At 60.5% G+C, this 57,671-nt stretch carries 36 protein-coding genes and 21 pseudogenes (2 of these 57 running past the window's edge); 29 read left to right on the plus strand and 28 right to left on the minus strand.

The features are described from left to right. Positions 1 to 1,897, plus strand: the 3' portion of a protein-coding gene (locus tag AC56QX_RS35585) for a cellulose synthase (RefSeq protein ID WP_497118171.1). It extends 236 nt beyond the left edge of the window; 1,897 of the gene's 2,133 nt are visible here — the last part of the coding sequence; its start codon lies beyond the left edge, outside the window; the stop codon is at positions 1,895 to 1,897. 408 nt (positions 1,898 to 2,305) lie between these two features. Here the strand turns inward: AC56QX_RS35585 and AC56QX_RS35590 are convergent. Further along, positions 2,306 to 2,485, minus strand: a pseudogene (locus AC56QX_RS35590) (hypothetical protein); the annotation flags it as partial. Between AC56QX_RS35590 and AC56QX_RS35595 the strand changes: the two are divergent. The 4 genes and pseudogenes from AC56QX_RS35595 to AC56QX_RS35610 all read left to right on the plus strand — a co-directional run. Further along, positions 2,451 to 2,774, plus strand: a complete 324-nt coding sequence (locus AC56QX_RS35595; protein ID WP_497118446.1) for a hypothetical protein — start codon at positions 2,451 to 2,453, stop codon at positions 2,772 to 2,774. The pseudogene AC56QX_RS35590 and the gene AC56QX_RS35595 overlap by 35 nt on opposite strands. Continuing rightward, positions 2,771 to 2,896 (plus strand): hypothetical protein, encoded by a 126-nt coding sequence (locus AC56QX_RS35600; protein ID WP_497118172.1) that lies wholly within the window; start codon positions 2,771 to 2,773, stop codon positions 2,894 to 2,896. The genes AC56QX_RS35595 and AC56QX_RS35600 overlap by 4 nt, the downstream gene beginning before the upstream one ends. 241 nt (positions 2,897 to 3,137) lie before the next feature. Then, positions 3,138 to 4,121, plus strand: coding sequence for an IS5 family transposase (locus tag AC56QX_RS35605; protein WP_497118426.1), 984 nt, complete (start codon positions 3,138 to 3,140; stop codon positions 4,119 to 4,121). Positions 4,122 to 4,134: 13 nt separating this feature from the next. Beyond that, positions 4,135 to 4,776: pseudogene (locus AC56QX_RS35610) on the plus strand (IS110 family RNA-guided transposase); the annotation flags it as partial. A 247-nt stretch (positions 4,777 to 5,023) separates the two neighbouring features. Here AC56QX_RS35610 and AC56QX_RS35615 read toward each other — a convergent pair. Both AC56QX_RS35615 and AC56QX_RS35620 read right to left on the minus strand, forming a co-directional pair. Then, positions 5,024 to 5,975 (minus strand): annotated as a pseudogene (locus AC56QX_RS35615) (IS110 family RNA-guided transposase). A gap of 284 nt (positions 5,976 to 6,259) precedes the next feature. Then, the gene (locus AC56QX_RS35620; RefSeq protein WP_497112851.1) at positions 6,260 to 7,600 is read right to left on the minus strand and encodes an IS1380 family transposase; all 1,341 of its coding nucleotides are present in this window, start codon (positions 7,598 to 7,600) and stop codon (positions 6,260 to 6,262) included. A gap of 196 nt (positions 7,601 to 7,796) precedes the next feature. Between AC56QX_RS35620 and AC56QX_RS35625 the strand changes: the two are divergent. From AC56QX_RS35625 to AC56QX_RS35635, 3 genes and pseudogenes are all read left to right on the plus strand, one after another. After that, positions 7,797 to 7,967, plus strand: a pseudogene (locus AC56QX_RS35625) (helix-turn-helix domain-containing protein); the annotation flags it as partial. Between the two features lie 116 nt (positions 7,968 to 8,083). Continuing rightward, positions 8,084 to 9,601, plus strand: a complete 1,518-nt coding sequence (locus tag AC56QX_RS35630; RefSeq protein WP_497118174.1) for a transposase — start codon at positions 8,084 to 8,086, stop codon at positions 9,599 to 9,601. Between the two features lie 107 nt (positions 9,602 to 9,708). After that, a pseudogene (locus AC56QX_RS35635) lies at positions 9,709 to 10,312 on the plus strand (IS630 family transposase); the annotation flags it as partial. 268 nt (positions 10,313 to 10,580) lie between these two features. On the opposite strand, the pseudogene AC56QX_RS35640 reads toward AC56QX_RS35635, so the two are convergent. Together AC56QX_RS35640 and AC56QX_RS35645 are read right to left on the minus strand one after the other, a co-directional pair. Continuing rightward, positions 10,581 to 11,617: pseudogene (locus tag AC56QX_RS35640) on the minus strand (IS110 family RNA-guided transposase). Between the two features lie 391 nt (positions 11,618 to 12,008). Beyond that, positions 12,009 to 13,019, minus strand: coding sequence for an IS110 family RNA-guided transposase (locus tag AC56QX_RS35645; RefSeq protein ID WP_258600216.1), 1,011 nt, complete (start codon positions 13,017 to 13,019; stop codon positions 12,009 to 12,011). 66 nt (positions 13,020 to 13,085) lie between these two features. Here AC56QX_RS35645 and AC56QX_RS35650 point away from each other — a divergent pair. Then, a pseudogene (locus AC56QX_RS35650) lies at positions 13,086 to 13,256 on the plus strand (IS630 family transposase); the annotation flags it as partial. 131 nt (positions 13,257 to 13,387) lie between these two features. On the opposite strand, the pseudogene AC56QX_RS35655 reads toward AC56QX_RS35650, so the two are convergent. The 8 genes and pseudogenes from AC56QX_RS35655 to AC56QX_RS35690 form a co-directional block, all read right to left on the minus strand. Beyond that, positions 13,388 to 13,810: pseudogene (locus AC56QX_RS35655) on the minus strand (IS6 family transposase); the annotation flags it as partial. Between the two features lie 291 nt (positions 13,811 to 14,101). Then, a pseudogene (gene nifA, locus AC56QX_RS35660) lies at positions 14,102 to 15,277 on the minus strand (nif-specific transcriptional activator NifA); the annotation flags it as partial. Positions 15,278 to 15,753: 476 nt separating this feature from the next. Then, positions 15,754 to 16,167, minus strand: a pseudogene (locus AC56QX_RS35665) (cytochrome P450 family protein); the annotation flags it as partial. Positions 16,168 to 16,190: 23 nt separating this feature from the next. After that, positions 16,191 to 17,585 carry a M16 family metallopeptidase gene (locus tag AC56QX_RS35670; RefSeq protein WP_497118428.1) on the minus strand — a complete coding sequence of 465 codons (1,395 nt, stop codon included), beginning with the start codon at positions 17,583 to 17,585 and terminating at the stop codon, positions 16,191 to 16,193. A gap of 7 nt (positions 17,586 to 17,592) precedes the next feature. Beyond that, positions 17,593 to 18,903 carry a M16 family metallopeptidase gene (locus AC56QX_RS35675; protein ID WP_497118176.1) on the minus strand — a complete coding sequence of 437 codons (1,311 nt, stop codon included), beginning with the start codon at positions 18,901 to 18,903 and terminating at the stop codon, positions 17,593 to 17,595. An 893-nt stretch (positions 18,904 to 19,796) separates the two neighbouring features. Beyond that, positions 19,797 to 19,946: a hypothetical protein gene (locus AC56QX_RS35680; protein WP_497118178.1), complete on the minus strand. Its 150-nt coding sequence runs from the start codon at positions 19,944 to 19,946 to the stop codon at positions 19,797 to 19,799. Positions 19,947 to 19,957: 11 nt separating this feature from the next. Next, positions 19,958 to 21,094, minus strand: a complete 1,137-nt coding sequence (locus tag AC56QX_RS35685) for a sensor histidine kinase (RefSeq protein WP_497118180.1) — start codon at positions 21,092 to 21,094, stop codon at positions 19,958 to 19,960. A gap of 14 nt (positions 21,095 to 21,108) precedes the next feature. Next, positions 21,109 to 21,771, minus strand: coding sequence for a response regulator transcription factor (locus tag AC56QX_RS35690; protein WP_497118430.1), 663 nt, complete (start codon positions 21,769 to 21,771; stop codon positions 21,109 to 21,111). A 170-nt stretch (positions 21,772 to 21,941) separates the two neighbouring features. Here AC56QX_RS35690 and AC56QX_RS35695 point away from each other — a divergent pair, with 170 nt between their 5' ends. Next, the gene (locus AC56QX_RS35695; protein WP_497118182.1) at positions 21,942 to 22,301 is read left to right on the plus strand and encodes a hypothetical protein; all 360 of its coding nucleotides are present in this window, start codon (positions 21,942 to 21,944) and stop codon (positions 22,299 to 22,301) included. Positions 22,302 to 22,429: 128 nt separating this feature from the next. Here AC56QX_RS35695 and AC56QX_RS35700 read toward each other — a convergent pair whose 3' ends face one another. Then, positions 22,430 to 24,061, minus strand: coding sequence for an IS66 family transposase (locus tag AC56QX_RS35700; protein ID WP_497118183.1), 1,632 nt, complete (start codon positions 24,059 to 24,061; stop codon positions 22,430 to 22,432). A gap of 84 nt (positions 24,062 to 24,145) precedes the next feature. Here AC56QX_RS35700 and AC56QX_RS35705 point away from each other — a divergent pair. From AC56QX_RS35705 to AC56QX_RS35735, 7 genes and pseudogenes are all read left to right on the plus strand, one after another. Then, positions 24,146 to 25,244 (plus strand): annotated as a pseudogene (locus tag AC56QX_RS35705) (IS1595 family transposase). A gap of 93 nt (positions 25,245 to 25,337) precedes the next feature. Continuing rightward, a pseudogene (locus AC56QX_RS35710) lies at positions 25,338 to 25,727 on the plus strand (IS6 family transposase); the annotation flags it as partial. 300 nt (positions 25,728 to 26,027) lie between these two features. Beyond that, positions 26,028 to 26,730: pseudogene (locus tag AC56QX_RS35715) on the plus strand (IS6 family transposase). 1,405 nt (positions 26,731 to 28,135) lie between these two features. Further along, on the plus strand, positions 28,136 to 29,506 hold the full coding sequence (repC, locus tag AC56QX_RS35720) for a plasmid replication protein RepC (RefSeq protein ID WP_497118185.1): 1,371 nt from the start codon (positions 28,136 to 28,138) through the stop codon (positions 29,504 to 29,506). A gap of 721 nt (positions 29,507 to 30,227) precedes the next feature. Beyond that, positions 30,228 to 30,832: pseudogene (locus tag AC56QX_RS35725) on the plus strand (reverse transcriptase domain-containing protein); the annotation flags it as partial. A 123-nt stretch (positions 30,833 to 30,955) separates the two neighbouring features. Beyond that, positions 30,956 to 31,267: a group II intron maturase-specific domain-containing protein gene (locus AC56QX_RS35730; protein WP_497118431.1), complete on the plus strand. Its 312-nt coding sequence runs from the start codon at positions 30,956 to 30,958 to the stop codon at positions 31,265 to 31,267. A gap of 207 nt (positions 31,268 to 31,474) precedes the next feature. Next, a pseudogene (locus tag AC56QX_RS35735) lies at positions 31,475 to 32,329 on the plus strand (IS1380 family transposase); the annotation flags it as partial. Positions 32,330 to 32,358: 29 nt separating this feature from the next. On the opposite strand, the gene AC56QX_RS35740 reads toward AC56QX_RS35735, so the two are convergent. The 6 genes and pseudogenes from AC56QX_RS35740 to AC56QX_RS35765 form a co-directional block, all read right to left on the minus strand. After that, positions 32,359 to 33,057 carry a recombinase family protein gene (locus AC56QX_RS35740; RefSeq protein ID WP_497118187.1) on the minus strand — a complete coding sequence of 233 codons (699 nt, stop codon included), beginning with the start codon at positions 33,055 to 33,057 and terminating at the stop codon, positions 32,359 to 32,361. A 119-nt stretch (positions 33,058 to 33,176) separates the two neighbouring features. After that, on the minus strand, positions 33,177 to 34,160 hold the full coding sequence (locus tag AC56QX_RS35745; RefSeq protein WP_497118432.1) for an IS5 family transposase: 984 nt from the start codon (positions 34,158 to 34,160) through the stop codon (positions 33,177 to 33,179). Between the two features lie 518 nt (positions 34,161 to 34,678). Beyond that, on the minus strand, positions 34,679 to 35,344 hold the full coding sequence (locus AC56QX_RS35750; protein WP_497118434.1) for an IS6 family transposase: 666 nt from the start codon (positions 35,342 to 35,344) through the stop codon (positions 34,679 to 34,681). 497 nt (positions 35,345 to 35,841) lie between these two features. After that, on the minus strand, positions 35,842 to 36,198 hold the full coding sequence (locus AC56QX_RS35755; RefSeq protein ID WP_497118189.1) for a hypothetical protein: 357 nt from the start codon (positions 36,196 to 36,198) through the stop codon (positions 35,842 to 35,844). 111 nt (positions 36,199 to 36,309) lie between these two features. After that, positions 36,310 to 36,423, minus strand: a pseudogene (locus tag AC56QX_RS35760) (IS5/IS1182 family transposase); the annotation flags it as partial. Between the two features lie 4 nt (positions 36,424 to 36,427). Next, positions 36,428 to 36,869: pseudogene (locus AC56QX_RS35765) on the minus strand (IS6 family transposase); the annotation flags it as partial. A 210-nt stretch (positions 36,870 to 37,079) separates the two neighbouring features. Here AC56QX_RS35765 and AC56QX_RS35770 point away from each other — a divergent pair. The 8 genes and pseudogenes from AC56QX_RS35770 to AC56QX_RS35805 form a co-directional block, all read left to right on the plus strand. Then, positions 37,080 to 39,446 carry a PEP-utilizing enzyme gene (locus AC56QX_RS35770; protein WP_497118191.1) on the plus strand — a complete coding sequence of 789 codons (2,367 nt, stop codon included), beginning with the start codon at positions 37,080 to 37,082 and terminating at the stop codon, positions 39,444 to 39,446. Further along, positions 39,446 to 40,057, plus strand: a complete 612-nt coding sequence (locus AC56QX_RS35775; protein ID WP_497118192.1) for a gamma-glutamyl-gamma-aminobutyrate hydrolase family protein — start codon at positions 39,446 to 39,448, stop codon at positions 40,055 to 40,057. The genes AC56QX_RS35770 and AC56QX_RS35775 overlap by 1 nt, the downstream gene beginning before the upstream one ends. Next, positions 40,036 to 40,782, plus strand: a complete 747-nt coding sequence (locus tag AC56QX_RS35780) for a phosphocholine cytidylyltransferase family protein (protein WP_497118193.1) — start codon at positions 40,036 to 40,038, stop codon at positions 40,780 to 40,782. Before AC56QX_RS35775 ends, AC56QX_RS35780 begins: the two co-directional genes overlap by 22 nt. A gap of 26 nt (positions 40,783 to 40,808) precedes the next feature. Next, on the plus strand, positions 40,809 to 42,284 hold the full coding sequence (locus AC56QX_RS35785) for an alpha-amylase family glycosyl hydrolase (RefSeq protein ID WP_497118194.1): 1,476 nt from the start codon (positions 40,809 to 40,811) through the stop codon (positions 42,282 to 42,284). Beyond that, complete coding sequence (locus AC56QX_RS35790) at positions 42,274 to 43,509, plus strand: MFS transporter (RefSeq protein ID WP_497118195.1); 1,236 nt, start codon at positions 42,274 to 42,276, stop codon at positions 43,507 to 43,509. Before AC56QX_RS35785 ends, AC56QX_RS35790 begins: the two co-directional genes overlap by 11 nt. Positions 43,510 to 43,572: 63 nt before the next feature. Continuing rightward, the gene (locus AC56QX_RS35795; protein ID WP_497118197.1) at positions 43,573 to 44,193 is read left to right on the plus strand and encodes a CDP-alcohol phosphatidyltransferase family protein; all 621 of its coding nucleotides are present in this window, start codon (positions 43,573 to 43,575) and stop codon (positions 44,191 to 44,193) included. Positions 44,194 to 44,221: 28 nt separating this feature from the next. Beyond that, positions 44,222 to 44,803, plus strand: coding sequence for a histidine phosphatase family protein (locus AC56QX_RS35800; RefSeq protein WP_497118199.1), 582 nt, complete (start codon positions 44,222 to 44,224; stop codon positions 44,801 to 44,803). 62 nt (positions 44,804 to 44,865) lie between these two features. Next, positions 44,866 to 45,012, plus strand: a pseudogene (locus tag AC56QX_RS35805) (aquaporin family protein); the annotation flags it as partial. A 14-nt stretch (positions 45,013 to 45,026) separates the two neighbouring features. On the opposite strand, the gene tnpC reads toward AC56QX_RS35805, so the two are convergent. The 3 genes from tnpC to tnpA form a co-directional block, all read right to left on the minus strand. Further along, entirely contained in the window at positions 45,027 to 46,505 is a 1,479-nt protein-coding gene (gene tnpC / locus AC56QX_RS35810; RefSeq protein WP_095205361.1) for an IS66 family transposase, read from the minus strand. Positions 46,506 to 46,614: 109 nt separating this feature from the next. Continuing rightward, positions 46,615 to 46,941, minus strand: a complete 327-nt coding sequence (gene tnpB, locus AC56QX_RS35815; protein WP_224690299.1) for an IS66 family insertion sequence element accessory protein TnpB — start codon at positions 46,939 to 46,941, stop codon at positions 46,615 to 46,617. 26 nt (positions 46,942 to 46,967) lie between these two features. Beyond that, a complete protein-coding gene (gene tnpA / locus AC56QX_RS35820; protein WP_095205360.1) occupies positions 46,968 to 47,414 on the minus strand; it encodes an IS66-like element accessory protein TnpA in 447 nt (148 codons plus the stop codon). Between tnpA and AC56QX_RS35825 the strand changes: the two are divergent. Continuing rightward, a pseudogene (locus AC56QX_RS35825) lies at positions 47,402 to 47,785 on the plus strand (aquaporin); the annotation flags it as partial. The gene tnpA and the pseudogene AC56QX_RS35825 overlap by 13 nt on opposite strands. A gap of 117 nt (positions 47,786 to 47,902) precedes the next feature. After that, positions 47,903 to 48,055: pseudogene (locus AC56QX_RS35830) on the plus strand (IS21 family transposase); the annotation flags it as partial. 13 nt (positions 48,056 to 48,068) lie between these two features. On the opposite strand, the gene AC56QX_RS35835 reads toward AC56QX_RS35830, so the two are convergent. The 5 genes and pseudogenes from AC56QX_RS35835 to AC56QX_RS35855 all read right to left on the minus strand — a co-directional run. Next, positions 48,069 to 48,884 carry a UPF0149 family protein gene (locus AC56QX_RS35835; RefSeq protein WP_497118200.1) on the minus strand — a complete coding sequence of 272 codons (816 nt, stop codon included), beginning with the start codon at positions 48,882 to 48,884 and terminating at the stop codon, positions 48,069 to 48,071. A 153-nt stretch (positions 48,885 to 49,037) separates the two neighbouring features. Further along, positions 49,038 to 49,814 carry an IS21-like element helper ATPase IstB gene (gene istB, locus AC56QX_RS35840; RefSeq protein WP_497118202.1) on the minus strand — a complete coding sequence of 259 codons (777 nt, stop codon included), beginning with the start codon at positions 49,812 to 49,814 and terminating at the stop codon, positions 49,038 to 49,040. Between the two features lie 17 nt (positions 49,815 to 49,831). After that, complete coding sequence (gene istA / locus AC56QX_RS35845) at positions 49,832 to 51,385, minus strand: IS21 family transposase (RefSeq protein ID WP_497118203.1); 1,554 nt, start codon at positions 51,383 to 51,385, stop codon at positions 49,832 to 49,834. Positions 51,386 to 51,980: 595 nt separating this feature from the next. Continuing rightward, positions 51,981 to 53,144, minus strand: coding sequence for an IS110 family RNA-guided transposase (locus AC56QX_RS35850; RefSeq protein WP_497118205.1), 1,164 nt, complete (start codon positions 53,142 to 53,144; stop codon positions 51,981 to 51,983). A 438-nt stretch (positions 53,145 to 53,582) separates the two neighbouring features. Further along, positions 53,583 to 53,825: pseudogene (locus AC56QX_RS35855) on the minus strand (IS6 family transposase); the annotation flags it as partial. Positions 53,826 to 54,239: 414 nt separating this feature from the next. On the opposite strand from AC56QX_RS35855, the gene AC56QX_RS35860 reads away from it, so the two are divergent. Together AC56QX_RS35860 and AC56QX_RS35865 are read left to right on the plus strand one after the other, a co-directional pair. Continuing rightward, the gene (locus AC56QX_RS35860; protein WP_497118206.1) at positions 54,240 to 55,493 is read left to right on the plus strand and encodes an efflux RND transporter periplasmic adaptor subunit; all 1,254 of its coding nucleotides are present in this window, start codon (positions 54,240 to 54,242) and stop codon (positions 55,491 to 55,493) included. Continuing rightward, positions 55,490 to 57,671 carry the 5' portion of an efflux RND transporter permease subunit gene (locus AC56QX_RS35865; protein WP_497118208.1) on the plus strand. The gene runs 983 nt beyond the window's last position, so only the first 2,182 of its 3,165 coding nucleotides appear in the window; it begins with the start codon at positions 55,490 to 55,492; its stop codon lies beyond the right edge, outside the window. Before AC56QX_RS35860 ends, AC56QX_RS35865 begins: the two co-directional genes overlap by 4 nt.

Below are 57,671 nucleotides of genomic sequence, written 5' to 3' on the forward strand. Positions count from 1 at the left end.
TGACGAGACAGCGCTCCGCTATTTTGCCGCCAAAGGCGACACCAGACGGCTGGAGGCGGAGATTGCGAGGCTGAAGGCACTCTATCCGGAATGGAGTCCGCCGGAAAATCCACTGGCTCTGCGCCAAGAGGGCGACCCGCAGCTCGACCGGATGTGGAAGCTCTATTCCGAAGGCAAGCTCGCCGAGGTTCGCAAGGCCATTGCCGACAGGCAGAGCGCGCAGGCCGGCTGGCAGCCTCCTGCGGACCTGCTCGACAGGCTGGCCGTGGCGGAGGCCAGGGAGCAGCTCGTCAATGCTTCCGATCTCAAACAATATGATGCCGTGATCCGCATAGGCTCCACCAATGCAAGCTTGCGGACCTGCGGCGATGTCGATGTCTTGTGGCGGGTGGCGGAAGCCTTCGCGCACACCAGCCGAGAGGATCGGGCTCGCGATGCCTATCTCTTCGTCCTCAACAATTGCAAGAAGCCCGAGGAACGCGTCGCCACGATCCAGAAGGCACTGCCACTTCTGTCGCGTCCGAATCTCGATCAGCTTCTAGCGACGGAACAGAAGGCAGCCGATGGCAAGGGCGAGTTTGCAACCGTTCGGAGCGACATCGCCAGGCAAAGCCTGGCCAATGTCGATGCCGACCCAAAACTTGTCGTTGCGCCGGCCGACATTGCGACGGTCGAAACGCTTGCCAGGGACGGAGGGCTGGTTTCCGACGATTTGCTGCTGGGATGGTACCATGTGCGCCGCAACAATCCCCAGGATGCGGAGACCTGGTTTCGCAAGGCCCATGATAAGGAAAACACCGCCGGCGCTTCGCAGGGACTGGCATTGGCCCTGATCAAGCTGAAACGCCCCGCGGATGCCGAGGACGTGCTCTATCAATGGCGCAATACAAACGATGACGTGAGGCGCGTTTATCTGGCGGCGGTCGCAAACCTGCTGGCCGTCACGCCGCCGGCTCCGCTGAGCGCTGAGGTGCTGCAGCGGATGGTGCAAGAAGTCTACGCAACCAAGGATGCTGCGTCCGCGCAGCAGCTTGGCTGGTATGCTGATGGATTGAATCAGTCGCAGACAGCGGCGCAGTGGTTCAAGCTTGCGTTGGACTGGAAGCCCGATGACGAGCCGTCCGCATACGGCCTGACACTGACACGCTGGAAGATCGGAGACAAGGCTGGTGCGCGGGAGGTACAGGCCGCCTGGGTGGGGAGATCCGAGCGCATACCGACGGTCGGCGAGCGTAGCATCGAGACCGCTGCCGTCGGCAAGGGCGCGGGCAGGGGTGCTCGGGCACGCCCGCGGACAACACAAGGTGAGGCTGATGCGCAGGCAAACAGCAACCAGGACAATGTACCGGAGAGGTCGGTCGCAAGGGCTAGACAGCAGGCGCGCGGTTGCTCGAGTACCATCGACCCGGCCACACTTTCACCGGACCAGGCGCTGACGCGCGGCTGGTGCCTAATGGGCGCGAATCGGCCGATGGAGGCGGTTGCCGCCTTTGAAGTGGCCCTGCACGGTACCAGCAAGACCCGCACCGACGCTGCCTACGGACAGAGCTTGGCCTATCTACGCGCCGGGTTGTCGGACATGGCCGCGGTTGCGGCGGCCAAGGCCCCGCAGGATGCCGACCGCAGCGTGCAACTGAGAACCGCGCTCTTGGAAAACCAGGCCAGCAGCGCCTTCGATCAGGGCCGCTATGTCGAGACGATCATGGCACTGGACGAGCGGTCGCGAATTGCGCCCGAGCGAACCGGTCTCATGGTGCTGCGTGGCTATGCCTATCTGAGACTGCGCCACTTCGCCGACGCCGAGCAGGTTTTCCGCGCCGCCGCTGGGACGGGAAGCCATGACGCCTTGAGGGGCCTAAACGATGTCGAGACTGCGAGAGAGGCAAAAATCCAGTAACCGCTGCCGGACTGAGGACACCTCTTCCATTGTCTGCCTAATTCCGGGGCGTTGGTGCACGGATCTTTTATTGGTGTGGGTTTAGGCAAGCGGTCACCGCAATAGCCTTTGTAGCGTAGCCCGAAGAATCGCATGAAAGGCCATAGGTCACAAGGATATTGCTGTCTTTGGTTGATAAAGGCCGCGTCACGCAAAGGGTGAATCACGAACGCACGCGCCTGCAAACCCCCACCGCCCGGTAATCTGCCCCGGTTACATTCTTGACGCCCTAACCCTTTGATTTCTTTTGCCCGAAACTTTTGCGCTTGACGAGTAGATAGTAGTATTTCTCGTTAATGTGACATCCCCGCTGAGGGATATGCCCGCAGTTAACCGATCGTTAATCATGCGGGGCGTAGCCAAGAAGCGTCACTGCACCTTCCCAATCGAATGTGACCCTAAAGACCCGGCACCCAATCCCTCCAGATTGGGCCGGGCCTTTTTGTTAGCAAGAGCAAGGGCTGAGAGATAGTTCTGATGGCGATCGTATCGTGTTGCGATGCGACGCCAATTCTTGAACTTGCAGAACATGCACTCGATCACGTTCCGGGCTGGAGATGCGTACTACTCTGGCCTGAACCTGACCACAGATGCACGGTCATTTACCGCTTCCATCCGGAAGGAGCTGGAGCAAGAACTGTTTCTCCTCGATGCCAATATTCCGCAGAATGACAAGGTTCGTTTTCTGTGGCGGCGATATCCGGATAGCTTCCAAGGCACCGAGCAACGCGGGGACGGCGTCCCCAATCGCGCGGCGGACATCGGCGTGAGGGATGACAGTAATTTTGTCGGTTTGGGACCGAGGTCGTGTGAAAACGCGATTGCAGATCGCGTATGACGGCCGCTGTTTTTGAGTGTGGCAGCGATGAGGCTGCTGGCAGGCGGGGCGTGGATCAGGCGGCGATTGCCGTCATCAGCGGCTTGACGCCGAAGGTGCTGATCATGCGCTTCATGTTGTAGGCGAGACCTGCAAGCCCATCTCGGTTTTGACGTTTTCGAGGGTTTTGGTGAGGAAATGGGTACTGCTATGGCGCGACAATTTGGATGGGAAGCGCGACGATCAGGATGAAGAGTTTGGTGGCCGCGATTTGGTGAAGATGGGCTGTGAATCGATGAGTTGCAAGGAGCGTTGGTGCATGGATCCTTTGTCAACGGTTTGGCGATAGGCAGGCAGGATCGAAATCAGCTTGATGCGAGTGCCATGCCGTACAAACACAACGGAGATCGTCGTCATCACGTCGGAAAGATGAAATTCAGGGTGACGAATTGGCGTGACTACGAAGCAGGTCTGCGCCGGCGTGGTAGCCTGACCTTATGGGTAACGCCGGAGGCACTGGCGGGATGGCGCGCTCCGCGACGCAAGACCCGCGGCGGCCAAGCCCGGTATTCCGATCTCGCCATTGAGACAGCGCTGACGCTGGGTTGCGTCTTGGCAATGCGGCTGCGCCAGACCGAGGGATTGCTCCATTCGCTGCTGGATCTCATGGGGCTGAAAGTCCCAGTTCCAGATCATACGACGCTGAGCCGTCGGGCACAGAAGTGGGAGCCATCAGCCCGACGAAACCCGCCGCTGCCGGACGGCCCGCTGCATGTGCTTGTCGATAGCACGGGATTGAAAGTCTACGGCGCCGGGCAATGGCTGGAGCAGAAACATGGCGCCAGATCACGTCGCAACTGGCGCAAGCTGCATCTGGCAGTGGATGCCAAAAGTGGCGCGATCATTGCCCAAAGGCTGACAGATCAGGACACGGATGATCCTTCCCAGGTGGCACCGCTGCTCGATCAGATCGACGGCGAGATCGACCAGTTCACAGCCGACGGAGCCTATGACGGCAAGCCAACCTATCGGTCTATCCTGCAGCACAGCGCAACCGCGAACATCGTCATTCCACCGCGTTCCACGGCGGTGGAAAGCGGTGATACCGGACCGCCGGGTCAAAGGGACAAGCACATTGCCGCAATCGCAAGCGACGGTCGGCTGAAATGGCAGGCAGCCACCGGCTACGGCAAGCGGGCGCTGAGCGAAACAGCCATCGGACGATACAAGGGGCTGATCGGACGGCGCCTGCGAGCACGCTCTCTTCCGGCTCAACAGACCGAGGTTGCCATCGGTTGCATCGTTCTCAACAGCATGCTGGCATGGGCACGCCCGGAGTCTATCCGGCGTCAAGTCACGCAGGCATAACCAACTACATTAAAGATCGAAATGCGTTCGATTTCATATCCGCGCACCAACGCCTTGCCGGGGGCTCATGAAGACATTCGGGTTGCTCGTTCCTGCAGGTAAGGGAACCACATTCGAGAAGAACGTTCGGGGCCTTCTTATCGATCACAAGGAACTTGCTCTTATCGTGCTGCCGATGTTGGAAGCCTGGCGCGGCATTCGCATTCGTGCCGCCGAGCTTGGGCGCCAGCTCGTCGCAGATGCACGTCAGAGCCAGGCATGCCGCATACTCATGTCGATCCCTGGCATCGGCGCCATCACCGCAACCTCCTTCGCCACTGCCATTGAAGATCCGGGCAACTTCAAGAAGTCCCGATCTGTTGGCGCCTGGATCGGCCTGACGACGCGCCGCTACCAATCCGGAGAAGTCGATTATGACGGCCATATATCCCGACGCGGTGACCGCCATTTGCGAGGGCTTCTCTACGAAGCAGCGTCGGTTATTCTGACGCGTAGCACGACCGAGAGCACCCTGCGGACATGGGGCCTCAAGCTCCGCGAGAGGATCGGCTTCAAACGCGCGGCCGTTGCCGTAGCGCGCAAACTGGCGGTCACGATGCATGCGATGCTCAAGACTGGCGAGCTCTTTGATCGGAACGCAGGAGCAACAACATGAAATTTGCGGATAGCGTTCAGGATCGGAGCGCCTGAGACGTCCCTGCCGGGACGTGGGGCCGAGCCATTCCGCTGATGGGGTTGCACCGCTGACTCAGCAAAGTGCGTCGTCCACATTGAAGGCTCCTCCCGCGAAGCTCCATCATGCGGCGACCGATGTCGACCGCGAAGACAACCGTGTACCCGGCAAACGCATCTCCAAGAACGAAGATACTTGACGTCCCCACGGCGATTAGTTTCCGTTGTGATCAAGCACGTTTTTCGACCCAGATGCGATCGGCTTTGACGAGCGCATTGGCGGTCACGAGAAGCTTGCGCATAACCGCGACTATAGCGATTTTGGCTGGTTTGCCTGATGCAATGAGGTGCTGGTACTTCTCCCTGAGATCAGGGTTAAAGCGGGCAGCGACGAGAGCGGGCATGTAGAGTGCGCGTCTAACGTTGGCCCTTCCACCCTGGATGAAGCTTCTGCCTTTCCATTGCCCTGATTGGCGGGCGACGGGAGCGAGTCCTGCCAGGGATGCGGCCTGTTTGTTATCAAGTGATCCAAGCTCTGGCATTATGGCGACCAACTGATTGGCAGTGCGTGGGCCGAGGCCAGCTATGCTGGAGATAATTTCATGCCGGCGGGCCAGTAGCGGATCGGCCGCAATGCTTGCTGCGAGCTCGGCATCGAGAGCGATTATATGCTGATCGATCTGATTGAGGCGTTGCTTGTGCTGACGCTTTAGAAGCGGAATCGTCAGGTTTTTCTCCTGGTTTTTAAGCGCGGTTCTGTCGCGCATCAGACCATCGCGGGCGCTGATCAGTTCGGCCAACCTTGCCTGTTCGGGGTTCATAGCCGGGCGCACGGGTGGCTGCATTGTGCTAGCTGTCACTAGCCATGCGGGCCAGCATCACTGCATCGATCCGGTCGGTCTTGGCCAGGGTTCCAGCTGCTTGGGCAAAGCGCCGCGCACGAGCGGGATTGAGCTTGACGCAAGGCAGATCAGCCAGAGCTTGCTCGAGTTCCCGGTGGTAAGCACCAGTCGCCTCATATGCCACGCGTTCGACTGACCATTGTCCCAGCCATGCAATTAAGGCTTTATGGCCGCTGGCAGTATTGGCAAACTGCTGGTTGCTGCCTGCAGGATAGGCATGAGCATCGAGTGTTGCTTTTGAGATATCGATGCCGATGGTTTGTGGTAGGGCGTCGCTCATCTTTTCCGCTGTCCTATTCTTGTCATCCGGGCCCAAACGCCCCGGTTTCCGTTCAGGCCTGATGGAAAAGAAAGGGGGTGATCACACTAATCGACGGTCCTCAATGACCTAGCCGCCTTGATGCACAGCGATGAGTTTTCGGCGGCCTGAAGCGACGATTTGGTCGCGATGTGGGTGCATTTTGACAAGCCTGGGCGGGCGGCGGCGGTGATCCGTCGTGATGGCAGGCGGGGTTTGCAGGTTGCGGTCGGCGGGTTCGTTTCGGGGCGTCTGCGCCCCTGCGGTTATGTCGCGAGCCGCGGGATGCGGTCGAGGACGATGCGCAGAATACGCTGGTCGGGGCAGGATGTCGGCAGGTGCAGGCGGATTTGCGTTTTGATCTCGACCACCCGCGCGGCGATTTTGATGAGGCGCAATCGCAGCGTGTCGAATTGGGCGACGGCAAAGCTCGAGCGTTTCGGCATCGCAGCGCGCAGGCCCCACATTAGCCAGTAGGCGCCGGCATGCAGGAAGAGCCGGAACTGGTTGGCCGTCGCTCTTGTGCAGGATGTGCGGTCGGCGGCAAGATGCGTCTTCCAGGACTTGATGTGGTTCTCGGCTGCGCCGCGCCGGCAGTAGAGGTCCTCGTAGAGCGCCTTGGCCTTGCCACTGGTCAGATTGGTGACGATGAAGCGGGTGTCGGCTCCTTTGGCGCCGACCTCGACGCGGGCGATGATGCGCTCGACGCGGCTCCAACTGGCGGCGCCGTCAAAGAACTCCTTGAAGCGGCGGACCTTGTTCGATTTCGCCGACGCTTCAAAGCGCGCCGTCGTGCGGGCTTCCAGGTCCGCGACATGCTCGCGCAGCGTCGTGGTCGGCGCTACGCCGAGGATGAAGTCTACACCGTTGGCGCGGCACCAGTCGATGACCTGCGGACCGCAGTAGTGGCTGTCGGCCCGGATCAGGATCCGTGTGTTCGGCCAATTGCTCCGGATCGCCCGCACGAGGCGGCGCAGGTGGGGGCAGATCTCAGCCCCGCGCGGCCGCCTGGCCGGTCGCAGGATCGCGCTGACGAACCGGCCCGCACCGTCGAACACTACGATCGGCTGGAAGCCGTATTCGTCGTAATGCGCGTTGAACAGGCGCAATTGCTGGCCGCCATGTACGGCGTCAAACGTGTCGTCGATGTCGAGCACAATCCGCTTCGGCACCTGCCGGAAGGAAGCGCAATAGAGGTCGACCATCGCCCGCCCCATGGCGACCAGCTCCCGCACGCCGGGCAGGTTCTCCAGCCGGCACAGCGTCGATTGCGAGGCCAGATCCCGACCCGACGGCAGCGCATCCTGGGCCATCTTGAAGACCGGATCGGAGCGCAGCCGGTTGGCGTCGTTGCCATCCTCATAGCCGGCGGCGATCATCTTCATGCGAAAGCCGATCATGTCCGCCAGGCTGTGGACCACCTGGTCCGGGCAGCGCGGATCATCGATGCAACGCGCCAGACGGTCGGCCACCCGCAGTCGTTTTTCCACCTCGGCCAGCACCAGAACGCCACAGTTGGAGGACAACATGCCGCCGTCGAAACGGGCGACGACGGACTTGCCGCCCACTGATGACAAACCGCTCAGCGGCAGGGTAAGATCATTCATGGCGGGTGTGGTCTCCGGGAAATGATTCGGATCGGCCTTAGCAACCAAATCCTACGTCATTTCAACGGCTTGCGCCACATCCGCCAACCCGCCGTGAATTTTTCGGGCTAGAGCACGTCCTGTGATCGATGAATCTATTGTGATGTGACGGCTGCGTTTTGTGCTGATTCAATATCCACCTCGATGGAGGTGGACGATGGGAAGAGCATTGAGCGGGGATCTTCGGTCGCGGGTCTTGAAGGCTTCGGACGAGGGCATGTCGGCGCGGCAAGCGGCGGCGCGGTTCGGCGTGGGAGTGTCCAGCGCGATCCGCTGGATTGCGCGGGCGAAGATCGGCGAACTGGCGCCACGCCCGCAGGGCCGCCGCCTGCGGCGCGACAATGAAGCTGCGAGCGCGCATTGCATCGCCTGAACTGCTCCCGGATGTTGGGCCGTTGCGTCATCTGATTTGCTCCCCGCAGTTTTGGGGCGGGAGCAAATCAGATGAGGCGGATAAGCATGGCGACGCGGGATGAGCTGGTGAAGGTGGTAGCGGAGCGCTACGCCCGAGGCGATCGGGCAGAGAAGTCGCGCATTCTCGATGAATTCGCGGCGGTAAGCGGCGTTCACCGCAAGCATGCCATGCGGTTGCTGCGGAATGGACCACAGGCGCAGCGTTCGGGCCCGCGACCGGAGCGCCGGCTTTATGACGACGCCGTGCGCGAAGCGCTGATCGTGCTCTGGGAAGCTTCGGATCGCATCTGCGGCAAGCGTCTGAAGATGCTGATTCCAATTCTGGTGGAGGCGATGGAGCGTCACGGGCATCTGCACCTAACCGCCGAGATCCGCACACGGCTATTGGCGATGAGCGCGGCCACGATCGACCGCGCCCTTCGCGAGGTTCGAGACATCGCTGGTGGGCCGAGACGCCGTCGCAGTACAGCGTCCACCGCGCTGCGGCGCAGCATTCCGATCCGGACCTTCTCCGATTGGCAGGATCCTCCGCCTGGATTCGTCGAGGCCGACCTGGTGGCGCACAGTGGACCGACGACGCGGGGAAGCTTCATACAAACGCTTTGTCTTACCGACATCGCGAGCGGGTGGACGGAATGCGCGCCCTTGCTGGTGCGTGAACAGAAGCTGTTGAGCGAGGTGCTGACGGTATTACGGCGGCTCCTGCCATTTCGGCTTCTCGGATTCGACACGGACAATGACAGCGTGTTCCTGAACGAGACGATACGCGACTACTGTCTGAATGCCGGCATCGAGTTCACCCGTTGCCGTCCTTACCGCAAAAATGACCAGGCCTTCGTCGAACAGAAGAACGGCGCCGTGGTGCGACGCATTGTCGGGTATCGTCGGCTGGAGGGACTTGAAGCCGCTGCTGCCCTTGCACAGCTCTATTCGACGGTTCGGCTGTTCGTGAACTTCTTCCAACCCTCCTTCAAGCTGGCCGGAAAGGAACGGGACGGCGCCCGCGTGCGCAAGCGCTATCACCCTGCGGCAACACCGTGCCAGCGACTGCTGGCAGATCCACGCACGCCTGAACCGGTTCGTACCAGGCTTGCGCAAACACAGGCGAGGCTGGACCCGGTAAAGCTGCTGCAGGAGATGCGATCGGCGCAGCAGCGCCTCGTCGACATTGCCGATGAATCCTGCACGCCGGCGCTGGTGGTGAGCGATCCGGCGCTGGACCAGTTCCTGTCGGGTCTGCGGACGGCCTGGAAGGAGGGGGAAGTCCGCCCAACAGCAAGAGCCAGGTCGAGGCAAAAGCGAGGGCGTCGCCGACCGGATCCGCTCGTGAAGGTCACAGGCCAGTTGCGCGCGTGGTTCGACGAAGAGCCCTGGCGGACGAGCCGCGAATTACTGGTGCGTCTGCAGGCGGAGCAGCCGGGGCAATATCCTGATCCACTTCTGCGCACGCTGCAGCGCCGCTTGAAGATCTGGCGGAAGGAAAAGGCTCACGCGATGGTGTTCGGCCCAATGCACGTGGAGCCGGCAATCGAGCCGATCGCGCATTGATCGAATCCTAGCCCAGGGGAACATTATGGTGAGGCAACGGAAAGATCGTTCGGCAGCATTCCAGGGTGAGGCAATACGCGCTCGCAGCTTCATTGTCGCGCCACAGCCGCCGCGCCTCCAGCCTCGATGCGCATGAAGCATTCATCGTCGGGCTGATCGAGGAGCGCAAGGACATCACGCTGAACGAGATGGTGGAGCGGCTCGTCGCCGAGCATTCGGTGCGGATCAGCCGCAGCGCCTTGAGCGCCTGGCTTCGCGGCCACGGCTGGACATTCAAAAAAGTCCGCGCACGCACTGGAGCAGGATCGCCCCGACGTCCTGAAGCGGCGCCGGGACTGGTTCGACGGCCAGCTCGATCTCGATCCGGAGAAGCTCGTGTTCATCGACGAGACCGGCCTCTCCACAAAGATGGCCCGCCTGCGTGGAAGAGCGCCGCGCGGCGAGCGCTGCCGGGCCGGCGTGCCGCATGGCCACTGGAAGACCACGACCTTCACCGGAGCGCTGCGGCTGACGGGCATGACAGCGCCCTTCGTCTACGACGGCGCTATGAACGGCAACGTATTCGTGGCCTATGTCGAGCAGGTGCTGGTCCCGACATTGTCGGAGGGCGACGTAGTCGTCATGGACAACCTGCCCGCCCACAAGGCCGCCGGCGTGCGCGACGCGATTGAGGCCGCAGGGGCAAGCCTGCTCTACCTGCCGCCCTTCTCTATTCGGCGTGTTGAGGTCAAGCACTTTCGAGTATTCTACTCTGCCGGCTTGTGATGTCTCTCGCGGGCTCTTGCTTCTCTCCGGGATCGGCGCGCGTCTCGGCCCTCCCAATATGGGATTAGAAGGACAAGACGGAACAATCTACAGCGCGTCCTGATCGCAATATGCGGTCGGAACCAGGGCGGCAACGAACTCATCTCATCCATCGTCCCGCGAAGGACGTCTTTCCGCCGGCTGGCGGAATGTTATTCTCCTTCCCGAAGACCCGTCAAGCAACTGCCGGCATACTTTCCCTCGTCCAGCGGAATTCGGTCCCGTTGCTCCACATGCGATGCATGATCACTGCCAGTCGCCGCGCCAACGCGACGACGGCCTTCTGACGACCCCGTCGTTTGGCGACATTCATCGCCCAGGCTTTCAACCAAGACCATTTCGTCACACGCGTCAGCAGGCATTGGGCGGCTTCATAGAGGAGCGTGCGCATCATGCCGTCGCCGCATAGTGAGACGCGGCCGACGCGACGACTTTCGCCGGACTGATTGAGTACCGGCGTCAGACCCAACGCTGGACCAACGGCCTTCGAGCTGCTGAAGCGGGCCGGAACATCGATTGTGGAACTGAAGGCCAGAGAGACGACAGGTCCGACGCCGGGGATCGTCATCAAGCGCCTGCAAACCTCGTCACCTCGGACGATCGACAGCAGCTTCCGATGGAGTTTCGCGAACTCTTCGCGCAGTTTCCGCCGGGCGGCCAGCAACGGCTCGATGATGTCGCCGATCTCAGGCTCGTCCTCGACGAGTTCGCGAATTCGCTCTTCAAAATTGACTGCACCGACGGTGCCGACCTTGAGCCCAAAGTTGCGCAACAAACCGCGGATGTCGTTCTCGAAGGCAACTGCCTTCTCCTGCAGCAACTTACGGGCGCTCAAAAGGACACGGCGTTTCTGGCTGGTCAGCGTCTTGACGTGCACCGGCCGGAACAGATTGACCCGCATCATCTGTGCAATGCCGCGGCATCATTGCGATCGCTCTTATTGACCTGCGCCTTTAGAAACGCCTTCGTGTGCCGTGTCTCAATACAGATCGCCGGCAAGCCGGCTGCCGCCAGTCCGCTGAACAGCCATTGCGACAATGGCCCAGCCTCAAGCCCTACGCGCGCCAGTTGCCAGGTTGGGTCCTGCAGAGCCCGGATAAGGTCATCCGGGTGGCTCGGGACCTTCACTTCACGGCAAACCTTGCCTGTTTCGTCGATGATGCATACTGACGTCTCTTTCACCGAAACGTCTAACCCCGCATAATGGTCCATGCCGCGCTTCCTTTCCTGATGCTTGTGGCTGTTCCTGAACAGACCACGTCTATCATCAACTCGAAGCGCAGCGCCTCTCCACACGAAGCCTTGAAGAGAGGGCGCTAAGCCGAATACCCCATCTACAGTCCCGACTTCAACCCCTGTATGGATGGCTCCTGCGGGTCAAGGGTATCGGGTCGGGGTTTGGTGAACAGGTCGGTTGCGGCCATGTATACGGCGTCTGAATGTGCAACGGGATCGCTGCGCGCCCTGATGAATATCCGCTTGGAGAACAGGTCCCACTCAATCGAGCGCGCTCGAGGCGCTTCGGATTGATCGGGGTGTCCTGATTCTTTGTCTCCGTTTGTTCGCCATCACCTCACTTTGCCCTGACCATTCCGAGAGCCTGTCAGGCTGCCTGCGGCTCGTAACGCGATCCGTCCCTGAGGACGGCAAAGATTGTTCGTGCCATGCGATGTGCCAAAGCGATGGCGACGACCTTCGTCTTCTTTCGCATCAGCATGCTCGATAGCCAGTCCGAGCCCGGTTCGCGCTTGAGTCTGCATCTGAGCATGATCTGCGCCATGGCGCCCAGATACAGCAAGCGTCGGATATAACGATTGCCCATCTTCGAGATCCGGCCCACCCTTTGCTTGCCGCCGGTGGAGTGCGGCTTGGGAGTGAGGCCGAGCCAGGCGGCATAGTCCCTCGCGCTGCCGAAATTGTCGACATCCGGCGTCGTCGCCGCGATGATCGTCGCCGACAGCATCCCGACACCTGGGATTGTGGCCAGACGCTGGCTTGTCTCGCTTTGCGCGTAGGTCTCTTCGATCTCGTCGGTCAGCCGCTCGATCCGCTTGTCCGTCTCGGCCAACTGATCGAAGAGCAAACTCACAGGCATCCGAGCTACTTCCGGCAGTTGATCCAGTTGCTCCTTCAGTCGATTGACGTTCTGCGCGCCCTTCGCCGTGATGACGCCGAACTCCGTCATGTGGGCTCGGATCGCGTTGCCGATCTGCGTGCGCTGGCGAACCAGAAAGTCTCGCGTGCGGTGAAGAACCAGAACCGACGAGCAGGCTTCGCTCTTGATGGCGACAAACCGCATGGAGGGCCGCGTCACAGCCTCGCAGATGGCGGCCGCATCCGCCGCATCCGTCTTCCCACGCTTCACGTAAGGCTTCACATAGGAGGGCGGCATCAGCCGGACGTCGTGCCCCATCTCCTGAAGCCTGCGCCCCCAGTCGTGAGAACCTGCGCAAGCCTCCATGCCGATCAGGCATCGTGGACGCTTCTGGAAAAACGCCAGCAACTGGCTGCGGCGAAGCTGACGGCGTACGAGAACCCGACCGGTCCCGTCGACACCATGGATCTGGAAGACACTCTTTGCGAGGTCGATACCAACTGTGGCAAGTTCTGACATGGATGGCTCCTTTGCTCGGGACGACAACATCCCAACTATGGCGCAATGCGACGCCGGGAGCAGGAGCCATCCACACCATCAATCGAGAACGCCTTCTCCAAGCTCAAGGCGTTGTTGCGAGCAAAGGCCGAGAGAACCATCAAGGCTTTGTGGGACGCCGTCGGTCCGCTTCTCGACCTCTTCACGCCAGCCGAATGCGTAAACTACTTCAAAGCCGCAGGATATGAACCGGATTAAACAGGACGTGCTCTAGACAACTTCGATCCATCCCCTTCCGCTCGATCCGGGGTGGCCACTCCGGATCGGGCATCTCTTACTGGACCAAACGGCCTGGAAAGTCATAAGACAAGACAACCCCATCAGTCCCAGCGCAGCTTATCGGTGACGATACGCTTCGGCGACAGGCCTTGCTTCTTCAGCAGACGAATGAGCAGACGCCTGGCCGCCTTGGTATTGCGGCGGGTCTGCACGATCTCATCCAGCACATAGCCGTCCTGGTCGACGGCGCGCCACAGCCAGCACCGCCTGCCGTTGATGCGCACGGCTACCTCATCAAGATGCCAGACATCGTCTTTCGATGGCGCCTTGCGGCGCAGGCGACGTGCATAATCGGGACTGTGCTTCTTTCCCCAGCGGCGGATGGTCTCGTAGGAGACGACGACCCCCCGCTCCAGCAGCATTTCTTCAACATCGCGCAGGCTCAGCCCGAACCGGTAATAAAGCCAGACGGCATGAGCAACGATTTCGATCGGGAAGCGATGGTTCTTGTAGGTGGCGCATGCTTCGACCATGCCAACCTGACTTATCGTCAAACCGTTAAGCCAAAATCAATGTGACAGCACCCTAATTTTGCACCGCCGCTCTCAGTCGCCATCGGCTGCGCCGTCCTCAACCGCATACTTGCCTGCGCACGCCCGAAATCCGCCCGCCGCAAGGCGGCCACCGCATAGTCTGCCGCTTCAAAGATCGACATCCGCTCAAGTCCGGACCCATGCACCAACGCCCACGGCTACGCTACAAAGGCTATTGCGGTTACCGCTTGCCTAAACCCACACCAATAAAAGATCCGTGCACCAACGCCTTCAAAGACGCTTGATCTCGATACCGTATTTCCTCAGCACGTAGCCAATCTGGCGCGGCGTCAGTCCAAGCAGGCGTGCCGCCTTCGCTTGGACCCAGCCACATCTTTCCATGGCTGCGATGACACGTTCGGCATCGGTCGTTCTCGCACCATTTAAGTGCACTGCGCCGGCAGGGCCCAGCAGCGGCTGCCCTGCGGTCTCAGGCGGAACTGCGACGGCGGCAGAACTCCCGGCAGCAGCCGGCGGTATGGCCGGAACCACTGGCACCGGCACGATCGGCCGGGGTTGCGGCGCGAGTTTGCCAGATCTGATCTTATGCAGCGCCGCGGCGAAGCATTGGCCCTGGCAGCATGCAAAGTCGTCTCTCCCGATTGATGGTCCCGCGGCCAGAACCGCTGTCCGATACACGCAGTTTTCGAGCTCGCGAATGTTGCCGGGAAAATCACAGTTTATCAGCACTTCAATCGCGCTCGGATCGAAGGTCAGCGTATTACGGCCGTTCTCATCGTTGAAATTCTTGAGAAACTCGGCTGCGAGGAGCGGAATATCACTGCGCCTTTCGCGTAACGCAGGCACCAGCAAGTGAACCACATTGATGTGGTAATAGAGGTCCTCACGGAACTCATTTCTGGCAACTGCCTCTTCCAGGTTCTTGTTCGTGGCGGCAATGATGCGAACATCGACTTTAATGGTCTGGTTGCCGCCGACGCGCTCAAACTCCTGCTCCTGCAGCACGCGCAAGAGCTTTGCTTGGAACGAGGGCGAGATCTCGCCGATCTCGTCCAGGAACAACGTCCCCTTGTCGGCGAGCTCAAAGCGCCCCTTGCGCGAGTTGAACGCGCTTGTGAATGCACCCTTCTCATGACCGAACAATTCGGATTCCAGGACTGTCTCGGTCAGCGCCGCGCAATTGAACTTGATGAAGGGCCGCTTGGCGCGCGGCGACAACTCGTGGATAGCCTTGGCGGCCAGCTCCTTCCCGGTACCGGATTCGCCTCGCAACAGAACCGTAATCTTCGCCTTGGCTACGAGCGCGACCTTCTCAAGTAGATCGCGCAACGCCAAACTGTCGCCAATCATCCTGTCGACGTGAATCTTGTTACGCTGCCGCGCCGGGTGCCTCTGCTTTGGCAGCAAGTCCTGCTGTGCCATCGGTTGCTCGCGGTCGCCCACGAAAGTGGCGCTCATCTCGCTCAGCAGGTGGCGCAATTCGGAAAGGATCTGTTCGGACAGCGCGTTCACGCGGGATGTTCCTTCTGCAGACGGTTGACGAGAACCAGGATCGGGCAGTCGCCGCAGGCCCGTCGCGGTGGCCCGGCGCATGGGCAGCGCCGGACGGCCGCCCTGCTCCGGCGCGGCGACGCGCCCCGATGCTGGCGCCGGTCCGCCGCATAGGCTTGCGCGCAGCGCGCCGCGTGCGCCGCGGCCGTGCTGGGCAACCGCTGCGATCGGCGCCGCGGACTCGGACACAGTGCAGCATGCACCGCCGCCGCCGGCCGATCGCAGCGGCACAGGGGCGACTCCATTCGGACGGGCGCGCTCATGCGCATTGGCGCGTGCTTGAACAGATACGCGTTGGCCCGCTGCAGCATCTGCGCCAACCGTTCCGCACGCGGCCCCAGCGGGGCGATCCTCCCCGGCGTCGCGCAACAGAGGCCGAATTCGATCTGCGCGGCAGTGCTCTCGTGCCCCGCCGCCAGGCCGATCACCTCTTCCTCGGTCGCCTTGCCCTGGTCGACCGCCGCGAGCAGATCCGTCAGCAGGTTGTCGCCCGGATACTGGCGTTTGTCCCGCATCTTGCCGCGAATGTAGGCGCGCAATTCTTCCAAGGCCAGGCGCGACGCGCTGCGCGGGCCGCTTTCATGCTGGTGCGTCATCGCCTCGTCGGACAGACCGGCGAAAAAGGCGTGATCCTCGTAGAGCACGCCCATCAGCGCGCTGATGACCATGGCCGGAAGCGGAAAGGAGAGGTGGCGCCGCAGGTCGGCGGGCTGGGGATGGGTCGCCAGCGTCTCGGACAACTGCGCGGCGATCGCCTCGACCTGCTGCGCGAGCAGCTTCACCTTGCGAAGGCAAATGGGTCCTGGGCTCATCCTTTGCCCCCCAGCGGCGGGCCAACGACCATAATGGCGGGCTCAGCCGAAAGCAGCTTCTTCGCCGCAGCCTTGACCTGGTCGAGTGTCACCTGATCGATGAGGGCGGAGCGGCGCTGGATGTAGTCGGTGCCCAGATTGTCGAGCTGCAATCCGACGAGCGTGGCTGCAATCGAGCTGGAGGAACCCAGATAGTTGATGGCATAGGCGCCGATCAGATGCTTCTTGCTCGCCTCGAGCTCGGCCTCCGTCGGCCCCAGCTGTGCCATCTGCTTCACAACCTGATGCACGATGCTCAGCGTCTCGGCGGCGCGGTCGGAGCGTGTCGCCGTCGTAACCAGCAGCGCATGAGAATGCTCGTAACCGGCCAGATAAGAGTCGACGCCATAGGCAAGGCCGCGCTTTTCCCGCACCTCCTCCCACAGGCGCGACGTGAAGGGCGAGCCGCCGAGGATATCGTTCATCACCAGTGCGGCGAAGAAATCCGGCTCAGTGCGTCCGACGCCAGGAAAAGCCAATCGCAGCGAGGTCTGCGGAAGGTCGTAGTTCACCTCCACCTGCTGTCCGAGTTTGGCGGCGACATCGGCAACGGGGGAGAGCGTCTGCTTGTCGTGCAAATCGCCGAACAGCTGGTCGAGCTTTTCACTCAGTCTCTTCGCGTCAATGTCCCCAACTACGACAACATGGAGCCCATCACGAGCGAAAATGGCCTTGTGAAAGGCGCTTAGATCGGCCGGCGTTATACCGGCTAGGCTTTCCTTGGTGCCCTCGTCTGGCCTCGAATACGGATGCGTGCCGTAGAGTCTGCGCCGCCATGCAAGCTCAGCAATCGCGTGAGGTTCGCGCTCGTTGGCAATGATGCCGGAGAGAAGCTGGTCGCGGATGCGGTCGACCGGCTCCTTATCGAAGCGAGGCCTGTTCACCGCGAGCCTGACCAGATCGAAAGCGGCGTCCTGGCGCTCGGAAAGCAGGCGTATCGAGCCATAGATGCCGTCCCGCCCTGCGTCGAAGCTCATCTCGGCGCCGGCGTCGTCAAGCTTCACCTGGAATGCATCACTGTCGAGACCGCCGGCGCCCTCGTCGAACAGGCCGGCCATCAGGTTCGCCAGCCCCTCCTTGCCCGCCGGGTCCTGGGTAGAGCCGCCGTCGAAAGCGAAGCGGATGGTGATGATCGGCAGCGTATGGTCCTCGACCAGCCAGGCGGTGATGCCCTTTTCAGATTTCACCTCCTGGATATTCATCGCCGCATGGGCCCTGAGCGCCGGAAGGATGAGGAAGAGGGTGGCGAGAAGGACGATGGCCAGCGGGGTGGCGAGGCGCGCGACGCTGCCTTGTGCCGCTGAAAGCGGAAAAGGCAGGGCTTGTGCAAAGGCGGCACGGTGTTGGTTCATCGTCACATCAATTCTCCGTCTTGGGCAAGAGATAGCCGGTGGTCGAATGGTCGGACACGAGATAGCGGGCGGCAACCGCTTTGACATGATCGGGGGTGACCTCGCGGATGCGGTCCTGCCATTCCTCGACGTCGTTTACGGTGCCGCCGGTGGCAAGCGTGGAGCCATACATGCTGGCGATGGAGGCCTGCTTGTCGCGGGCGAAGATCATTGAGCGGACATAGCGGTCCTTGGCCTTGTCCAGCTCGTCATTGGTGACGCCGTCCTTGGCGATGCGGGCGATCTCGGCATTGGCCGCCGCTTCCAGATCGGCGAGCTTGGCATCGCCGCGCGGCGAGGCGTAGATGGCGAAGTTGGTGGCATCCAGCATGGTGCCCTGGAAATTGGCGCTGGCCTCGGTGGCTATTCCCTGTTTCACCACCAACTGCTGGTAGAGCCGGCTGCGGTTGCCGCCGCCGAGGATCTCGGCAAGCAGGTCGAGCGCCTCGGCCTCGCCATGCTCAGCCGTCCGATAGGACGGCACCACCCAATGCGTCGAAGAGTTCGGCACCGACACGCGCGCGTCGGTGAGCGTCACCGTGCGCTTGGTGTTCTGCTCCGGCTCGACCGGCCGGACTCGCGGCAGCAGCTCGGGTCCACGCGGGAGCTTGCCATAGGTCTTCTCGGCCAGCGCCTTCACCGTCTCCGGGTCGACATCGCCCGCCACCACCAGCACGGCATTGTTGGGGTTATAATATTTGTTGTATAAGGCGACGGCGTCGGTGCGGTTCAGCTGCTCCATCTCCCGCATCCAGCCGATGACCGGGATGCGGTAGGGCTGGTTCTGCCAGAGTGTGGCGTCGACCTCCTCGTCCAGCACCGCCTGCGGATCGTTGTCGATGCCCGAGCGGCGCTCCTCCAGGATCACGTCGCGCTCGGTCTTGATATCCTCGTCGGTGAGGCTGAGGTTGCGCATACGGTCGGCCTCGAAGCCCATCATCTGCTCCAACGCCGAGGGCGCCACTCTCTGGTAGAAGGCGGTGTAGTCGTAATCGGTGAAGGCGTTTTGTGAGCCACCGGTTTCGGCAACCGCGCGGTCAAGCTCACCGGCGGCGTGATTGGACGTCCCCTTGAACATCAAATGCTCGAAAAAATGCGCGATGCCGGATTTGCCCGGCGGCTCGTCGGCGCTGCCGACCTTGTACCATACCATATGGGTGACGATCGGCGCGCGGTGATCGGGGACGACGACCACCTCCATGCCGTTGTCGAGCAGAAAATCCGTCACCTTGCCGTCGTCGGTGGCGGCCAGAACCGGAGCGGTCGGGGCGAAGACCAAGGCGGTCGCAATGAATGCCCTCAGCCACCGAGACGGAGGTTTGGTGGATGGGTCCGGTTGCGGTGGCCGGACGATCGGCAAGGCTCGAGACACAGTGATTTGTTCCTCATTTTGAAGGCGCTGCGCCCCCGTCTCCCCATGTGGGAGAAAGTGGACAGATAGGCAGCCCCGATCCACCCGAGCGGTCTGCATGCTGCCAGACCTTGCCCGATCCCCATCTTTGGATGCGTCCGGGAGACGTACGGCGTTATTTTTTGGTGAGGGAGTCATCGTATCTCTTTCTCTTGTTTCGTAACGTGTTTGCGGATGATCCGGCGTCGTTTCCATTTGGCGATCGTGCAACGCCGGACGGTATTGACGATGTCTCCTAGTTCATAAGATCTCCTGACTGGTCCCAACAACAACCCTTCTTGCAGAGCTAGCTGACAGTAGCCTGAAAGCTACGAGCGAGTTGCGCGACAGCGATCCTGAGTGGCCTCAATTTCTGTTGATGAGGATTGACTCTTCCCTCGAGCTGCAAGCTCAGCACACCTGATTCGAATGCTGCTCATGAAAACGACAAGGCCAAGCATTGTTGAGCTGGCGACGAGCGTTGAGGCGGAGAGGACGGGGACGTCCTCATGCGGACAGAAAGACCGTTTCAGAACACCGGCATGTCCGACATGGTCGCTCCGACCTCATGAGTGCATGATGTAAGCGCCCTAGGCTACGGCGAGGCGCGGCATGCTTGTCCTGCGCCAGTGGATTGGGCTGTGGTGTGCCGCCGCCACAGCTGAATTCCTCTGGCGCAAGGGCCCGCCGCGGGTTTGGTCACCGCCCCAGTTCGACATTCTCGTTGCCTGACCATTAGCGTACAATACTTCCTACGCCCAACTTGGTCGCTGCAGCCAGTATCATCGAGGGATTCGAATAATCGCCTCAAAACCATCCTCGCCACCACGGGCAGGCGACGCAAGTTCAAGACTGCCACCTATCCGCTTGATCGCCTCACTAGCGATGTTTAGACCAATGCCTGAGCCCGCCGCTGAGGTCGCACCACGCATAAATCGTTTTGTTATCTCTTCAAGATCTTGGGGGGCACCACCGGTCCCGCGTTTGCAATGGCAATGGTTCCATCAGTTCCGACGGAAACTGTTATCGTAGTATCGGGCAGTCCATGCACGAGCGCATTCTCGATTAGGTTACGAACGACGAGATTAAACAGGTTGACGTCTACTTTGCGCATCAAAGTGGGGCAGCCATCAACGTCAAGGATTAGCCGTCCGGCAAATCGCGGTGTTTTCCCAAAGTCATCAATTTCTAGCCGAACCGCTCGGACAAGATCGATCGCGTCGTCTGCGATGCACATCCCCGATTCGGCCCGTGCGAGTTGAAGCAGTTTTTCGGCAAGGTGGCCAAGCTTCGACAGCGATTTCTCGATGCCGCGCGCACGCGTTCTCGCCGAGCCCTGGGGAATTTCGGCCACTAACCTCTGCAGCTGAGCGAGCGAGCCTGCGATCGGCGTGCGCAGTTCATGTGCACAGTTTGTGGCGAACTCGCGTTCGGCATCCAGGGCCGTCCGCAGACGTTCGACAAGCCGATCGACGGAGGCCGCGATGGGGGCCAATTCTGCCGGGAGGCCGCTCGAGCCCATCAGTGCGAGATTACCGCCGTCGCGCAACCCGATCTCCTGTCGCAGTATTTCGACTGGCGCCAGCGACCGCCGGATTACCATCCAACACACGGCTACGCTAAAGGGCAGGAAGACGATCATCGGAACGAAGACCTTAACTGCGGCCTTCTTGACTTCGTGACGGCGGACCGAGAGCGGTTGGGCCGCCTGCGCAAACACGTCGTGTGCTATTTTCCTCGTATAGATGCGGTGAGTAGCGGTTGTCCAAAAGCCTTCACGCAATGGAGCAGATGGGAATGGCTTCGGCAGACTTTCGCGAAACTGAAGGAGCACATGTCCATCACGCTGGACAACTTGGTTCTGAACAGTCCAATCGTCGAAGCAGAGCGGCTCAAATAGTTCAATCCCCTTCTTCGCCAGATCGACGTACACAGACGCCGTGACCTCGGCAGATTCCTCCAGAAAGTCGTCGCAGAGTTTGTAGATAGAGTCCTTTGCCATGAGGGCAGCAATGGTGGGGACGAAAATCCAGACCAGGAGCGTTGCGCCCCCCAGCCACAGTATCAGCCTGCGCGTCATGCTGTGCGGCTTCCTCATGTGACCATGAACCTGTACCCGCCGCCACGGACTGTCGCTATTCGGTCCCCGCCGATCTTCTTGCGGAGCCGGCTAACATAAACCTCCACGGTGTTGCTCTCAATTTCCGAACCCAAGGAAAAAAAGAGTACGTCCTCGATCTTCGCCTTCGTAACTACCGTGCCGGGCCGGCACAGAAGGCAGTTGAGAACTGTCCATTCGCGTGGAGTCAGGTAGACCGTCTGCCCGTCGCGGTAGAGTTGCCGCTCGTCCGAGTGTATTGACAGCGTCCCGACAGAATATATCGGCTCCGGGAACTGCCCATTACTCCGCGCCACGGCATGAATGCGCGCAGAAAGTTCGCCGAGATCGAACGGCTTGACCAAATAGTCGGCGGCACCTGCGTTGAGCCCCTCGATGCGGTCCGAGACCTGATCGCGAGCTGTCACGATGATGACCGGTGTCCAATCAAGCCGCTTCCTCATCTCCCGCACGTAGTCGATGCCGTTGCCGTCTGGCAGGTGAATGTCGAGCAGGGCAAGCTGGTAGGAGACCACATTTGCGTAACCCCGCGCATCGGACAGGTCCTTGGCCCAGTCGACCGCGTGGCCATCAGCCATCGTATGTTCGCGTACAGCACCGCCAAGGTCCTCGTCGTCTTCAATGAGCAGTATTCGCATCATGTGTGCCGAGCTCCAGTTCGACGGCAAGAGTTGTGCCTTATTGACAGAACCTGACGCTACGCTGAACGCCCGTGACGCAAATGTCCGGAGGCTTTCAGGCTGCTGTCAGCTACAGGCGTCAGAAGGGGCATCATTGCAACAATCGATTCTAGTGTAGAAGGCCAGTTATGAACGACATCCTGATCTCGGCACTCTTTATTAATGTGACCACCGTCATTAATGTGACCACCGTCGGCTCTGCACTGGCCGGCGGGAAATCCGACCTGGGAATCGCCGAATGGCAACCGCGCCAAGCCGTACTGATTAGGCTTGAAGCGGACCGAAGGCAGCTCCGTTCGATTAAGACGGGAGACGGCTGGTCGGATGCCGTCGAGTCGAAGGGGCTCGAGGTTGAAACGCACTTCGACCGCAAAACTTGGCACGTGTGGGTGGTGCCGGCGAAGGAGCTAAGGGTAAACCGATGCGCCGCCACCAGTGGTCTGGAATCCCTGTGTCAGGATTGTTCCAGGTGCTGTCACATTGATTGAGGGGTAAGGAAATTGAGGTAGCAGCGCGTCCATGACCGTGAGTGCATCGACCTACAAGAACCACCGCTATCCGATCGAAATCGTGGCCCGTGCTGTCTGGCTCGTAACCGGGGCAGATTACCGGGCAGTCAGGCTTGAGCGGCTTGCCTAACGAGATCCGGGAGCGGCGGAATCGACTCTTGTGTTGGTATGCCGAGGCGGTCGCCGAGATAGCGGAAGAATGAGACGTCGAGCTTGATGCAGGTCTTCAACAGGCCGAGCAGGACGTCGCGGGCGTTCTTGCCTGCCTTGCTGACGATTCCGCCGGAGATCTTGCGCTTGGTGACGAAGGTGCGGATGTCGTTTTCCGAACCATTGGTGTGGAGTGGGATCTCGGGACGATCGAGAACGCGCAGGAGTTCATGCTTGCGGCGATGCAGCCTGGCAAGAAGCCGGTCGAGCATGACGTAGCCGGTTCGTCGTTTGAACAGGCGCTCGAAGCGGGCGTGCAGGGCCGCCGCGTGGCGCGGACAAGGAGCACGCTGGTAGCTCTTGAGGTCGCGATAGAACCACCAGATCAACTGGCGCATGATGTCGACGGCCTGACGTTGATCCGGGGTCACGGGTATCAATTTGTGGACGAGCCGCTCGACGTGGACCCAGCACAGAGCATAGTCGCCGATGCGGAACTGGCCGGCATCATCGGATACGACGACGGTATCGGCGAGAAAGCCGTGGTGGCGGATCGCTCCCCACATCGCCCCTTCGGTGGCGATCCTGACTGGGTTGGGCTCAACCGCGAGCTGGTCGAGGCCGAGTGCGGCCAGATGCGCCTGCCATGCGGCGCTGTCGGCAAATGCCTTGTGCGGCGCAGCCGCCAGCCGCGCGATCACCGGACCGGCGAGGTTGCGGCCGCGCATATAGGCCAGGGCCTCTTCATTGATGAAGTAATCGCTGTGCCCGGCACGCAGCGTCGCCAGGAACGCCTCCCGTGACTTCGATCGTCCGGTGCGGAACGCGGTGAAGCGGCGATCGCCGATCTGGGTGGTGTAGCCGTCCTGGTGGGCGTGGCGCGCCGACGTATCATCGACGGTGATCCAGGGCGCCGTAGCCAGCCCGGCGCGCAGCACGTCACGGTCCTCCGCCGCGAAGGCCTCCAGGCCCTCCAAAATCAGCCGCACCACCTGGCGCTTCGAAATGTCGACCCCGATCCCGGTCAACAACGCCGTCAACCGCTCCGTCGTCACCTGGCCTTGAATGTGACAGGCCAGAATGAAGCGGCGCAGGTTCGCGCCCCAGCCGCCGATGATCCCCGCCGGCAAGGGCGCCACCATCGTTTCGCCGGTCGGTGTCACCCAGCGCTCGCGGCGATAGCGCACCACCTCGGCCGACAACGCCAGATCGCGCACCAGGATCGTCTCATACCCCTTGAAGCGAGAGCCCGCAGGAGCGCTCACCGCAACCGTCACCTCGCGGCTCACGCGACCGCCGTCGCGCTTGGCGCCGCGCCGGCGGCGCTTGCCCTTGCCAGATGTCGGCTGCGTCGCCTTCTCCATGCCCGATGGCTTGGTCGGCTTGACCGGGGGACGCGGCGGCAGGTCCTTCAGCCGGGCGATCTCATCCTTCAGGGTCTGGTTCTCGGCGCGTAGCGCCTGGTTCTCGATCTCAAGGCTCTCGACCCGGCCTTGAAGACCGCGCACTTCGCCGATCAGCGCAGAAACCAGCCCGCGGAGTTCCGCGAGCGACAGGCCTTCAAGCGAATCAGTCGGTGGTAGCGTCACGGGCCTTTATCAACCAAAGACCGCAATATCCTTGTGACCTATAGCCTTTCATGCGATTCTTCGGGCTGGTCTGAAGGAGGTGAGATGCCTGAAATACTTGCAGCGCTTTCCAACATTCGGACTGTTGAAGAAATGATCGCGGCCTTCCGGGATGAGCAGCATTGCCGTCGGTTGCTGGAAAGCATTGGTGTGGCCGGATGGCCGGATCTGCCCCGCCTGCGGATACAAACGCTCGATTGCGCTTGCCGGTCGCGATACCGGCAAGCGTCGCGCCCGACCGGGTCTTTATCAATGTTCCAGCGGCGATTGCCGGTTCCAGTTCACGGTGACGACACACACGCCTCTGCACTCCACGAAGCTTCCCTTGCGTGTTTGGCTGAAGGCAATGTGGCTGTTACTGCAATCCGACAAGGGCTTGTCGTCGGTGCGCCTGGCCGAGGCGCTCGGGGTGAGCCAGCCAACGGCCTGGCGGATGGGACATGCACTGCGTCTCATGGTGGCGCGGGAGAACATGCTCGCCGGCACGGTGGAGATCGACCATTTCCATCTCGGTGGAAGGCCCAGAAAGAATCCCGACGACCCGCCTCCGGGCCGCGGCCGGAAAGGCCAGGCGAATACGGACAAAACGCCAGTCATGGCGATGGTGCGGCGGCCGACTGACGTCATGCCTGGCACTCTGGCCGGTGACGCGCGTGCCGCGGTCGTGACCAGTCTCTCGGCGCGAGCAAGCGAACGCGTCATTGAAGCGCAGATCGAATTGGGAGCTCATTTGATGAGCGACGAGTGGAAGGCATTCATAGCCATTGGTAAGAGCTTTGCCAAGCATGAGACAGTGAAGCATTCCAGCGGTGAGTATGTGCGCGACGCCGTCCACGTCAATTCGGTGGAGGGAGGCTTCAACTCCCGCGTCCGCCGTACCATCGCCGGCGTCTTTCATCATATCAGCCCGCAGCATGCCGACCTGTATTTCCACGAGATCGGCTTCCGATGGTCGCAGCGCGTCGTCACAGGAAACGTCATTCGCAAAACCCGGCATGGCCGGGAGAGCGTGCGAACCCTGTGGTCGCGCGTGCCGCCTGCGCTGCAATTGACGAATGTTTTTCGTACCGCCACGGGTCGTCAGATGCGCCGAAGCCCGCATGGCGGCATCATCATCAAATCAGCCGTCGCTGTCTTTGGTTGATAAAGGCCGCGTCACGCAAAGGGTGAATCACGAACGCACGCGCCTGCAAACCCCCACCGCCCGGCAATCTGCCCCGGTTACGTCTGGCTCTAATTCCGCTTCAATCTGAGCCTGCGCGATGTCGAGGAAATGCTGCTCGATCACGGGATCGTCGTTTCCTACGAGACCATCCGCCGATGGTGCCGAAAGCACGGCCCTGATTATGCGCGCCGCATACGCCGCAAGGCACCAACGAAAGACGATGTCGGGCATCTGGATGAAGTCGTGGTGCGCATCAACGGTCAGAAATGCTGGTTGTGGAGAGCGGTTGATCAGGACGGATATGTGCTCGACGAGATTGTCCAGACGCGTCGCAACACCAAGGCCGCCGGGCGCCTGCTGACGCGACTTCTGAAGAAGCAGGGTCTGCCGCCAAAGCGTATGATCACCGACAAACTGCGCTCCTACGGGGCGGCAGACGCAGGGGGCCTGGACGCCGCTGAAAGGGGCATTTATGTGACAGATGGGTCTTCTGGGGGTGAGCCCAAAAAGGCACGGCTTGCTGATCTTCGCGCAGCTTTATATGTCGTTCGATGCGGCGACCGAAAACGCACTGCTAGCAACACCGAGATGAACATGAGCCGATTGGACCTCATTCGGATGGCATTGGGCGATTGGCTGGAATCTCGCAACAAGTCCCGTACGGCCGCGAATGAATAGCTGCGCCGGCAATCCCGGCCCGGTATTGTTTGGGTGCTGTCACATTGATTTTGGCTTAACGGTTTGACGATAAGTCAGGTTGGCATGGTCGAAGCATGCGCCACCTACAAGAACCATCGCTTCCCGATCGAAATCGTTGCTCATGCCGTCTGGCTTTATTACCGGTTCGGGCTGAGCCTGCGCGATGTTGAAGATGCTGCTGGAGCGGGGGATCGTCGTCTCCTACGAGACCATCCGCCGCTGGGGAAAGAAGCACAGTCCCGATTATGCACGTCGCCTGCGCCGCAAGGCGCCATCGAAAGACGATGTCTGGCATCTTGATGAGGTAGCCGTGCGCATCAACGGCAGGCGGTGCTGGCTGTGGCGCGCCGTCGACCAGGACGGCTATGTGCTGGATGAGATCGTGCAGACCCGCCGCAATACCAAGGCGGCCAGGCGTCTGCTCATTCGTCTGCTGAAGAAGCAAGGCCTGTCGCCGAAGCGTATCGTCACCGATAAGCTGCGCTCCTATTCAGCGGCAAGACGTCAGGTCATGCCCGATATCGAGCACCGGTCGCACAAAGGCCTCAACAACCGGGCGGAGAACTCTCACCTGCCGTTTCGAAAGCGGGAGCGAATTCGGCAAGGCTTCCGCAGCATTGGCTCCCTTCAGCATTTCGTCTCCGTCTTCTCCGCCATACGCAATCTCTTTGTCCCCTCCCGCTCAAACAGGTCCGCCACGCAGATCCGAACTCACCGCCTCAATGCCATGGCAGAATGGAAGGCCGCGGCGTTGCAGATTGCCTGAAAACAGCTGTGGGCTTCCGCGCGTCCACGCTTCAAACAATGTGACAGCGCCATCCGCTCAAGTCCGGACCCATGCACCAACGCCCATGGCTACGCTACAAAGGCTATTGCGGTTACCGCTTGCCTAAACCCACACCAATAAAAGATCCGTGCACCAACGCCCTGATCTCGGAAAGCCGCGGGGGCAGTTCGATACCGCTCGATAACGTGACAACTCCCCTCGGCATAAACCCACAACAACAGCCGATTTCGACGCTTCCAGATCTCGCTAGGCAAACCGGTCAAGCCTGAGCGCCTGTAGTCTGCCCCGGTCACAACAAATTGCTTCAACCTGCTGTTAACCCTAATCCACTGGACGCGGGCGAAGAATCGTGGCTAGCTCGGGTCGATATGTCGCATTTAGACCGACAAGGAGGACAAATCGACAATGGCTTTGCTTGCCGCAACCAGAGTGCAGAACGCGGATCCGGCCGACAAGATCGTTCGGCATGCTGGCATTCTCTTCGAATATCTGCAGGCGCGACGCCAACAGATGTATCCGCTGAACGCACGGAGGAGCCTTCAAAACTTCATGATTCACGAGGTTTTACGACTGGCCTCCACTCCTGAATCGACACTCAAGCTTATGTCCAACGATGGGAAGGGCTCGGTCCCTGTCCGCCTTGAAACCAACCATCGCGTATATACGCTGGCACAGATCAAAGGCCGTCGGGCGCTGTTTGCGGCTCATCGGACGGCTGAGGCACTGAGACTTCTGCCGCATCGGCGAGATGGCGAGCGTTGCAGATTCTGGCCGGAGCGAATTTCAAGGGCGGCATTGCTAAGACGACGGGCGCATACCTTGCGTACCGTTTGGCGCACAACTGTTCGAGAAAAATGCAGTCGGTGCCGGACAGTAATGTGCTTGAGCATGTAGATTAAGGCTAGAACAAGTTAGCCATTGAGCGGGTGAAGAAGCCGCCGCCGCCGTGCCGCAGCGAGAAGGAGATTAAAGGGTCCAGCCGAAAAAGTGGTCGGCAAGGGGACATTCTCCAGCGGCGACATCAAGCTCTCTATTGTGGCAGTATATGCGCCGGCGTTTGGCGATTCCGTCGAGGAAGAGCTGCAAATGCTAATAGACAGGTTTTCCGCCCGTCAGGGCGAGGGGATAATTTCAGCGCTGGAGGGCGGTCTCGGCCGAAAACCATAGGATAGCGCAACAAACATAGAGGTAGCATGCGGTAAAAAAAGGCCCTGAGACAACTTCTCAGAAGCCTCTCGCGTTCGCTTGGGTGACATTGAGAAATCTCACTTCCGCGATTTCACGGTCAACTTCCGCGATTCAAGTCAGTCAAGAGTCTCCATGAGGAGATCTGACACCATTTTGGTGAGCGCTTTCGCTTTGCCAAAAGCTAGAGGGCAGAACCATGACGGGACATACAGCGACGACGCCCTTTGGGCGACGGACGATGACGCTTGGCCAAATTGCGAGCCAGGTGAAGGCAAGAGCGGCACCGAAGGATGCCGCCGTTCACAAGTGGCAGACTTTTCAGCACATCAGAGAGGCCCGAGATGTCCTCGGCGCCACGGACCGCGCTCTGGCGATTCTGAACGCGTTGCTGTCCTTCCACCAGGAGACGGTTCTCACGGGTGATGGCGATCTTATTGTCTGGCCGTCGAACAAGCAGTTGATGGCGCGCGCCAATGGCATAACGCCTACAACGCTTCGCCGGCATCTCGTCATTCTAGTCGAATGCGGTCTGATCATTCGCAGGGACAGTCCTAATGGAAAGCGATATGCAAGGAAAGGTCGGGGAGGCAAGATCGAGCAGGCCTTCGGCTTCGATCTGTCGCTGATCGTGGCGCGGGCAGCCGAGTTCAAGGACAAGGCGGATGCCGCCCAGGCCGAGAAGCGCGCATTCCGTCTCGCAAAGGAACGACTGACGCTCTTGCGACGGGATATTGTCAAGCTGATCGATGCCGGCACCGAGGAAGGCGTGCCAGGCAATTGGGACCGGGTGCAGCAGAATTACCAGGCCATTATCAGCCGTCTGCCGCGCTCCGCCCCACGTCCACTCGTCGAAAGCATCTGTGAAGAGCTCGAGGTGCTATGGCGTGGTATCCTTGACGCGTTGGAATCGTTTGCGGATTCACGGAATACGGACGCCAATGAGTCCCATTTCGGTCGCCACATACAGAATTCAAACCCAGACTCCAATTCTGAATCTGAAAGCGGCACAGGAGAAAGAGAGGAAGCGGGCTGCAGCGCAGAAGGTACTGACAATCTGCGGAGCCAGCCAAAGCGGGATTTGCCATTGGAGATCGTGCTGTCCGCCTGCCCGAACATGCGGGAACTCGCCCAGAGCGGCGCGCTTGGCCATTGGCGGGATTTCCTGGCCGCGGCCGAGCTTGTTCCGCCCATGTTGGGGATCAGCCCAAGCGCCTGGCGGGAGGCCTGCGAGGTTCAGGGCGAACGGCAGGCGGCGATCACGGTGGCCGCGATCTATCAGCGCGGTGATAAGATCAACAGCGCCGGCGGTTATTTGCGTAGCCTGACGGACCGCGCTCGGGACGGGAAATTTTCCACTCGGCCGATGGTCATGGCGCTCTTGCGCGCCAGACGTGATGCCGAAAAGACGCCCTCGGAAACCCATGGCGGGCCGCCTGGCGATGCCGGTCGGAGGGAGGGGCTCGCGGTCTCGGAAACGCTTCTGCGTAGCCTGCGCGGGCCTAGCCCGGAAAATTCAGTGCGCCCCGAAGGCGCGTATCACCAGTGGAGGAAGGTTCCACCCAGATAGTAGTCGATTGGTCTGGTAGCTGACGAGCGGCTCGGTCGGGCAACTGACCGGGTCGAAGCCTCGTGACAAAGGCCGCCTTGGGCGGTTGAGCAATCCGATGGGCCGCAACGTGAGTGAAGCCTGAGCAGGCCTCGAAAGTGATGATGTGGATGCCGACCCGCCTGAATTTCGGGGAAGGCCGCGCGAACGGGGAAGCAATCGACATGTGCACCCGTTCGATCCGCCGGGGTAATGGGCACGGCACGTCGGAAGGGTGATACGGGTAACGGGGGAGACCCGCTCGGCATGAGGGTAGCGGCCTCAACGCAGCCGTCAGGGCGGCGGTGCCGGTGGGAGTCGGACAGGGTCATAATACCGCTGAAGCCGGGTAATGCCGGTGGAGGGAAGGGCCCTGACTTCTGGTGTGCTTTTGACGTTGGTGAGGAGGGGGTGATTGGCGATGAGCCTCGAAACACCCGAAAAGATCAGGAACCTTCAGAGGAAGCTGTACCGTAAGGCGAAGGCGGAGCCCGCTTTCCGCTTCTACGTGCTCTACGACAAGATCTGCCGTGAGGACATGCTGCGCCATGCCTATGCGCTGGCCCGCGCCAATGCGGGTTCGCCGGGCGTGGACAATGTGACCTTCGCGAAGATCGAGGCTGAAGGCGCGGAGAGGTGGCTGGCGGGCCTGCGCGAGGAACTTGTCTCGAAGACCTATCGGCCGCAGCCGGTGCGACGGGTGATGATCCCGAAGCCGGGGGGCGGCGAACGTCCGCTCGGCATCCCGACCATTCGGGACCGGGTGGTTCAGACCGTCGCGAAGCTGGTGCTGGAACCGATATTCGAGGCGGACTTCGAGGATGGTGCCTATGGCTATCGGCCCAGACGCAGTGGGACCGACGCAATCAAGGAAGTGCACCGGCTTGTCTGCCGGGGCCACACGGACGTGGTAGACGCCGATTTGTCGAAATACTTCGACACGATCCGCATTCGGACCTCCTCAAATCGGTGGCCCGACGCATTGTCGACCGGCACGTGCTGCGGCTGATCAAGCTGTGGCTGAAAGCGCCGATCGAAGAGCGGGACGGTGACGGGAAACGGCACGTGAGCGGTGGTAAGAGCAGCACGCGCGGCACGCCGCAAGGTGGAGTCGCAAGCCCGCTGCTCTCGGTCATCTACATGAACCGGTTCCTGAAACATTGGCGGCTCACCGGACGCGGCGAGGCGTTCCGTGCGCATGTCATCTCCTATGCCGATGACTTCGTCATCCTCAGCCGCGGGCACGCGGTCGAGGCGCTGGCGTGGACGCGGACGGTGATGACGAAACTCGGGCTGACACTCAACGAGGCCAAGACCTCGGTGAAGGATGCCCGCACGGAGCCTTTCGACTTCCTTGGCTATACGTTCGGACCTCACCGCTACCGGAAAGACGGCCATTGGTACCTGGGTGCGAGCCCATCCAAGAAGAGCGTGCAACGGATCAAAACGAAGATTGGCGATCACTTGGTAAACGGTAACAAAGAGCCGTGGCCCGTGGTCTGCACCCGGCTGAACAGGCTTCTGCGCGGCTGGTCAGGCTACTTTGGCTATGGAACACGCTTGCCGGCCTATCGAGCGGTCGACAACCACGTCTATGACCGTGTTCGCACCTTCCTGCGCAAACGGCACAAGGTGCAGGGACGCGGCACACAGCGTTTCTCCGACGACATTGTCTTCGGAAAACTTGGTGTCCTGCGTCTTCGACGCGTGCACATTGGACCGCCGCCGTGTGCCTCACGATGAAACCAGTCGGAAAGCCGGATGCGGGAAATCCGCACGTCCGGTTTGATGAGCGGGGAAGGGAAACGGAGCGATGCCAACACGGCCCAAGCCACCGCGCCCTTCCTCGACTCTACTGGTGGGTTGGCGGATGTGGCGCAAGCCGTTGAAATGACGCAGGATTTGGTTGCTAAAGCCGATCCGAATTGTTTCCCGGAGACCACACCCGCCATGAATGATCTTACCCTGCCGCTGAGCGGTTTGTCATCAGTGGGCGGCAAATCCGTCGTCGCCCGTTTCGACGGCGGCATGTTGTCCTCCAACTGTGGCGTTCTGGTGCTGGCCGAGGTGGAAAAGCGGCTGCGGGTGGCCGAGCGTCTGGCGCGCTGCATCGATGATCCGCGCTGCCCGGACCAGGTCGTCCACAGCCTGGCGGACATGATCGGCTTTCGCATGAAGATGATCGCCGCCGGCTATGAGGATGGCAATGACGCCAACCGGCTGCGCTCCGATCCGGTCTTCAAGATGGCCCAGGATGCGCTGCCGTCGGGTCGGGATCTGGCCTCGCAATCGACGCTGTGCCGGCTGGAGAACCTGCCCGGCGTGCGGGAGCTGGTCGCCATGGGGCGGGCGATGGTCGACCTCTATTGCGCTTCCTTCCGGCAGGTGCCGAAGCGGATTGTGCTCGACATCGACGACACGTTTGACGCCGTACATGGCGGCCAGCAATTGCGCCTGTTCAACGCGCATTACGACGAATACGGCTTCCAGCCGATCGTAGTGTTCGACGGTGCGGGCCGGTTCGTCAGCGCGATCCTGCGACCGGCCAGGCGGCCGCGCGGGGCTGAGATCTGCCCCCACCTGCGCCGCCTCGTGCGGGCGATCCGGAGCAATTGGCCGAACACACGGATCCTGATCCGGGCCGACAGCCACTACTGCGGTCCGCAGGTCATCGACTGGTGCCGCGCCAACGGTGTAGACTTCATCCTCGGCGTGGCGCCCACCACGACGCTGCGCGAGCATGTCGCGCATCTGGAAGCCACCACGCTGGCGCGTTTTGAGGCGTCGGCGAAATCGAACAAGGTCGGGGTAGATTGAAAGTACGTGTAAAAAGTTCACTCGGTCGACGCTTTTGCCGATCGGACGCGTTTGACGATTTCACCAACGCGGCCGCGACTGGCTTTTCCTCCGATTTTCTCTTGAATCTTTCGAATGCTCAGATCGGTTGATGCGGCAAGCACCTCGATCTCTTCAACCAACAGAATTGGGAGACTTGGCCGTCCGAGATGCTTGCCGCGCGATCGCGCCGCCTGCATTCCAGCGGTGACGCGCTCGCTAATCAAAGAGGACTCCAATTCTGCCATGGCTGCGATGATGGTGAACATGGCCCGCCCCATGGGGCTTGCGGTGTCTATCTGATCCTGAACGCTGATAAAGCGCACGCCGAGGTGATCGAATTCCTCGAGGGCGATCAGAAGGTGACGTGTGGAGCGGGCGAAACGGTCGAATTTCCAGACCAGGACACAATCGACCTCACGGTTACGAACACTCGCCATCAAGGCGTTGAGCCGGGGGCGTCCCTCGCGGCGGCCTGACACCGCAATGTCGCAGTAGTCTCCGACGATCTCCAGTCCGGCGCGCGCAGCGTAGCCATGCAACCCATCATATTGCAGATCGGGCTTCTGCTCCGGCGTGGAGACGCGCAGGTAAAGTGCCGTGCGGTTTTTGGCATGGAAGTGACGATGATTTCGTCCCAGAATGTCTTCCTTTCCGGACGGCGAATCGCTATGTCCTAACGCCTTCAATTCATACACTTTCCGTCGCCCCTTCGGCGGACCCTTTTCTGGACATCTCATGACCTCGATTGAACGCACCGCTTGGCGTTGGTGCGCGGATATGAAATCGAACGCATTTCGATCTTTAATGTAGTTGGTTATGCCTGCGTGACTTGACGCCGGATAGACTCCGGGCGTGCCCATGCCAGCATGCGGTTGAGAACGATGCAACCGATGGCAACCTCGGTCTGTTGAGCCGGAAGAGAGCGTGCTCGCAGGCGCCGTCCGATCAGCCCCTTGTATCGTCCGATGGCTGTTTCGCTCAGCGCCCGCTTGCCGTAGCCGGTGGCTGCCTGCCATTTCAGCCGACCGTCGCTTGCGATTGCGGCAATGTGCTTGTCCCTTTGACCCGGCGGTCCGGTATCACCGCTTTCCACCGCCGTGGAACGCGGTGGAATGACGATGTTCGCGGTTGCGCTGTGCTGCAGGATAGACCGATAGGTTGGCTTGCCGTCATAGGCTCCGTCGGCTGTGAACTGGTCGATCTCGCCGTCGATCTGATCGAGCAGCGGTGCCACCTGGGAAGGATCATCCGTGTCCTGATCTGTCAGCCTTTGGGCAATGATCGCGCCACTTTTGGCATCCACTGCCAGATGCAGCTTGCGCCAGTTGCGACGTGATCTGGCGCCATGTTTCTGCTCCAGCCATTGCCCGGCGCCGTAGACTTTCAATCCCGTGCTATCGACAAGCACATGCAGCGGGCCGTCCGGCAGCGGCGGGTTTCGTCGGGCTGATGGCTCCCACTTCTGTGCCCGACGGCTCAGCGTCGTATGATCTGGAACTGGGACTTTCAGCCCCATGAGATCCAGCAGCGAATGGAGCAATCCCTCGGTCTGGCGCAGCCGCATTGCCAAGACGCAACCCAGCGTCAGCGCTGTCTCAATGGCGAGATCGGAATACCGGGCTTGGCCGCCGCGGGTCTTGCGTCGCGGAGCGCGCCATCCCGCCAGTGCCTCCGGCGTTACCCATAAGGTCAGGCTACCACGCCGGCGCAGACCTGCTTCGTAGTCACGCCAATTCGTCACCCTGAATGTCATCTTTCCGACGTGATGACGACGATCTGCGTTGTGTTTGTACGGCATGGCACTCAAATCAAGCTGATTTCGATCCTGCCTGCCTATCGCCAAACCGTTGACAAAGGATCCATGCACCAACGCTTTGCGGCAAAGCTCCATCGCGCATTACGGAGAGCATGAGGAACTGTGGGGCGGTTGGTGGCGGAGGCTCTCTGAACGGGCCGGAACCGCGCCACAGAAAGTGCCCGTTTGGTCGGCCGCAACGTGACTGCCCCACAGTTCCTCATGCTCCCCTAATTGCAGTCAAGAAAGGGATTGGCACGATCAAAATCCTCGGCTCAGTCAAGGCCAGGGCTGCTTGTTACAAAAGAGCAGGTTCATACTTTGGTCGGAGTGGTAAGCCTCGATCCGACGGCAACAAAGGGCATTCTCACCACTACATCTGACTTTGCGCCACGTATCCTTAGGGACCAAAATCTGGCGCGGGCAATCCCTCACAGGATTGAACTGATGAATGGCGAGAAACTTCGGTTGTGTTGCAAAGTTTTTTCTGTGTCATGAAGGTTGGTCGAGACCGGCCGCTGTCATGCCGCCAGTATGGCGAACTGCTCGGCCAGGGAGGGATTTGGATTGAACGCATACCTTGCCTGTCGCTTGCGCATCATGTGAAGCATTTCGATCCCGGACAGGGTGATGCTGGCGGTGGCCGGCGACTTGAAGCCCAGCATCGGCCGCACACGGCGCTTGATGCGCCGGTGGTCCTGCTCGATCCTGTTGTTCAAGTATCGACTTTTCCTGATCGTGATCGGTTTCAGCCAGCGCCGGGAACGATCCTGCAATCGATTTGCCGCGTCGCAGGAAGTGATGGCTTCGTGATTGGCCTGGCTGCCGTCGATGACGATGCGATCGGGCCGGCCATGGCGCTCCAGGGCCTTCCTGAAGAAGCGCTTGGCCGCCAGCAGGTCGCGATGCTCGCTGAAGCAGAATTCGACCGTGTCGCCGACACCGTCGATGGCGCGGTAGAGATACATCCACTCACCGCGAACCTTGATGTAGGTTTCGTCGACATGCCATTTGCCGGTGACGGCACGCTTGCGGCGGTTGAAGCGCTCCAGCAACCGCGGCGCGAAATGAATGACCCAGCGATGGATCGTCGAATGATCGATGCCGATGCCGCGTTCGGCCATCATTTCTTTCAAGTCGCGCAGGCTCAGATTGTAGGCCAGATACCAGCGCACGCATAACAAGATGACGGACTAGTCGAACTGACGGCCTTTGAACATCTCGAACCTCGCGAAAATTGACGCTAGGTTCCTCCCACGCGACCAGTTACCAAAACTTTGCAACACAACCCGTGTGGGCCGGTGGATATCAGCCACCCCTTTATAACCTCACGTAATAAGCCATTCTGGAGAAGCCGCTCGCGATGAACCCGCTTGATTTCTTCGGACTTGATCACGCGGCGCCCACCACTCTGCAGTGCCTTGAGGGCGTCGAGCGCGTCAGCGAGTTTTTCATTAGGAGTGGCCATAGCCGAATCTCTGCAAGTTTTTAGTGTTGTACAACAACAAGTATATGATGCTGATCCATTGCAAGTCAATTGTGACGCGTTAAAACACGTATATTATGACGTGCTGACGCACGTTTGTTATGATAAACTACTGATTTTTATGATATAACTTGCGTGTTCGGCGCGAAGGATCGTCACCCGCAGGGGCCCAGACGCCCTGCGGCTCGGGGTGTCGGCCTAGAGCCTGACCCACCGGAGCCTTGGCGCAGGTGGGACGCGGCCCTCCCTCTCCCTCTCCCTCTCCCTCTCCCTCTCCCTCTCCCTCTCCCTCTCAAAATCATCATCCCGGCCCCGCCGCCGCGCCTGCTCCCTTTCAGCCTTCCGCTCCGCCCGCGAGATGCGCGGCACAGCCACACCATCCCCGCCATCGCCGCCGCCATCCTCCGAACCATCCCGCGCCGCCCGCGCAAAATCCCCCGCCAGATCGACGGCACTCTTCCACGGCTCCTCCCGCTCCAGCGCCTCATGGTGTGCCTGCCGCAGGTCCGTCTCAGGCTCGTACCGCTTCTCCTCCTGCCGTATCGCCGCGCGCATGGCCGCTTCCTCGGCTGCCCCCCACCGATCGCGATGCCGGTCTTTGGCACGGCGCACGGCGTTGGTGCATGGGTCCGGACTTGAGCGGATGTCGATCTTTGAAGCGGCAGACTATGCCGTGGCCGCCTTGCGGCGGGCGGATTTCGGGCGTGCGCAGGCAAGCATGCGGTTGAGGACGGCGCAGCCGATGGCGACTTCGGTCTTCTGAACGGGAAGCGACCGTGCACCAACGCCCCGCTCCATAGGAACGCAGCTTGTCGGTTATCATGCGCTTTGGTGCGAGGCCCTGTTTCTTCAGCAGCCTGGTGAGCAGGCGCTTGGCGGCCTTGGTATTGCGGCGGTTCTGGACGATCTCATCGAGAACATATCCATTCTGGTCGACAGCCCGCCACAACCAATGTTTCTTGGCCGGCGATGGTGATGAGGACTTCGTCCAGGTGCCAAACATCATTGGGGCTGGGCCGCTTCCTGCGCAGACGGCGAACGTACTCGGGGCCGAACTTCTTTCCCCAACGGCGGATCGTTTCATAGGAGGCGACGATGCCGCGCTCCAGCAGCATTTCCTCGACCAGGCGCAGGCTCAAAGGGAACCGGTAATACAACCACACCGCATGGGCGATGATCTCGGCGGGAAAGCGGTGGCGTTTGTAGCTGATGAGCGCGTCGTTCATGAACCGGCGTCTACCCCAACGCCTCCTCACAAGAAGTTACCGTGACAACGCCGTCTAGACAACTCAAGCGAATCACAGCGGGCGAGGCGCCCCAACCGCTTCCACACTCAATCACGAGTTTAGGGTCCGGCACTAAAAAAACGTGTACGCCGACTAATATAACGTGAATTGATTTATTGAACGATATGACTCACCCAGTGTCAACATTGAGTGCGGGAAGGTGATTCTGAGAAGGGGTATGCAGGATTGGTAAGACAGAAAGATCTAAAGTTATTTGTTCAATCTAAAGCCGCGACGATCTTGTCACTTGGTAAACTGATGACTGAAGGGCGGATTCCTCCTGGGATCGTCCTGACGCGAGCGCAGTGGTTGGCGGAGAGGGCTCACATTGTCAAGAAAGCGCTCGGTCTGAAGGGATTGTCTGATCTAATTGCAAGGTCCAGCGCTAAGGGCGAGGACATACTCGGTGCGACGAGAGCCGGGGAATTTCTTAGCCTAAGAATCGAGCGAGAAGCCGGGGGTTTGGCTACCGCGATCGATGACGTTTTTGACTCCTATGGCGCGACAAATGAGCTAGACGAGGTATTGGTTCAGGCGTGTGTCGAGGATGTGCGGTCAGCCGGAGTGGCATTTACTCGTGATCCTAGAACCGGCGCTGAGTACCTGGTTATAGAATACGAGCCAGGCCCCGCCACAGATGGTGTAACGGCGGGACGAGCGGGGGATCTACATGCTTTTACGCTGATGCGAGGGGCTGATCGGATGGCTCCCTCTATACTTGGCGATCTTCTTGAGGCGTTAGAGGAGACTACCAGTATTCTAGGCGACCAACCTCTAGACATCGAGTTCGCCGTTGACGCGAAGGGGTGGACGTCGATCTTGCAAGCGCGGCCACTGGACTGCCCTCAGCCAGCAGTTTCAAATGTTCGGACAACTCTTGCGGTGGAAGTTTGTGCGCGCATCAGGGATCTTCTCGCGCCGGATCCGTCGCTTCTAGGGACATCTAACATCCTTGGCATTATGCCTGACTGGAACCCTGCCGAAATCATTGGCGTTCATCCGAGGCCGCTCGCAGTATCGCTATATCGGCACTTGATCACTGATCGCATCTGGTCTGAGTCGCGGTGGCGCATGGGCTATCGCGACGCTCGAGGTGTGCCACTAATGGTGCTTGTGGCCGGGCGGCCATACGTGGATGTCCGCGCAAGTTTCAACTCACTGGTCCCGGGAGCGGTGAGGGATGATCTTGCCGAACGGTTGATTGCCGCTGAAATCGAATACCTACGCGCCCATCCAGAGCTACATGACAAGGTGGAGTTTGAGGTTGCTCCTACATGCTGGTCGCTTGCCGCGGAGCGGCGTGTCGCCGAGCTCGGTCCTGGGCTTTCCGCTGGCGACAGAGAAGAACTGGTCGGCGTTTTGCACGAACATACTGCCGGGCTCATTGCAAGGGCGAGCGAGATTCTTGGGCGGTCGCTAGGCGACATTTCTCTCCTTGAACATCGGAATGAATCAGTGATGCCGGAAGAGTCCACCATTCCGGCAAGAATCCACGCGCTTTTGTCCAACTGTCAGCAGCTCGGCACGCCGGCGTTTGCTGATCTTGCGCGCTTGGCCTTTGTATTCACTGATATTTTGCGATCTATCACCTCATCTGGATACGCGCGTCGAAACGAGGTGGCTATCTTTCTGGAAAGTATCGAAACGGTTAGTGGCCGTATGCTAAGAGACATGGCAACAATGCGGCGTGCCGCGTTTCTTGGGCGATACGGGCATTTGAGACCCGGAACATACGACATAACCATTCCCCGCTACGACGAAGATCCGGAGCGCTATTTGGGCGATGGCGTATGCCGAGGCCGTTCAACGCCTGATCTTGCAAATGAGAATTCGATTTCGCCGGCGCTCGTATCCGCTGTGGAACGTGCCATGGGCGAGCATGACCTTCCGGTCGATGGAAGGAAATTTCTGGATCTGACAAGGCGAGCAATTGCCGGGCGAGAATATGCGAAGTTCGTATTTTCCCGATCTGTCTCGGATTCGCTAGCCCTTCTCGCCCGTTTTGGCAAGGGCGAGGGGCTATCACGCGATACCATCAGCTTTGCGGCGATCCAGGACATTCTCAATGCGCACGTTGCTGGGGCAAGACTGGACGAAGCTATCAACAAGTCATCAGAGATCGGCTTGGCATCCCATTCAAGCGCGGCCGACCTTCTGTTGCCGCCGATCATTGTGTCTCCAGACGACGCAATTTCCTTTGTGCTCGCAGCTTCGAGACCAAACTTCGTGACGACCAATATCGTGTATGGAAGTGTTGCGGCATTCGATTCCGTGGACCTAAAGGGAAAAATCGTTGGTATCAGAAGTGCGGATCCAGGTTACGATTGGATCTTTACACGGGGAATTGCTGGGTTCTTCACTGCTTTTGGAGGATCGAACTCGCACATGGCCATCCGTGCGGCGGAATTGTCAATTCCGGCTGTAATTGGAGCGGGAGAAAAGCAATTTGATCGCTGGATGTGCGCCAATTCGCTGATTATCGACTGCGACGCGCAGCGCGTCGAGGTTATTGTCTGATGCTCGCGCTGATCTGCCCGAGCACTGTGGAGCGAGTGGAACGCGGCGAGTATCTCGATAGCGTGGACAGTCGGTTGCCGGCATTTTTGTCTGAAATCGGGTGTGAATCTGTAATCGCTACTAACTGGCCTGACGGCCTGGTCCGTATCCTTCGTCGTGTTGACCCAGACGTCGTGGTGTTGAGCGGCGGTGGAGATCTTGCAGCTTATGGCGGAACAACTGCTCTGCGGGATGCGTGCGAAGCCATTCTCATCGAGTGGGCTATTGAGAATGAGCGCCCGCTGGTCGGGATCTGCCGAGGGTTCCAAGCAGTCCTGGCATGGGCGGGCACAACGCTCGAGCAGATCAACGGACACGTGCGAGAGCGTCATCTAATCACGTGGATAGATGGTCACCGATCTTGGGAGACGAATTCGTTTCACAATTGGTCTGCGTTTGTTTCTCCGGCCAACGTTCGGCCACTCGCGTTCGCGCCAGACGGTTCGATCGAAGCTGCATCGATAGTGACGGCACCCAATCTACGTGGAGTCATGTGGCATCCTGAGCGAGAGAGGCCATTCTCCCAGGCCGACCTTTCGCTCTTTCGTGAATGGACTGGAGCGGCGAAGTGATTGGTGCGGTTATCCTGGCAGCGGGGAGGGGTAGTCGGCTCGGCACCCTCACCGACAATTCGCCAAAGTGCTTAGTTCGGGTTGCGGGTCAGTCGTTGCTCGCGCGGCAGACCGTCGTGTTGCGGAATGCCGGGGTGAAGGCGATCTCGGTTGTGACAGGATACCGGCACGATCTCGTCGCATCGGAAAGTGGACTCCCAATCTTTGTGAACCACCGCTGGATGGAGACTGGCATTTTTCGGTCTCTTGTGGCGGCAATCGAATGGCTGGAAGCGGGGGAAGTCATCGTCTCGTATGGCGATATCTTCTATTCGGCAGAAACCGTTAACGATCTCCTTGGCAAATCAGGCGATATCGTCATCGCATACGACGCAGATTGGTGGCCCCTTTGGTCTGCCCGATCCAAAGAGCCGCTTAAGGACGCTGAGAGTTTTTGGATCGACCGAGAGGAGCGCATTACCGACATCGGGGGCAGCATCAGTCATCATGGGCAGGCGAACGGCCAGTACATGGGTCTGATGAAGATGACGCCAACCGGATTCAGACAATTGCTTTGTGTTGCCGAGCAATTAGGCAATGCTGATCAGGTTGACATGACGAGCTTACTTCGTGCTGCACTCTCCAAAGGCCTCGATTTGAGGGGCGTAGCGCGTTCTGGGCCCTGGGGTGAAGTCGACACACCAGAAGATGTACGCCTCTATGAAACAACGATGCTCGCCCAATGACGGCACATCCAACTCAGATTTCGTCTATGACGATCCTGTCGGCCTATCCAAATCATGTCCTAAGTGCCGGACCCTCGCTTAAGGCGCTCAATGAGTTCCTTGACCTCTCATTCGAGGAGGCATTCTCAATGCTACATGTTTTGCCATTCTTGCCGTCCGATGGTGACGGGGGGTTCGCGGTAACAAGCTATGATGAGGTCGACCCGACATTCGGTTCGTGGGCGGATTTGCGAGCTTTTTCGCATCGTTTCCTGCTGATGGGTGACTTGATAGTCAACCACGTTTCGGCATCGCATCATTGGCTGCGCGAATACCTCGATGGTATTCCGGAACGCGCAGAATTCTTCCATGACATCGACCCCAGCACAGACCTCAGCGCGGTATCGAGGCCAAGGGCAACGCCCCTGCTGACAAAGTTTCGTGCGCTTAGTGGCGAGCGATGGTTATGGACCACGTACGGTCCTGGTCAAGTCGACCTTAACTTGGCCAATCCGAATGTCTTCTCAGCGATAGTCGATGTTGCCGAAAGATTTATGCGAAATGGTGTATCCGCACTCCGACTGGACGCGATTGCATTTGCGTGGAAGTGCGTCGGCACCAACTGCGCGAATCTGCCGGAAGCGGCCGATTTGGTGGAGCGACTGAGGGCGGCTCTCGATCAATCGAAGCCGGTCCTGGTGGCGGAGGTGGACGCGGATCTCCAGTCGCAGTTCATCGGAACCAATCGTGCCGATCTCGGCTACTGTTACGACTTGGCACCGAGCCTTGCACATTCCGTTGCAACCGAGCGGCCGAATGCGCTTCGTCGTTGGCTGACTGGCGCCTCGAAACGTGATCTGTCTGGATCCATCACGTTTCTTGCCAATCACGACGGTCTCCACCTGCGATCACAACGGCCCGTTTTAACTGAGGAGGAAACCAACGAGTTGGTTTCGATTGCCACTTCAGTTGGGAACTGGCCTGTTATTCGCGGTAAATCGATATATGAGATCGCCGGGCCGCTGCATGCCATGTTCGGACCCGATCTTGAGGTGATGTGCCGGAAAGTTGAACTGTCGCTATTTCTTCTTGTTTCCCTTCCCGGCATTCCGATGGCTTTTCTCAACACAATTCTCGCAGTTGAAGCAGGTCCGTTTGACTTGGAGCAGGGGCCTAGGTCGTTAAACCGAGCCCGCGTGTCGTCGAGCGAGATTGATTGCTTGTCACCCGCGCATCCGCGACGAAGGTTGATCGAACAGACGCAGCTCTTGTTTCGAATGCGTCAGCAGATTCCCGCGCTTCAAGCTCATCAAAGTGCGAGAGAGATCAGTTGTTCCGGTCAGACATTGGTTGTTGGCCGCTACGACGGCGAGAAGATTATCTACGCGGTTGCCAATTTATCTTCTTGCTGCAGTGGCAAAGTCGAGTTGCCTGTCCCGGCAGTTGATCTTTTAGCCGGCGGAGGAGCGCATTCGTCGGTCACGCTACCGCCTCTCGGTTGGGGTTGGTATCGTGCCAAGTGATATCAGACCTGAGGTGTTGCAGGGGAATGCGCTGCCCGAACGCGGTTTTATGAGGGCGATCTCGGCCGTTGAGTTTCTGAACGACTTTTCGTTTAGTGCTATCTATCCGCTGCTCGCTCTGCGAGCGATTGAACTCGGCGCCAGTGCGCTTCAAACGTCGCTGATAATGGGGTGCAATGCAGCAGTGCCGTTGATAGCTGCGCCGGCTCTTGGGGCATTAAGCGATCGCTTTGGAGCCCGCAAAGTCAATCTCGGTGTCTACTTGTGTGGCTTTGCAAGCCTCGCAGGAACACTTCTCGCTACCACACCGCTGGAGGTCGGGTTTTGGCGAGGTGTCGGTGGTATCCACTGGTCGGCACGCGGCGCGTTCATAGTTCTTGTGTCCGAACGCGTCGCGGCACAAAGGATTGGAAATACGCTCTCGCACATCCAAGGATGGAGCACAGTCGGCGCGCTGCTCGGGCCATTCGCGACTGGGTTACTTGGGCTGTGGTTCGGGCAGGGGGCTTTCATTGCCGCAGCTATGTTTGCAACCGCAATGTCAGCCTTCATGTGTGTCCTCTATTGGCTGGGCGTTCACCTCGGAAACTTCTCACCATTGCCCGTGATCGAAAAAGCAGTAGAGCAAATTGAACCAGACTCCGCCATCGACAGCCGTTACGTTGGCCTAGCAGCGGCCGGCCTCTGCGCATTCTGCTTGGTGTTTTACTCGGGCGTACAAGCCATGGTCCCCATTTGGGTATCCACGTTGAATTTGTTCCCCAAGATCTATGTTCCCTGGTTTTTCGTCTTGCTCGCCGTCACGAGCGTCCCTGTGCAGTTCTTCGGGTTTCGCATTGTCCGCAGTAGGCTATCGGCTATCCAGACGCTTGCGTTGGGACTCTCGTCCATCAGTGCCGGATGCGTAACGGCATTGGCAATTGAAGCGCCGGCACTCAAAATCTGGTTCCTCAGCCCAGTTCTTGCATTCAGCTACGTCCTCTGTTCCTCGGCGTGCAACGAGGTCCTCGCGTCCGTAATGCGCGGCTCGGTAAAAGCAACGCGTGCGAGTGCGGCTTATGTGATCTTTGGCGTCGCGCGGGTCGCTGGTCCACCTATAACAGCGCTTTTTGCTCAGCCTGCATGCTTGCTCGCAGCCTCGTTTGTCGGCGCATCGCTGATGACAGTCCTCGCAATCTCTCTCGCGCGGCAGGTGCCAAATCTAGCGCCCGCATCTGCGACGTAATTAATTTGCTAACCGGGAACAGAAAGTGAAGTGATGCCAAACCAGGATGCTCACTCAAAGCCAATGATCGGCTATCTTGCAGACCCAGCGAACGCCCTGACATTCGTAGGCTTTATGATGTCGGCGGCCGCGACAACAATGGCGTTCAATGGGCAACTTGAATGGGCACTTGCATTAGTGCTCTGGGCGGTGCTTGCGGATTGGTACGATGGATGGCTAGCAGCACGCACTCCGGGCCGCCATCCGGCTTACGGGAAGGTCGGGGGCAATCTGGACTCATTCGCCGACCTGATGAGCGGCGGTGTCGTCCCAGCCGTCATCCTTCTGAGACTGGGCGACGGAGGGCCTGTCGCTTGCCTTATCGCCGGATTCGTATGCGCTGCAGGTGCGATACGGTTGAGCTATTTCAACGTCTTCGGTACCGACGAGGGCAGTTTTGTCGGCATGCCTTTTCCGCAGAACATCTTTAACATCGCATTCGTCTACCTGATTTTGATCGTGGTGGCTAAAGACTATCTCTATATAGGCTTCGCATCTTCTGTGTTAATTTGCGGGTTGCTTAATATATCGCAGTTGCGATTTAGGCGAACGCCCAAGAGCCGGCTCCCACATGCCACGGCTTATGTCATATTTCTGTCTATTTGCCTGTTGGCAGTTGGACATCTTATGGCATCGCCCGCGTAGTTTTCGGAAAACCAAAAGGAAGCAGGATATGGCCGCTGGCTACTATATCACCCATCCTCAAGTGCGCGTTGATGCAAGCGTTCCGGTACCCGAATGGGGTTTATCCGAACTTGGCCGGGAGCGCGCTATAGCAATGCTTAGTCAACCATGGGTGAAAACCATTCGCACCATTGTGTCATCTGCCGAACGAAAAGCGATCGAAACGGCCCAGATTCTTGGTGAATATCTCGGCGTGCCGTTGGAGATACGAGAACGAATGCATGAGAACGACAGATCCGCGACGGGATACCTCCCTCCGTCGGAATTCGAGTCAGTGGCGGATGAATTCTTTGCGAAGCCTGAGGTTAGCGTGCGTGGATGGGAGCCTGCTATTGATGCTCAGGCGCGCATCCGAAGCGAAGTGGACGCGGTGCTGGCGCGAAACACTTCCGCGGATGTCGCGTTCGTTGGGCACGGTGGCGTCGGAACTTTATTGCTCCTGTCATTTACTGGCGTTCCAATCAGCCGCGTAGCCGATCAACCGGCTGGAGGGGGGAGTTTTTTCTCCTTCGACTTGGCTTCGTTACGAGTGCACCATGCTTGGCGACCAATCGACAAAACCGCGATTTAGCTCGCCTTGCAGAAACGCCTTGACGAGATCGGCCGCAACCTGCCGAAGGCCGGCTGAACGCCGTGGCCGACGACCTGCTACGCCGCATCGTTGCGGAAGTCCTGGGAACCGCATGGCTGGTCGCTACCGTGGTCGGCTCCGGCATCATGGCCGCCCGGCTGACGCACGACGTCGCCATTTCGCTGCTCGGCAACACGCTGCCGACGGGGGGTAACCGCTGTTCTCAGGCCACGGCCTTGAGTGGCGCGGGGGCATAGGCCCAGGGCAGCAGGTCGTCGAGCTGGCTTTGCGGATGGCCTGCGACGATGCGGGTGATGACGTCGGCGAGGTAGGCGTACGGGTCGACGCCGTTGAGTTTCGCGGTTTCTACGAGCGAGGCGATGGTCGCCCAGTGCTCGCCACCGCCGTCGGAACCGGCGAAGAGCGCATTCTTCCGATTGAGGGCGATTGGCCTGATCGAGCGTTCGACGACGTTGGAGTCGATCTCGACGCGGCCGTCGTCGAGGAAGCGACCAAGTCCGGCCCAACGCGAGAGCGGGTAGCGGATTGCTTCAGCGAGCTTGCTCTTCTGGCTGACCAGGGCGAGCTTCTCGCGCAGCCATGGCTGGAGGGTATCGATGATGGGGCGGCTTCTCTCCTGGCGCGCGGTGCGCCGCTCTTCGGGCGAGCGTCCCCGTATCTCGTTCTCGATCTTGTAGAGCTCGGCGATGCGCTGGAGCGCCTCCGTGGCGATCGGCGCGGGCCCGGACTGGGCCAGTTCGTAGAAGCGTCGACGGACATGCGCCCAGCAGAACGCCAGGCTCACGGCATTGCGCTCGGCCAACGCCCGGTATCCGGCGTAGCCGTCGACTTGCAGGATTCCGACGAAGCCCTGAAGGTGCCGCAGTGGCTGTTCGGCCTTGCGGTCGGGTGCATAGAGATAGGCGACGCCAGGTGGAGCGATCCCGCCCCAGGGGCGATCGTCGCGAGCATAAGCGAACAGCTGGCCCGTCTTGGTGCGGCCGCGCCCGGGATCGAGCACCGGCGCCGTGGTCTCGTCGGCGAAGAGCTTCCCGGAGGCCTTCAGCCGCTCGAACAACCGCTCGTGGATGGGGCGGAGCAGGAAAGCCGCCTTGCCGACCCAATCGGCAAGCGTCGAGCGATCCAGGTTCACGCCTTGGCGGGCGTAGATTTGCGCCTGGCGATACAGGGGAAGATGGTCGGCGTACTTGGAGACCAGCACATGGGCGACGGTCGCCTCAGTCGGGATGCCGCCCTCGACAAGCCGTGGCGGAGCCGGTGCCTGCACCACGACCTCCTCGCAGCTCCGGCAGGCGTATTTCGGTCGGCGCGTGACGATGACGCGGAATTGGGCCGGCACGATGTCGAGGCGCTCGGAGCGATCCTCGCCCATGACATGCAGCATTCCCTTGCAGCACGGGCAGATCTTGTCGGGAATGTCGATGATCTGCTCGATACGCGGCAGATGCGCGGGCAGTGATCCACGGTTGGCGCGGCGCTTCCTGGCGCGAGCCTCGCGCTTGGCAGTATCGGCGGTGTCCTCCGCGGCGAAGCCTTCAGCCTCGATCTGCTCGGCCTCTTCCAGGCCCAGCAGCAGCTGGTCGACCGGCAGGCTCTCTGCCCTGCGGCCGAAGCGGTGGCGCTGCAGTTCCTTGATGATCTGGCGCAGCCGCTCGTTCTCGGCGCGCTCCGCCGCGAGCATCGCCTGAAGCGCGATCGGATCGTTGGTCTGAGGCTCGGCCGGGTTGCTCACAAGGCCGATTCAATCATGCATTCCAATGCTTTGCGAGCGCCTCTAGCCTCCCATGGAATCAACTTGCCGCGACCGGCGCGCGCGTCTCGCGGGCGTCATGCACGCGCCGCCAATCCAACCCTTCCAGGAGCGCCTGCAATTGCGCCGCCGACAACCTCACCACGCCATCGGTGATGGCAGGCCAGCAGAACTTCCCGTCCTCCAGACGCTTCGCCAGCAGGCACACGCCGGTGCCGTCGAAGTACACCAGCTTGACCCGGTCGGCGCGCTTGGCCCTGAAGACGTAGACCGCGCCAGAGAACGGATCGGCGCCCATCGTCTCGCGCACCAGCGCCGCCAGGCCTTCGGCCCCCTTGCGGAAGTCCACCGGCTTCGTCGCGACCATCACCTTGACCACACCCGTCGGCCCGATCACGACGGCGCCTTCAGCGCACGGATCACCGCCGCCACCGTCCTGGCGTCGGCGCCACGACCGACCCGCATGGCGACGCCGTCAATCTCCAGCTCTATCACGCCGGTTTCTCGCGCGGCCTTCCGCTGCCGTGTCGATCTCGCGCGCTTCCCCGCCGGTTCGGGCTCCTGTGCCGCGACCACCGCTGGAACAAACAACGGCTCCGGTGCCGGCGCATTCGCCAACGGCACCCGCGCGGACCGGCGCCAGGCGAACAGCTGCTGCGGGGACAATGCATGTCGCCGAGCCACCGCGCTCACCGTCTCGCCAGCATCGTAGCTTTCCGCCACGATCCGCGCTTTCTCCTCCGGCAACCATTCGCGCCGCCGTCCAGAACCCGTGAATATCTCAAGCCGTCGAACCGGCTCCTCGTCCCTGGACTTAAGCGTAAGTTCTGAAATCGTCATGTGTCGAAGCCCTCAAAGGCCCCGAGCATCGTCGCTCACGACAACGCGCGAAAGGTGCCAACGGGACAGCGCTTACGACGGGGGCGATCCTCGTCGTGCTGATCACGATACTGGGGCCGATCTCGGGGGCGCATTTCAATCCCGCCGTCACGCTGGTGTTTGCGCTCCGCCGCGAGATCGAAGCGAACGCCGCGCTTGCCTATGTAGTCGCCCAAATTGCGGGCGGCATCGCTGGCACGTTTCTGGCGCACGCCATGTTCGAACTGCCGATCCTGCAGGCCTCCGCGACGGTTCGGACCGGAACCGGGCAATGGATCGCGGAGGCGGTCGCCGCCTTCGGTCTGATCTTCACCATTCTGGCAGGCCTGAGAGCGGCGGTGCAAAATTAGTCCACGGTAGCGGCGGGATGGTCCCGCTTCGGGCGGCGTAAAACCCGGCCACCTATTTCCCTTCCGCGACGAATGCAGGAGGGCTAGGGGATCTACACCGTGGAATTATATCTGAAGGTCCGTCTGGCTTGCTCGGAAGGAATGAGCGGGCGTCAGGCTGCAAAGCATTTCAACATATCGCGCGATAGCGTGGCCAAGATGATGTCGTATTCGACGCCGCCGGGCTATCAGCGTCAGTCACCGATCCGGCGGCGGCACCGTAAACTTAACGCTGTGAAAACAAGATCTGAGAGTGAGGCTTTGGTTCATTCGGCGTGAAGGCGCGCGATTTGGCGCCATGCTTGCACGGCAGTTGCTCGCAGTTCTCGATGGTGGGTGGATGGAATATCGTGGGTAAGCGGTGCGCCAAGGCACCTTTCCTGAAACCGCTGGTGATGTGTCTATGGCGGGTCGGTCGTTGGTCCGCGCGCCGGCGCCGATCACTCCGGGTCGTCATAACGGGTGACGTAGTGGAGTTCGCGTAGGGCGGGGATGACGAGGGCGATGTCTTTGTAGGCCTCGTGTTCGATGAAATGCGCGGTCTCGGGCCCCGGCCTGGGCTTGCCGAGGACGGGCCTCCCCTTTTGTCGACGCAGTAGATCAGGATCGGCAGCAGCAGGCCGTGGTTGGGGTTGTCGAGGTCGAGTAGCCGTCTCCAGCTTTTGATGTTGAGATTCATGGCCGCGTAGAACCCCTGGCACCACGGCCGGGGGTCGATGCCGCCGCTGGGCTTGGTGGCGAATCCGGGCGCATAATCCTGCGGTCTGTCGAAGAGCGTCTCGTTGATCCGGTTGTGGATCCTGGCAACGCTGGCAAACACGGCGTGATCGGTTGCAGACCCTTTGGCCAGGACGTCGCGCGGCAACCCCATGAGCGGGCACATCCAGTATTGCGGGTCCGGGAACCGCGGCCCGGTGACCGCCGCCGTTACGAAGCCATCCAGCGCCGACATGGTCCGCACCAGCGGGCGGCGGTTAGTCTTGGCAGCCATCCAGGCCTCGAGCGCCTCGTCCGACAGCGCCATGTCATCGATTGCGCTCATGCTGCCAACGGGAGCGGCATCTCTTGGCGGCGCCCCCAGTGCCACGGTGCGCATTTCGCAAAAACGGGACAGTCGTTCCGCTAAATCGCGGACAGCAGTTTCACTAAGTCGCGGACAGCAGGATGGGGTCGGTCCTCGGTTGCCTGGTTGAGCTCATTTGCGATTGATTTCGCCGTTTTCGGCGCCGGTCAAGAGCGGCGGTGTTTTTTGCTTTCTCATGCTGTCGCCTTCGAGGGTGACGCGATGGGCGTTGTGGATGATCCGGTCGAGAATGGCGTCGGCGATTGTCGGCTCGCCGATCATGGCGTGCCACTGGGCGATTGGCAGTTGCGCGGTGATCAGCGTCGATTTCCGGCGATAGCGTTCCTCGAAGATTTCCAGCAGATCGAGACGCTGCTGGTCGGTCAGGCTGTGGGTGCCCCAGTCGTCGAGGATGAGCAGTTGCACCCGAGCCAGTTTGTCGATGAGACGGGGAAAGCGGCCGTCGAGACGCGCCAGGGCGAGATCTTCGAACAGGCGCGGCATGCGCAGGTAGAGCACGGAATGGTCGAGCCGGGCGGCCTGACGTCCGAAGGCGCAGGCCAGCCAGGTCTTTCCGGTGCCGGTCTGCCCGGTGATGATGAGGTTTTCATGCGCCTTCAGCCAGGCGCCGTGGGCCAGCGACAGCGTATTGCGCCGGTCGAGCCCGCGATGCGCGGCGAAGTCGATGTTCTCGATGCAGGCGTCGACAAAGCGTAGTCTGGCAACGGCGAGACGGTTGGTCAGACGCTTGTCGGCACGCATGGCGGCTTCACGATCGAGCATCAGGCCAAGCCACTCTTCGCGACCGAGATCGTCGGCGTTGCTCTGGTCGGCCAGGTCCCGATAGGCGGCGGCCATTCCGCCAAGGCCGAGAGCCTGCATCTGGTCGAGGGTTGGATGTGTCAGCATGGTTGGTTTCCTTTCCTTCATTGATAATAGGAGCCGCCGCGGATGTTGGTGTGCGATGGCGTGGGCTTGACCGGCTCGGCCGCGGGCGGCACGCGGTCGAGGCCGGATTTGAGGATGGCGTTGACGGAGGAGTAGGTGATCGCATTGATGGTCAGTGCCCGCGCGCAGGCTGCCTCGAGCCGATCCCGCTCGTAGCGACGGGCCAGCGAGAGGATGCCAAACGCGGAGCGGTATCCCTGCTCGGGATGGGGCCGGTCGCGCATCATCCGCTCGACCAGGATGGCGGTGTTGGCGCCGATCCCGGCTGCCTGCCGGATCAGGTTCGCCGGCGTCGTGTTGGCATAGCGCTGGTGCGCCTTGGGCATGTGCTCGTTGACGGTGACATGGCCGCAGCGCTGCGAGCGGCGGACATGGCTGGCGACGCGCTTGTGATCATGGAAGAGCTCGACCACGCGGTGGGTGAGACGCACATCCACGCGCCGCCCGATCAGCGCGTGCGGCACCGAGTAGAAGGTCCTGTCGATCTCGACATGGTAATCGGGATGCACCTTCGCCGATTTCCACTCCGCATATTCGAACGGCGCCGGCGGCAATGGCGACAGGGCCGTTCGTTCGATCTCCTCGAACAGCTCCCGGCGGCTTTTGCCGACATGGCGCATGGGGCGATTGTTCAGATCCTCCAGCAACACCACGATTGCGGCGTTGAGATCGCCGAGACTGAAGAAGCGCCGGTTGCGCAGCCGGGCCAGGACCCAGCGCTCGACGATCAGCACCGCGCCCTCCACCTTGCCCTTGTCGCGCGGCTTGCGGCTGCGGGTCGGCAGGATCGTCGTGTCGTAATGTTCGGCCATGGCGGCGAAGGTCTGGTTGAGCGTCGGCTCGAACCACAGCGCCTTGGCGACGCCGGCCTTCAGATTGTCGCAGACGATCGCCTTAGTTACCCCGCCGAAGAAGGTGAGTGCCCGGCACTGGCCCTCGATCCAATCCGGCAGCTTCTGGCTGAAGCTGGCATGGGCGAAGGTGAAGGACGACGCGCCCAGCACCGCAACGAAGATCTGAGCCTGGCAGATGACGCCAGTATCGGGATCAACGACGGGCACGGTGTGGCCCGCATAGTCGGTCTGCATCACCGCGCCCGCTTCGTGGCGGTTGCGGAACGTCGCGCTCGACCGGCGCTGGAAAGCGCCGAACCGGTCGCAAAACCATGTGTAGCCATAACCATCGGGGTGCGCCGCGCGGTATTCCTGCCACAACAACGTCAGCGTCACGCCCTTGCGCTTCAGCTCGCGCGAGATCATCGCCCAATCGGGCTCGTCCAGATCCTGCGGCGGACGGCCAACCCGGCGAAACAGAAGCCGCTCAAGCAATGCGTCATTGTCATAGCCCGGCGGCAGCGGCCAGTCCGAGATGCCAGCCTCACGGGCCCGCAACAGATAGGTCGAAACCGAAGTCTTGCTGATCTTCAGCCGTTCCGACACCGCACGCACCGAGAGGCCCTGCTCATGCGTCAGGCGCAGGATTGATCGTAGGTCTTTCACTGTCGTTCGTCTCGCTTGCTTCCGTCTTGGCATGGCCCCTCTCAACCCGATGATGAGAGGGCAAAATGCCAGAACGGCGCTCCCGAGAACCGACCGTTACATCCGCACCGAAAACTGTCCGGGAACTAGCGGAATCACTGTCCCGTAATTACTGAAATCGCTGTCCGCGAATTAGCGGAATGGGTGTCCGCGAATTTCTGAAACACGCAGCCACGGCATTAGCTCGTCCCAGCGCGAGGCTGGCCAGTCGTTCTGGATGCGCTCGGTGACATCTGTCGAAGACGGTCGAAAACCGCTGACAAACGACGACAAGAGCTTATATGAGGAGCGTCAATACGGAACTGTCGTCAGGGTGACATTTTTGCTTTCCGTCGGTTGTTGCGGCATCCACGGTCTGAGCCCGATTGCAAGACGCGGCTCGTTGCCAAGCCAGATCCAACTTATATACGGTCGCTGTTTGAGACAGCGGCACCAACATCCCGCTTGCGGCGGACAAGGGCTCAAGAGGACGAGACATTCTGAAGCGCGGGCATTTCAAGCCAGACTCTTGTTCGGTTCGTCCCACCTGGATCCGCCAGGACTGATCGGGTCCTGGAAGATTGTGGAATTCAGTTTGATGAGTAACGCATCAGGCAGTCTTCACGATCGCCCCCTCGATGACCACGCCCGCATTGACGTATTTCCACAGCGCGACGAGCAGCTTGCGGGCGAGCGCGACGATCGTCGTCTTCTTGAGACGGCCGCCGTTCTGTTTGACCCGGTCCTGGAACCACAAGGTGAGCGCTGATCGCGGTTGATGGCGCACCCACAGCCAGGCCGTCTGGATCAGCGTCGTTCGCAGCCTTGGATTGACGGCTTTCGATACCCCCTTGTCGTGATCGACCGAACCGCTCTGCCAGGGTGTCGGCGCGAGGCCCGCATAGGCGGCAACCTGTCGTCGGTTGTCGAAGTGACGCGACAGCCCCTCCGACCACAAGACGGCGGCAAACTCCGGCCCGATGCCCTTCAGCTCGAGCAGCATCGCCGGTGCTGGCGAGACGACCGGCACGCCAGCAAGCATGGCATCGCGCGCGGCCTCGACCGCCTTGATCTGCTCCAGCAGCAGTTCGAGCCTGTCGAGTTCGCGGCCGACCTGCGCCTGCAGATGTGCCGGCAAGGGTCGGCCGTCGCCGGTCTTGAGCGCCTCCAGTCGCTTGCGCCGGTCGCGGCGCAGCGGCTCATAGCCGGACACGCCCTGGGCGAACAGCAGGCCCTTGATGCGGTTGACGTGGCGCACGCGCTCGTTCGTCAAGGCCTTGCGCTCACGCGTGATGCGGCGACGGTCCTCCTCCTCGGGCGCCGGCACCCGGAGCATCGCACACACCCGTGGCTCGCCCCGTTTGTAGGCCAGCAACGCACGGACCAGCGCCTCACCGTCAATCTTGTCGGTCTTGGCCCGGCGCCGCCGGCGCGAGGTTGCGATCGAGGCCGGATCGACCACGTAGCTTTCGATTCCTTCGGCCTGCAGCACGCGATGGATCCAGAAGCCGTCGAGCCCGGCCTCCTGGATTGCGATGATCGGAAAGCACTGCCCGGTCCGAGCCTCTGCCTTTTTCCTAAGCTCGGCAAAGCACGCCAGCATGTCGGCGACGTCGACGGCCGCCACCATATGTTTCGACATCTTCTCCCCGCCGCCCGGCGACAGCGAGGTGATCAGCCATTTCGAGCGACTCAATTCCAATGAGACGAAAATTGCGCCAAGATCGGTGCGGATAGCGGTCGGGGCTTTCGGTCGGTGAGCTGCAACAGGCATGCTTGTCTCCAAGGGGTAAGGTGTTTGTGTTTAAGCAACCGCACCTTGCCACAGCGCAGGTCGCTATCCACCCTCCTCATGGGATCTGAAGCAAGGTCACGCCGCCTTCATGCCGGACGCCATCTGGGCAGTAGACAGGTATCTCCCAGACTTCTCCCGGGTTAACGAAGCCCACCCGGTTTTGACGCCATCTACGCACTTTTCGACACGTCGTCAGCGGTTCGCTCACGCTCGTCTCCTTGCATCTTACCTGACCGGATCAAGTCCGGCCTTTTCCTCAACGCTCACCACCATCGCTCTTTACGACAGCAGCTTGAGGTGGTTTGAAACCCGCTCCTGCAAGCCGGCTTCGAGGGGCCAGCCCTCATCTCCTGTGCAGCATGGCTGCTTGGGAAGTGCCTAAATCATAGCTCCTCCTTCGCGCCTTCGTGGCGCACCTTCATCCAGGTGCCAGACGTCATCTTTCGTTGGTGCCTTGCGGCGTATGCGGCGCGCATAATCAGGGCCGTGCTTTCGGCACCATCGGCGGATGGTCTCGTAGGAAACGACGATCCCGCGATCGAGCAGCATTTCCTCGACATCGCGCAGGCTCAGATTGAAGCGGAAGTAGAGCCAGACAGCACGGGCCACGATTTCGATCGGATAGCGGTGGTTCTTGGAGGTCGGTGCACTCACGGTCATGTGCGCGCTGCTACCTCAATTTCCTTACGGCTCAATCAATGTGACACCACCGGCGGCGCCGGTCCGCTCGGCAGCCCGGCACGCCCCAGGCCGAGGATGGATCGCCGGAGCCGCGGCGATGAAAGCCCTGTCCGGCAGCTGATACGCGCGAGACTATCAGCCGGACCAATAGCCTTTCACCAAAGTCGGCTGCGGCACGGCCACTGCGAGCTCGGTCGCGATCGCCATATGCGGCGGACCCAGAGACTGCAGTAGTGGCAGGGGAGTTCGCCCATTTGGGATCGCTCGAAGCACGCTCGCGCAACCTTTCTTAACACCGATTTTAATAGCGCAAAGGGATTTCCGACGTAATGCTGCAGTGCAACAGAACGGTCTTTGAGCGTGCCGTTTATGCACTGTCACCAGGAGAACCGAATGCTCGAACAGACCCCAGACAAGCCGCAGGAGCCTTTGGCGCAGCAGACCCTTCCCGCCGCGAAGTCCAACAAGTCGCGTTCGCTGCGTTTAATTTTCGCTATCGCCCTCTCGGGCGGCAGCTCTTTTGCCATCTATGCCTACAGCAGCGCTCGCCCTACGGACGCGGTCGCGCTCGCAGCTGTCGCACCGGCGCCTCCCGTTGTGGTCAAGGCCGCGCAGGCGCAACTTGGGAACGTTCCGATCCGGGTCATCGGGCTCGGAACCGTACAGCCTTTCAACAGTGTGACGGTCAAGCCTCGCGCCAATGGACAGATCAACGATATCGTCTTCACTGAAGGCCAGATGGTTCATGCCCACGACGTGCTCGCCCACCTGGACCCGAAACCCTTCCTTGGACCCCTGCATCAGGCCGAAGCGACGCTGGCCAAGGATCAGGCACAACTCACCAATGCTCAAGCCGATCTGCAACGCGTTTCGAGCCTTGCCCAGAAGGGCTTTGCGACTGGCCAGGTCCTCGATACGCAAAAGGCGCTGATCGCCCAGACGGAGGCGATGATCTTGGCGGACAAAGCCGCCATCGAGAACGCGCAGACCCAGCTAAACTACACCACCATCACCTCGCCGATCGACGGCGTGGCGGGCATCCGGATGATCGATGCGGGCAACATGATCACTTCGACCGATCTGGGGATCGTGACAATCAATCAGCTCGAGCCGATTTCCGTCGTGTTTACCGTGCCGGCGGACGCCGTCGCTGACTGGCCGGTCGGAACGCCTGCCTCCGCGATTTCCGTCACTGCCCTAGCGGCCAACGATGGCAGGACGCTGGACACGGGAACTTTAAGCCTCGTCGACAATCATATCGATCCCGCGACGGCTACCATCAAATTTAAGGCGGCTTTCCCGAACAAGGACCATCAACTTAAGCCGGGGCAGTTCGTCAATGCCCTGTTCCAGAGCGCGCTCCTGTCCGAGGCGACTTCAGTTCCATCAAGCGCCGTTCAGCAGTCGGCCAACGGCAGCTACGTCTATCTGGTCAAGCCGGAGGACTCGACGCTGGTCCAGCTTCCGGTGACGGTCGAACGCGTAGCCGGCGACGTCACTGTGATCGCTTCGGGCTTGAATGCCGGCGATACGGTCGTCACCGAAGGGCAATACAGCCTGAAGCCCGGGATGAAAGTGTCGACGCAGAGCGCCGGATCGCAGGACGCGGCAGGCGAAGCTTTGGGCCATCGAAGGGATCGAGTGTGAGCGTCTCCAACATATTTGTTCAACGTCCGATTGCGACCGGACTGCTGACGCTCGGCATCGTGCTCGTGGGCATGGTTGCGTACATGCTTCTGCCGATCTCGTCGCTGCCCCAGGTCGATTTTCCGACCATCGCTGTAGAGTCGACGTTGCCCGGCGCCAACTCCGAAACGATGGCGAGCACGGTAGCGAGCCCGCTCGAACAGCAATTCTCGACCATACCCGGCCTGGCCCAGATGACGTCGACGAGTACGCTCGGCAAAACCGACATGACGCTGCAGTTCGATCTCAGCCGCAATATCGACAGCGCGGCCCAGGACGTTCAGGCGGCGATCAACGCGGCGAGCGGCTCATTGCCAAAGGCAATGCAAAGTCCGCCCACCTACCACAAGGTCAATTCGGCGCTGTTCACCGTGATCTCGATCGTGCTGCAGTCGGACACGATCCCCCTCCCGCTGGTCATGGATGCGGCGTCCAATATGGTTGCCCAGACCTTGTCCCAGATTCCGGGGGCCGGCTTCGTGGACATGCCTGGTTCTTCGAAATCGGCCATCCGAATCCAGCTCGATCCCATGAAGCTGGCCAGCCTCGGGATGAGCCTCGAAGACGTTCGGTCCGCGCTGGTAGTGGGGACGACCAACGGACCCAAGGGCACTCTCGAAGGCGCGCAGCGCTCGGTCACGCTTGACGCCAATAACCAACTCCTCACCTCGGCGGACGCGAGCGCGGCCATCATCGCCTACCGCAACGGATCTCCGATAAGGATCAGCGATATCGGACGTGCGATCGACAGCGTCGAGAATACGACGTTGGGTGCATGGTACAATAATCGGAAGGCTGTCCTCATAGACGTCCACCTGCAGTCGGGTGCTAACGCAGTAGACGTCGTCAATGGCGTCAAGGCCGCCCTGCCAGGACTGCGGTTGCGCCTCCCGCCCTCTGTCCAGATCATGACGGTGGGTGACTCTACGGTTGCCGTCCGCGCAGCCGTGGCCGACGTCCAGTTCACGCTCATGATTACGATCGGGTTGGTCGTCCTCACGATCTTCCTATTCCTCAAGAGCATGAGCGCAACCATCATTCCGGCCGTCACGATTCCCGTTTCCCTGGTCGGCACATTTGGCGTGATGTATTTGTTGGGTTACTCGCTGGACAACATTTCGCTGATGGGGCTCACGATTGCCGTAGGGTTTGTCGTCGACGATGCGATCGTCGTGATCGAGAACATCGTCCGGCACATCGAGGGCGGCGAGTCCCCTCTTCAGGCCACCTTGAAGGGGGCGAGCGAGATCGGCTTTACGGTCGTTTCCATGACCGCATCGCTGATCGCGGTCTTTATCCCGCTGCTTCTGATGAGCGGCATGGTTGGCCGGCTGTTCAGGGAGTTCTCTGTCACCATAGCGGTAGCCCTCATCATTTCGGCGCTCGTTTCGCTCACCCTTACGCCTATGATGTGCGCCCTGATGATCAAAGGCCACGGTCGCGAAGCCAAGCCCAACCGCTTATCCAGCCTGCTCGAGCGCGGCTTCGACTTCATTCAGCGGGGTTATAGCCGTTCGCTCCGCGTCGTGGTCGGACATCCAAGGCTTGTTCTCCTCTCTTTTTTCGCAACGCTGGCTGTAACGGCGCAGTTGTTCCTGGCGATCCCGAAGGGCTTCTTCCCACAACAGGACCTCGGGCTGATTTCCGGGTTCACCCAGGCCGCGCAGGATATCTCCTTCCAAGCGATGGCAGCCAAGCAGCAGGCCGTTGTCGATCTGATCCTGAAAGATCCAGTAGTCGACACGGTCCGGTCCACCCTCGGCGGATCCGGGCGCATGAACTCCGGCAACTTGCAGATCGTCCTCACGCCGCAGTCGGAACGATCCGTGTCCGCGGATCAGGTGATTGCACGCCTCCGGAGGGAAACGGCCGGTGTGTCCGGCGTCAGCGTGGGCATGCAGGCTGTACAGGGCATCAACGTGGGCGCACGCAGTTCCCAGACGCAGTTCCAGTACACCTTGCAGGATCCCGACCTGCCCGAACTATACAGATGGGCCGACACGATGACCGCCGAATTGCGCAAGCTTCCTCAAGTCCGGGACGTTGCGAATGACCTGCAAGCGGCGGCGCCGCATGCCAGCATCGCAGTCGACAGTGACACGGCCTCACGCCTCGGCATCACGCCGCAGGCGATCGACG

It is taken from the genome of Mesorhizobium sp. RCAM 06353, from assembly GCF_059683585.1.

Excerpts from the sequence above, each read along its gene's own strand:
- repC (WP_497118185.1), top strand. The coding sequence starts at position 28,136 with ATGACGGGACATACAGCGACGACGCCCTTTGGGCGACGGACGATGACG.
- AC56QX_RS35695 (WP_497118182.1), top strand. The coding sequence starts at position 21,942 with ATGAACGACATCCTGATCTCGGCACTCTTTATTAATGTGACCACCGTC.
- istB (WP_497118202.1), bottom strand. The coding sequence starts at position 49,814 with ATGCTGACACATCCAACCCTCGACCAGATGCAGGCTCTCGGCCTTGGC.
- tnpB (WP_224690299.1), bottom strand. The coding sequence starts at position 46,941 with ATGGTCGCGACGAAGCCGGTGGACTTCCGCAAGGGGGCCGAAGGCCTG.
- AC56QX_RS35780 (WP_497118193.1), top strand. The coding sequence starts at position 40,036 with ATGGACTGGAGCGGCGAAGTGATTGGTGCGGTTATCCTGGCAGCGGGG.
- AC56QX_RS35630 (WP_497118174.1), top strand. The coding sequence starts at position 8,084 with ATGAGGCGGATAAGCATGGCGACGCGGGATGAGCTGGTGAAGGTGGTA.
- AC56QX_RS35645 (WP_258600216.1), bottom strand. The coding sequence starts at position 13,019 with ATGTCAGAACTTGCCACAGTTGGTATCGACCTCGCAAAGAGTGTCTTC.
- AC56QX_RS35785 (WP_497118194.1), top strand. The coding sequence starts at position 40,809 with ATGACGATCCTGTCGGCCTATCCAAATCATGTCCTAAGTGCCGGACCC.
- tnpA (WP_095205360.1), bottom strand. The coding sequence starts at position 47,414 with ATGACGATTTCAGAACTTACGCTTAAGTCCAGGGACGAGGAGCCGGTT.
- AC56QX_RS35600 (WP_497118172.1), top strand. The coding sequence starts at position 2,771 with ATGACGGCCGCTGTTTTTGAGTGTGGCAGCGATGAGGCTGCTGGCAGG.
- AC56QX_RS35800 (WP_497118199.1), top strand. The coding sequence starts at position 44,222 with ATGGCCGCTGGCTACTATATCACCCATCCTCAAGTGCGCGTTGATGCA.
- AC56QX_RS35755 (WP_497118189.1), bottom strand. The coding sequence starts at position 36,198 with ATGCGCGCGGCGATACGGCAGGAGGAGAAGCGGTACGAGCCTGAGACG.
- AC56QX_RS35775 (WP_497118192.1), top strand. The coding sequence starts at position 39,446 with ATGCTCGCGCTGATCTGCCCGAGCACTGTGGAGCGAGTGGAACGCGGC.
- AC56QX_RS35860 (WP_497118206.1), top strand. The coding sequence starts at position 54,240 with ATGCTCGAACAGACCCCAGACAAGCCGCAGGAGCCTTTGGCGCAGCAG.
- istA (WP_497118203.1), bottom strand. The coding sequence starts at position 51,385 with ATGCCAAGACGGAAGCAAGCGAGACGAACGACAGTGAAAGACCTACGA.
- AC56QX_RS35685 (WP_497118180.1), bottom strand. The coding sequence starts at position 21,094 with ATGACGCGCAGGCTGATACTGTGGCTGGGGGGCGCAACGCTCCTGGTC.
- AC56QX_RS35690 (WP_497118430.1), bottom strand. The coding sequence starts at position 21,771 with ATGCGAATACTGCTCATTGAAGACGACGAGGACCTTGGCGGTGCTGTA.
- AC56QX_RS35670 (WP_497118428.1), bottom strand. The coding sequence starts at position 17,585 with ATGAACCAACACCGTGCCGCCTTTGCACAAGCCCTGCCTTTTCCGCTT.
- AC56QX_RS35605 (WP_497118426.1), top strand. The coding sequence starts at position 3,138 with ATGCCGTACAAACACAACGGAGATCGTCGTCATCACGTCGGAAAGATG.
- AC56QX_RS35850 (WP_497118205.1), bottom strand. The coding sequence starts at position 53,144 with ATGCCTGTTGCAGCTCACCGACCGAAAGCCCCGACCGCTATCCGCACC.
- tnpC (WP_095205361.1), bottom strand. The coding sequence starts at position 46,505 with ATGCTCGCGGCGGAGCGCGCCGAGAACGAGCGGCTGCGCCAGATCATC.
- AC56QX_RS35745 (WP_497118432.1), bottom strand. The coding sequence starts at position 34,160 with ATGCCGTACAAACACAACGCAGATCGTCGTCATCACGTCGGAAAGATG.
- AC56QX_RS35795 (WP_497118197.1), top strand. The coding sequence starts at position 43,573 with ATGATCGGCTATCTTGCAGACCCAGCGAACGCCCTGACATTCGTAGGC.
- AC56QX_RS35835 (WP_497118200.1), bottom strand. The coding sequence starts at position 48,884 with ATGAGCGCAATCGATGACATGGCGCTGTCGGACGAGGCGCTCGAGGCC.
- AC56QX_RS35680 (WP_497118178.1), bottom strand. The coding sequence starts at position 19,946 with ATGCGTGGTGCGACCTCAGCGGCGGGCTCAGGCATTGGTCTAAACATC.
- AC56QX_RS35620 (WP_497112851.1), bottom strand. The coding sequence starts at position 7,600 with ATGAATGATCTTACCCTGCCGCTGAGCGGTTTGTCATCAGTGGGCGGC.